Origin of the sequence: Streptomyces sp. NPDC058371, from assembly GCF_042723265.1 — a bacterium.
Lineage (GTDB): Bacteria > Actinomycetota > Actinomycetes > Streptomycetales > Streptomycetaceae > Streptomyces.
In genome coordinates this window covers 374,883-431,229 of the sequence record NZ_JBHXJC010000004.1, presented here as the reverse complement: position 1 = coordinate 431,229, position 56,347 = coordinate 374,883, and the positions used below count along the sequence as shown (strand labels likewise).

Below are 56,347 nucleotides of genomic sequence, written 5' to 3'. Positions count from 1 at the left end.
ACTCGTACGCGAAGCCGTGCCACGATGTGAGCCGTGGCCGATCGGGTATGTCGGTCGCTTCGGCACCCGGAGCCGGGAAGGCAGAGCATGAGCACCGACGTCAGCAGTGCGGAGAACGAGGGTGGCGCCCCCATCCGTACCGCGCGCGTGCCCAAGTACTACCGCCTGAAGAAGCATCTGCTCGACATGACGGAGACGCTGCCGCCCGGCACGCCGGTACCGCCCGAGCGCACGCTCGCCGCGGAGTTCGACACCTCCCGCACGACCGTGCGCCAGGCCCTGCAGGAACTGGTCGTCGAGGGCCGCCTGGAACGCATCCAGGGCAAGGGCACCTTCGTCGCCAAGCCGAAGGTCTCCCAGGCGCTGCAACTCACCTCGTACACCGAGGACATGCGCGCCCAGGGCCTCGAACCCACCTCGCAGCTCCTGGACATCGGCTACATCACCGCGGACGAGACCCTCGCCGACCAGCTCGACATCACGGCCGGCGGCCGGGTCCTGCGCATCGAGCGGCTGCGGCTCGCGAGCGGCGAGCCGATGGCGATCGAGACGACCCACCTGTCCGCGAAGCGGTTCCCCGCCCTGCGCAGATCGCTCGTCAAGTACACCTCCCTCTACACCGCCCTCGCCGAGGTCTACGACGTCCATCTCGCCGAGGCCGAGGAGACCATCGAGACCTCGCTGGCCACCCCGCGCGAGGCCGGACTGCTCGGCACCGACGTGGGCCTGCCCATGCTGATGCTCTCCCGTCACTCGCTGGACAAGGACGGCCAGCCGGTGGAGTGGGTGCGCTCGGTCTACCGGGGCGACCGGTACAAGTTCGTGGCGCGGCTGAAGCGGCCCACGGACTAGAGCGGGGACGCGCGCGGACCTGCCGGGGGTACGGGGGTCGCCCCCCCCGGAAGAAAGCAGCCGTGGCGCGGCTGAAGCGACCCACCGACTAGGTCGGGGCGCGCGGGACCTGCCGGGGATACGGGGGTCACCCCCCGGAAGAAGACAGCCGTGGCGCGGCTGAAGCGGCCCACCGACCAGCCGTTCGCCACACGGATCGGTCCGGAGCGCGGCGCGGCTCGCCCACGCGTCCGTGAAATCAGGCCACTTGAGGTAGTGCACGTGGTGTAGCGCAGCTCCCTCCACTGTTCTACGGTCCTCCCGTCACCCATGGACGGGAGGACGACCCGTGCGCACCCAAAGCCCTGAGCCGGCAGCCCCTCGCAAGGCAACGCCCCGGAGCATCGTCATCTGGACCCTCGTCGCGCTGGTGGGCGCCGCGGGCTGGTCCGTGCTGGCGCTCTCGCGGGGCGAGGACGTGTCGGCGGCCTGGATGGTCGCCGCCGCCCTCGGCTCGTACGCCCTCGCCTACCGCTTCTACGCGAAGTTCATCGCGTACAAGGTGCTCAGGGTCGACAGGACCCGGGCGACCCCGGCGGAGCGGCTGAACAACGGCATCGACTTCCATCCGACCGACCGGCGGGTGCTGCTGGGCCACCACTTCGCGGCGATCGCCGGCGCGGGCCCGCTGGTGGGGCCCGTACTGGCCGCGCAGATGGGCTACTTGCCCGGCACCATCTGGATCATCGTCGGAGTGATCTTCGCGGGCGCGGTCCAGGACATGGTGGTGCTCTTCTTCTCCACCCGCCGGGACGGGCGCTCGCTCGGCCAGATGGCCCGTGAGGAGATCGGCCCGTTCGGCGGCGCCGCCGCGCTGGTCGCCGCCTTCGCCATCATGATCATTCTGCTCGGCGTGCTCGCCCTGGTGATCGTGAACGCGCTGGCGCAGTCGCCGTGGGGCACCTTCTCCATCGCGATGACCATCCCGATCGCCCTGCTGATGGGCTTCTATCTGCGGGTCCTGCGGCCGGGCCGGGTCAGCGAGGTCTCGCTCATCGGGGTCGCGCTGCTGCTGCTCGCACTGGTCGCCGGACGGTGGGTCGCCGAGTCCTCGTGGGCCGGCACCTTCACCCTCGCCCCGTCCACTCTGGTCGTCTGGCTGGTGGCGTACGGCTTCGTGGCCTCCATCCTGCCCGTGTGGATGCTGCTCGCACCGCGCGACTACCTCTCCACCTTCATGAAGATCGGCACGATCGCCCTGCTCGCGCTCGGGGTGGTCGTCACGCTGCCGACGCTGAAGATGGACCCGGTCACCGACTTCGCCGCGCACGGTGACGGGCCGGTCTTCGCCGGCTCGCTCTTCCCCTTCGTCTTCATCACCATCGCGTGCGGCGCGCTGTCCGGATTCCACGCGCTCATCTCGAGCGGTACGACGCCGAAGATGATCCAGAAGGAGACACAGATCCGGATGATCGGCTATGGCTCCATGCTGATGGAGTCGTCGGTCGCGGTGATGGCGCTGGTCGCGGCCTGCATCATCGACCCGGGCCTGTACTTCGCGATGAACGCCCCGGCGGGGGTCGTCGGAACCACCGTGCAGTCCGCCTCGGTGGCGGTTGGCCACATGGGGTACGTCATCTCCCCCGAAGACCTGGCCGCCGCAGCCCGGGGCGTCGAGGAGCAGACCCTGCTCTCCAGGACCGGCGGCGCGCCCACGCTCGCCATCGGCGTCTCGGAGATCTTCTCCAAGGTGACCGGAGGGGGCCTGCGGGCGTTCTGGTACCACTTCGCCATCATGTTCGAGGCGCTGTTCATCCTGACCGCGCTGGACGCGGGCACGCGCGTGGGCCGGTTCATGCTTCAGGACATGCTGGGCAACGTCTACCGGCCCTTCAAGAACGTGAGCTGGAAGCCGGGTCTGGTCGTCACCAGCGCGCTGGTGACCGGCCTGTGGGGTTACTTCCTGTGGGTGGGCGTCCACGAACCGCTCGGCGGGATCAACCAGCTCTTCCCGATCTTCGGCATCGCCAACCAGCTGCTCGCGGCGGTGGCGCTCGCCGTCTGCACCACCCTGCTGGTCAAGTCCGGGCGCCTCAAGTGGGCCTGGATCACCGGGATTCCGCTCGCCTGGGACGCCACGGTGACGCTCACGGCGAGCTGGCAGAAGGTGTTCTCCAGCGACCCGCGCGTGGGCTTCTTCCAGCAACGCAGCGTGTACCAGGACGGCATCGACGCGGGCAAGGTCCTGCCGCCCGCCAAGACCATGGACGACATGCACACCGTCGTCACCAACTCCACGGTGGACGGCGTCCTCTCGGCGGCCCTCGCCCTGCTCGTCGTGGTCGTGATCGTGGACGCGGCCCGGGTCTGCGTCCGGCACGTACGCCGCCCGGCGCTCTCCTCCCTGAGCGAGGCGCCGTACGTGCAGTCGAAGATCGTGGCCCCGGCCGGGCTGATCCCGACCAGGGCGGAGAAGGCGGAGGAGGCGGAGCGCGATGCGGTCGGCGCTGTACAGGGCGGTTAGCCGCGCGGGACGGGGACTGCGCTGGTACGTAAGGGAACTGACGGACGAGTCCGCGTACGACCGCTATGTCGCCCACGTCCGACAGGACCATACCGACGCGTCCGTGCCGACGCGCCGCGAGTTCGAGCGGATGCGGACGGTCCGCCAGGAGGCCGATCCCCGCCAGGGGTTCCGCTGCTGCTGACGACACGAAGACCGATATGCGGACGGGGGTTCCGCTGGGCTGACACCGTCGCCTAGATTGCCTGCGCGTTACACAGGTGATCAGAGAGTGGACGGAGTCACGAGATGTCCGAAGAGTCAGAAGTGAACAGAGCGGTGGTGACACCCGCGCGGGTGGTCATCGCGCTCTGTCTCGTGGCGCCGTTCGTGGCGATGCTGTGGGTCGGCTCGTATTCCAAGATCGACCCCACCTTCATCGGCATCCCGTTCTTCTACTGGTACCAGATGCTGTGGGTGTTCATCTCCACGGCGCTGACGATGACCGCGTACAAGCTGTGGCAGCGTGACCAGCGCGCCCGCACGTCGCAGGGTGGGGGTGCGTCGAAGTGAACGACGGCGTGAACGGAGTCGCCCTCGGCGTCTTCATCTTCTTCTTCCTGGCCGTCACGGCCCTGGGCTTCGTGGCCGCGCGCTGGCGCAGGGCCGACAACGAGCACACGCTGGACGAATGGGGCCTGGGCGGACGGTCGTTCGGCACCTGGGTCACCTGGTTCCTGCTCGGTGGCGACCTCTACACGGCGTACACCTTCGTCGCCGTACCCGCGGCCGTCTACGCGGCGGGCGCGGCCGGCTTCTTCGCCGTGCCGTACACCATCCTCGTCTACCCGCTGATCTTCACCTTCCTGCCGCGGCTGTGGTCGGTGTCGCACAAGCACGGCTATGTGACGACGTCGGACTTCGTGCGCGGGCGCTTCGGCTCCAGGGGGCTGTCGCTGGCGGTGGCCGTGACGGGCATCCTCGCCACGATGCCGTACATCGCGCTCCAACTGGTCGGCATCCAGGCGGTCCTCGACGTGATGGGCGTCGGCGGCGGCGAGAACACGAACTGGTTCGTGAAGGACCTGCCGCTGCTCATCGCCTTCGGTGTGCTGGCCGCGTACACGTATTCGTCGGGTCTGCGCGCCCCCGCGCTGATCGCGTTCGTGAAGGACACCCTGATCTACATCGTGATCGCGGTGGCCATCATCTACATCCCGATCAAGCTGGGCGGCTTCGACGACATCTTCAAGGCGGCGACCGACAAGTTCACGACGGCGGGTGCGGGCGGAGTGGTGCCCGCCGAGGCCGGCCAGTGGACCTACGCCACGCTGGCGCTCGGCTCGGCCCTCGCGCTGTTCATGTACCCGCACTCGATCACCGCGACGCTGTCCTCGCGCAGCCGCGAGGTGATCCGGCGCAACACCACGATCCTGCCGCTGTACTCCCTCATGCTGGGCCTGCTGGCCCTGCTCGGGTTCATGGCGATCGCGGCCGGGGTGAAGGTGGACAACGGGCAGCTGGCGATCCCGCAGCTCTTCGAGAACATGTTCCCTGACTGGTTCGCGGGAGTGGCCTTCGCGGCCATTGGCATCGGCGCGCTGGTGCCGGCGGCCATCATGTCGATCGCGGCCGCGAATCTCTTCACCCGCAACATCTACAAGGACTTCATCAAGCCGGACGCGACGCCGAAGCAGGAGACCCAGGTCTCCAAGCTGGTCTCGCTGCTGGTGAAGGTGGGCGCGCTGGTCTTCGTCCTCACCATGGACAAGACCGTCGCGATCAACTTCCAGCTCCTGGGCGGCATCTGGATCCTGCAGACCTTCCCGGCCCTGGTCGGCGGCCTGTTCACCCGCTGGTTCCACCGCTGGGCGCTGCTCGCGGGCTGGGCGGTCGGCATGGTGTACGGCACGCTCGCCGCGTACGGCGTCGCCTCGCCGACCCAGAAGCACTTCGGCGGCAGCTCGAAGGAGATCCCCGGCATCGGCGAGATCGGCTACATCGGTCTCACGGCGTTCGTCATGAACATCGTGGTGACCGTCGTCCTCACCTTCGCCCTGCGGGCCTTCAAGGCGCCGGACGGCATCGACGAGACGTCCCCGGAGGACTACACGGTGGACGCGGGCGACGCGGGCGTGCAGGTCGAGCTGCCGCCGGCCACGGCGGGCACGACGCACTGACCGGGTCCCGCACCCGGTTCCGGTCCCGCACCCCCTGACGGGCCGCCGGTCTCGTACCCGAGGACGGCCCGTGGTTCGCGTACCCCTCGACGGGCCGCCGAGAAATTCGGCGGCCCGTCGTCGTGCCCGTCCGGCACACTCCCCGCATGGACATCGTCATCAGGCGGGCGCGGCCCGAGGAGTACGCGACCGTAGGGGAACTCACCGCCCAGGCGTATCTCGGCGACGGCCTCCTCGACTTCGGGGAGAGCGACGAGTACCTCGGGGAGCTGCGGGACGTGGCGAAGCGGGCGGCGGCGGCCGATGCGCTCGTCGCCGTCGAGGGCGCCCGGGTGCTCGGCGGGGTGACTTTCGTGCCGGCCGGCGGGCCCATGGCCGACATCGCGCGGTCCGGCGAGGCGGAGGTGCGGATGCTCGCCGTCGCGCGCGAGGACCGGGGGCGAGGCGCCGGCGCGGCCCTCGTCCACGCGTGCGTCGAGCGGGCCCGCGAGGTCGACGGCTGCGTCCGCGTCGTGCTCTCCACCCAGCGGACCATGCACGCGGCCCACCGCCTCTACGAACGGTTCGGCTTCACACGCTGCCCCGAGCGCGACTGGAACCCGCTCCCGGACATCGACGACATCCTGCTGCTCACCTATGAGTTGACGCTCTGACACGCTCCGAGAACGGCGCGACACAAGATGTGGGGGTGCCACCGCAGCCCGGCACAAGATGTATGCTCGTGCTCGCTGTCGTCGCAGGGGAATCCGGTGCGAATCCGGAACTGTCCCGCAACGGTGTACTTGTGCGCGTATGCGCACTCGGTCAGTCCGAGGACCTGCCGACAGCGCGCCCCGGCCACCCGGCCCGGGCGCCGACGACGTCCGGGTCTCGTGGAATGGGCCGGTGGACGCACGCGTACCGGCAAGGTGTCGCGTGTCCCGCTGCCCTCCGCAAGGCCCCGTGCCGAGCGAGGGAGAGCCCCACGTGACCATCGCGCCAGCCGATCCGGCCACAGCGACACCGTCCGCGACGTCGGTGGAGACGGACGGTCCCGGTGCCGCACTGCTGCGGACCCTGACCCGCCTCACCGCCGACCTCCCCGGCGCCGACCCCGGCCGGGTCGCCGCCGCCGCGCTGCGCGGCCGGTCCGCCCGCGCGGATGAGGCGGAGCTGCGCGAACTGGCCACCGAGGGGGCCGCCGGACTCATCTCCGAGGACCCCGTCTACTCGCGGCTGGCCGCCCGGCTGCTGACGATCAGCATCGCCGCCGAGGCCGCCTCGCAGGGCGTCACGTCGTTCTCCGGGTCCATCACCACGGGCCACCGCGAGGGTCTGATCGCCGACCGCACGGCCGCGTTCGTACGCCTGCACGCGACCCGTCTGGACGCGCTGATCGACCTCGAAGGCGACGACCGCTTCGGCTACTTCGGGCTGCGCACGCTGCACAGCCGCTATCTGCTCCGGCACCCCATCACCCGGCAGGTCATCGAGACGCCCCAGCACTTCATGCTGCGGGTGGCGAGCGGTCTCGCCGAGGACGACTCGACCCGCGCACTCGACGAAGTCGCCGCGCTCTACGGCCTGATGAGCCGCCTCGACTATCTGCCGTCCTCCCCCACGCTCTTCAACTCCGGTACGCGGCACCCGCAGATGTCGTCCTGCTACCTCCTCGACTCCCCGCTGGACGAGCTGGACTCCATCTACGACCGCTACCACCAGGTGGCCCGGCTCTCGAAGCACGCCGGCGGCATCGGCCTGTCGTACTCCCGGATCCGCTCCCGGGGTTCGCTGATCCGCGGCACGAACGGGCACTCCAACGGCATCGTCCCGTTCCTGAAGACCCTCGACGCCTCGGTGGCCGCGGTGAACCAGGGCGGCAGGCGCAAGGGCGCGGCCGCGGTGTACCTGGAGACCTGGCACTCCGACATCGAGGAGTTCCTGGAGCTGCGCGACAACACCGGTGAGGACGCCCGCCGTACGCACAACCTGAACCTCGCGCACTGGATCCCGGACGAGTTCATGCGCCGGGTCGACACGAACGGCGTCTGGTCGCTCTTCTCCCCCGCCGACGTGCCCGAGCTGGTCGACCTGTGGGGCGACGAGTTCGACGCCGCGTACCGCAAGGCGGAGGAAGCCGGGCTCGCCAAGAAGACGATCCCGGCCCGCGACCTGTACGGCCGCATGATGCGCACCCTCGCGCAGACCGGCAACGGCTGGATGACCTTCAAGGACGCCGCCAACCGCACCGCCAACCAGACCGCGGAGCCGGGCCACACCGTCCACTCCTCGAACCTGTGCACCGAGATCCTGGAGGTCACGGACGACGGGGAGACGGCCGTCTGCAACCTCGGGTCGGTCAACCTGGGCGCCTTCGTGGTCGACGGCGACATCGACTGGGAGCGGCTGGACGCCACCGTGCGCACCGCGGTGACCTTCCTCGACCGGGTCGTCGACATCAACTTCTACCCGACCGAGCAGGCGGGCCGTTCCAACGCCAAGTGGCGGCCGGTGGGCCTCGGCGCGATGGGTCTGCAGGACGTCTTCTTCAAGCTGCGGCTGCCCTTCGACTCGCCCGCCGCCCGCGCGCTCTCCACCCGGATCGCCGAACGCGTGATGCTCGCCGCGTACGAGGCCTCCGCCGACCTCGCGGAGCGCAACGGCCCGCTGCCGGCCTGGGAGAAGACCCGTACCGCCCGCGGTGTCCTGCACCCCGACCACTTCGACGTCGAGCTGAACTGGCCGGAGCGCTGGGCGGCCCTGCGGGAACGTATCGCCGCGGTGGGCATGCGCAACTCGCTGCTCCTCGCGATCGCGCCGACCGCGACCATCGCGTCCATCGCGGGCGTCTACGAGTGCATCGAGCCGCAGGTCTCCAACCTGTTCAAGCGCGAGACGCTGTCCGGCGAGTTCCTCCAGGTCAACTCCTACCTGGTGGAGGAGCTGAAGAAGCTCGGCGTGTGGGATGCGCAGACCCGGGAGGCGTTGCGCGAGTCGAGTGGCTCGGTGCAGGGCTTCACCTGGGTGCCCCAGGACGTCCGCGACCTCTACCGCACGGCGTGGGAGATCCCGCAGCGCGGCCTGATCGACATGGCCGCGGCCCGCACCCCGTTCCTCGACCAGGCCCAGTCGCTGAACCTGTTCCTGGAGACGCCGACCATCGGCAAGCTCTCCTCGATGTACGCGTACGCCTGGAAGTCGGGCCTGAAGACGACGTACTACCTGCGCTCGCGCCCGGCGACCCGGATCGCCCGTGCCGCGCAGGCGCAGGCGCAGCCCGAGAAGACCATCCCCGTCCAGCAGGTCGCCGACCCCGACGCCGTCGCCTGCTCCCTTGAGAACCCCGAGTCCTGCGAGGCCTGCCAGTAATGACCGCCGCACCTGAGAAGACCGAGAAGAACCTGCTCGACCCGGGCTTCGAGCTGACCCTGCGTCCCATGCGCTACCCGGACTTCTACGAGCGCTACCGGGACGCGATCAAGAACACCTGGACCGTGGAGGAGGTCGACCTCCACTCGGACGTCGCCGACCTCGCGAAGCTGTCGCAGGGCGAGCAGCACATGATCGGCCGGCTGGTCGCGTTCTTCGCGACGGGCGACTCGATCGTGGCGAACAACCTGGTGCTGACGCTCTACAAGCACATCAACTCGCCCGAGGCGCGGCTGTATCTCTCGCGCCAGCTGTTCGAGGAGGCCGTGCACGTCCAGTTCTATCTGACGCTGCTCGACACCTATCTGCCCGACCCGGAGGACAGGGCGGCGGCCTTCGACGCCGTCGAGAGCATCCCGTCCATCCGCGAGAAGGCCGAGTTCTGCTTCAAGTGGATCAACGAGGTGGAGAAGCTGGACAGCCTCGAGACCAAGGCCGACCGCCGCCGCTTCCTGCTGAACCTGATCTGCTTCGCCGCGTGCATCGAGGGGCTCTTCTTCTACGGCGCCTTCGCGTACGTCTACTGGTTCCGCAGCCGGGGTCTGCTGCACGGCCTCGCGACCGGCACCAACTGGGTGTTCCGTGACGAGACGATGCACATGTCCTTCGCGTTCGAGGTCGTCGACACCGTCCGCAAGGAGGAGCCGGAACTCTTCGACGACCGGCTCCAGGAGGAGGTCACCGACATGCTGCGGGAGGCCGTCGAGGCCGAGCTGCAGTTCGCGCGCGACCTGTGCGGTGACGGCCTCCCGGGGATGAACACCGACTCGATGCGCCAGTACCTGGAGTGCGTCGCCGACCAGCGACTGACGCGCCTCGGCTTCGCGCCGGTGTACGGCTCCGAGAACCCCTTCTCCTTCATGGAGCTTCAGGGGGTTCAGGAGCTGACCAACTTCTTCGAGCGCCGTCCCTCGGCGTACCAGGTGGCGGTGGAGGGCTCGGTCGGGTTCGACGAGGAGTTCTGAGGCTCCTGCGCGGCCCTCAACTGCCGGTCGATCCGCGCTTCGCGGCGCAGTCCGAGCAGGGCGGGGAGAGCCAGGACCACGAAGATCCCGAGGACGGTCAGCAGGGCGACTGTGGTGTTCATGAGTGTCTCCATGAACACCACTGTCGCGCCGATCGGCCGCCGAGGTCAGTGGCAGGACTGCCGTAGGCCCTCGAATTCCTGCCACATCCGAGGCACACTGGCAGCATGCTGAAAAACGTGGCCGCGGTGCTCCTCGACGGAGTGCACCCCTTCGAACTCGGCGTCGTCTGCGAGGTGTTCGGCCTCGACCGCAGCGACGAGGGCCTGCCCGTGTACGACTTCGCGGTGGCCTCGGCCGAGGGGCCGACCCTCGGCACCCATGTCGCCGGGTTCACCGTCTCCACTCCGTACGGCCTCGACCGGCTCGAAGAGGCCGACCTGATCGTGGTGCCGGCCGCACGCGACAATGCCGGGCACGGCTATCCGCCCGAACTGCTCGACGCCCTGCGCCGGGCCGTGCGGCGCGACGCCCGGGTGCTCAGCGTCTGCTCGGGCGTCTTCGTGCTCGGCGCGGCCGGACTCCTCGACGGGCGGCGGTGCTCGGCGCACTGGCAGCATGCCGACGAGCTCGCCCGCCGGCATCCGCGGGCGATCGTCGAACGGGACGTCCTGTACGTCGACGAGGACCCCGTCATCACCTCGGCGGGCACCGCCGCCGGAATCGACGCCTGCCTCCACATCGTCCGCAAGGAGCAGGGTCCCGAGGTCGCCAACGCCGTCGCGCGCCGCATGGTCGTACCGCCGCACCGCGACGGCGGACAGGCCCAGTACATCGAGCGGCCGCTGCCCCGCTCGCAGTGCGACACGGTCGGCGAGGTGCTCGTCTGGATGGAGCGCCACCTCGACGAGGAGGTGACCGTGGAACAGCTCGCCGCCCGCGCCCACATGTCCCCGCGCACCTTCGCGCGCCGCTTCCAGCAGGAGACCGGCACCACGCCCTACCGCTGGATCCTGCGGCAACGGGTGCTGCTGGCCCAGGAGTTGCTGGAGGCGTCGGACGAGACGATGGACGCGATCGCGGGCCGCACCGGGTTCGGCAACGCGGCCGCGCTGCGCCATCAGTTCGTCCGGAGCCTGGGGACAACCCCGCAGGCGTACCGGCGCACGTTCAGGGGCCCGCAGGCTGCCTGAACGTGCGCCGGTAAGCGCGCGGGGTCAGCGCGGCACGGCCCTCAGCAGCAGCCGCCTCGGCCGGAGCGTGATGCCGACCCTGGTGTTGCGGTCGGTCTCCGGCAGGTTCTCCAGACGCCACTTGGGCACCACGGTCGCCAGGATGATGGCGAGCTCGGCCATCGAGAAGTGGTCGGCCGGGCACTTGCGGTTGCCCACGCTGAACGGGCTCATCGCGTACTTCGGCACGTCCTTGGAGCGTTCGGGGAGCCAGCGGTCCGGATCGAACTCCAGATGCCGCTCGTAGGACCGCGGATCACGCTGGATCGCCAGCGGACTGTAGATGATGTCCGCACCGGCCGGAATGCGGTAGCCACCGAGTTCGGTTTCGGCCAGCGCCTGCCGCGTCAATATCCATACGGCCGGGCGGATACGCAGCGCCTCCGTGATGACATTGTTCGTGTGGCGCAGGTTCCGGAGGTCTCCGAATGTGATCGGTCGGTCCCCGATGACGGATTTGACCTCTTCGCTCAGCCGGGTCGCGTGTTCCGGGTGCTCCGCGAGCAACTGCAAGATCCACATCAACTGGGACCCCACCGTTTCGCTGCCCGGTGTGAGTATCGCTATGACCTGATCGTGAACCTCCTGGTCGTTGACCGTTTCACCATTTTCGTCCTTCGCCTCGAGCAGCGCCGTCAGCAAATCGTCCGGCTTCTCCTTCGACGCCCGGCGCTCCGTGATGACCTCGTCGGCCAGGCGGTGCAATTCGGCCAATGCGCGGTCGAATTCACGATGGGCCGGAAGGGGGAGCCGATAGAACGGGCCGAACGAGAGGATCATGCGCCGGTACATACCGCCGAAGACGGTCGCGAGTGCCGTGCTCAGCCGTTCGGCCAGCTCGTCGATGGGCCCGATCTGCAGGAAACAGCGGGCCGTGACGCGGACGCCGATGCGGAACGCCTCCGTCGTGACGTCGACCGTGTCGCCGGGCTTCCAGCGCTCCGCGAAGGCACGCGCCTCCTCCACCATCACCGCCATGTACTTGGGGATGGCGTCGGCCCGGAACTCGGGCTGGATGGTCTGCCGCTGCCGTCGGTGCAGTTGGCCGTTGCTGGTCGCGACGCCCTTGCCGAGCAGGACGTCCAGGGTGTCCCAGAGTGGCCCGCCGATCTGGTATCCGGGGCTCGTCAGCAGAGTGCCGACGAGGGCCGGCGAGGTCACGGCATAGACCGTTTTCGGACCGAGCTTCAGCCGGACCAGGTCCCCGTGGTCTCGCAGCTGGGTCAGGAAGCCCAGCGGATCGCGGACGAGGTTCCAGCCGTGGCCGAGACCCGGAACACCACCTCCCGCCAGGGGCGGGACGGACAGCTCCGGCGCCTCGGAGGTCGTGGGCCGTACGGACTCGACGGTCATTTCTCACCTGCCGCTTCGTTGTTGACGTACGGGGGTGTGGAGCGGTCGTCCCAGTTGTCGACCATGTACCGGCCGGACTCGTGGTGGAACCAGTACACGGAACTGAACCAGTTCCGCATATTGGCGAGACACGCCTTTACGGCATAGCTCAATTCCCGGCCCTGTGCGGTGCCGTCCGCGAGGGTTTCCGCGAGCCGCAGGACTTCTTTTTCGGCGGCCCGGAATTCGTCGATGCATTCCTCGACCCGGCGCCGCACTTCCGTGACGGCTTCCTCGATGGTCAGTCCCTCGTGCTGAATGAGACTGATTCCGAGATTATGGACCTCGTCGCCCGCTATCTCTTTGGGGAGCGAGCAGAGATCGTTGTACCAGGCGGCGAATTCCTGACTGAGCAGTGCGGCCCGCCGAAATGCCGGGTGTTCCCGCACGCCCACGGGAATTTCGCATCCCGCGCTCGGCTCCAGGAGGTCGGTCCAGATCCAGTGCGCGAACGTCAGCCGGCGGAGTTCGAGGTACTCCTCGACCGTGGGCACGGTGCCCGACGTCCGGTTGTGGAATTCCCGGTCGTACGCGTCGATCACGGCGTGGAAGTGCTCGGCGAACCGGGCGTTCCAGCGCTTGCTCAGGAACGAGTAGAGCCGGACCATGCTGTCCGCGAACGCTGCGACCAGGGGATCCTTGTGGTGCAGATGATCCCGGGGGGAGTCGAGCGCCGCGTGCAGCTGGAAGCGGAGCCTCCGCCAGGCGGCCGGGCGGCCGTGGACGATGTCGCGGTCGTGCCGGTCGTCCCAGACGAAGAACCACGCGCTGTAGTCCGCTATCGCCTGGAGTACCTCCTCGGGGGCGCCTATGTAGTAGCCCGCCATGAGGTCCGTGTAGCACAGTCCATCGGCATATTCCTGGACCTTGTCCGGGGACATGAGGCGCTTTTCGAGGAGCCAGGCCCTCGTCTTCTCCTGGAGCCGGGGCCAATACGGGTGCAGTTGACGGGGAAACGCCGTCTCGATCACCGGGAGAGAGAGCGCCGGTGGTACCGCGATCGCGGTCGGTGTCGATGAAGTGCCGTGTGAGAAAGCATGCACGAACAAACCCCTCTCAGCCGCCTGTTGGCGCTACACCCCTCCCGTCGTGCCGGGCGTGCGCCGTTGCGTATCCCCGCACTTCCCATTCAGCACCACAACTGACCGTTCTGGGAACGGATTTGCTCCACTCACTACCCCAAGGTGCCGAGAACCTCCCCATGTATGACTGATTTTGGATCATTACAGGTGTACAAGCGATCGAACGTGCGACGTACAGACGAACGACGCCTGGTCAGAGGGGTTCTCGACCAGGCGTCGTTGATGTGGGCTCACAAGAGATCGCGAGCCCCGTCTGTCATTTTCTGTCACAGCCGTCCGCGACGGCGTCTCCGTCGCACGGGCAGCAGGGATCACTCGGCCTGACGCCGTTTCCGCCGCGGCGCGGCGCGACTCGACCGGCCCTGACGACCTCTCAGTCGTTCGCCACGACCGGGTAGCGGGGCTCGTTCTCGGCCATCTGCCGCAGGGCGTCCTTGCGCTCGCGCGTGGACAGCCGGTCGATGTACAGGTAGCCGTACAGGTGATCCGTCTCGTGCTGGAGGCAGCGCGCGAAGTAGCCGGTGCCCCGCACCTTGACCGGGTTGCCCTTCTCGTCCTGCCCGGTGACCTCGGCGTAGTCGGGGCGGGCGAGCGGCGCGTACGCGGTCGGCACCGAGAGGCAGCCCTCGTTGCTGTCGTCCAGGCGGCGCTGCTCGGCGGGCAGCTCGACGAGCACGGGGTTGCAGACCACGCCGGTGTGCCGCTTGCCGTCGTCGTCGGGGCAGTCGTACACGAACACCTTCAGGTCGACGCCGATCTGGTTCGCGGCCAGGCCCACGCCCTCGGCGGTGTGCTGGCTGGCGAACATGTCGGCGACCAGCTGCGCCAGCTCGTCCCCGAACTCGGTGACGTCCCTGCACTCCTTGTGCAGCACCGGGTTCCCCACGACAGTGATCGGCCGCGAGGTACCGCGCTCGCGGTAGGCGGCCTCACGCTCCTCGCAGTCCTCGGTGTCGATGACGAAGCCCTCGTCGTCCACGGGGAGCACGCCCGCGTGCTGCTGATCGGTGTCCTGCTGCGCCATGACCGACGTATGCCTTCCTGCAACCTGGAGAGATTCTGCGCGTACAGCCTAAAGGGCGCTTCAGCGGACCTCTGCGCTAACAGACCTCTTCGAGGTCCCGCCAGTCCCTGGAGTCCGGGCTGTCGGCGACCCAGCCGTCGAGCAGGCCGCGCACCAGAGCGGCCGGCGCCGCGAGGCCGCACTCCCGCTCGGGCACCCACAGCTGCCCGTCGGTGCGGTGGCCCAGGGGCCCGGGGTGGCCCGGCTCACTGTGGTCGTGCGGGTCCAGATGCTCGCCGTCGCCCTCGTCGGACGGCATCCGCGACTCGGAGCACATCCGGCACAGCAGCCGTACGGATGACGACCAGTCCTCGGCCGCGAAGCCGGCGTCGGCGGCGAGCCGCTCCAGGGCGTCCCGGTCCTCCTCGGTGGCCGCCTCCAGGAGCACCACCCAGGTGGGGACGGGGGAGGGCGCCCACAGCTCGATCTCGTCGAAGACGGGGTAGGCATGTCCGGCCGCGGTGGTCCGCTCGCCGTGCGGGACCCCGTCGTGCAGCACGACCTCGCCCCAGCGCCGTCCGGACGACGGCAGCGGAATCGACAGCACCTCGATCCGCGCGGGGTCCAGCCTGCGCCCCCACACGACCTCGGCCTCGCCCTCGGGCGACAGCCGTACGGCAGAGCTGCCCAGGTCCATGCCGACCGGCTCGCCTGCCACCGCGGCACCGCCCGGCACCCGCAGCCCGTAGGCCTGCCAGGCACGGCGGGCCAGTGGCCAGTCCTGGAGCGCGGTGGCCGCGATGCCCACGTTCCACCAGTCAGGTGCTCCGGTCTCCCGGTCGAGCAGGGCCACGGCCCGCAGACCGGCCGCGCGCGCCTGCTCCCAGTCGTGCCGGAACTTGTGCAGCAGGGCCAGGTTGAACCAGGACTCGGACAGCCAGGGCTCCAGGTCCGCGGCGCGGGTCAGCAGCGCTCCCGCGTCCTCGTAGCGGCCGTCGCCGATCAGCGTGAACGCGCGGTCGGTGGCCTGCCGCCATGAGGCGGAGGGCCGGTGTCGTCCCTTGCCGAAGATCCTCACGATTCCCGCCTGCCAGTTCCTTGCGATTCCCGCCTGCCGGTCCCTTGAAGAGTCCCCTGAAGACAGCGCAGCCCCGGGCTGGCCCGTGCCCCCGAACACCCTCTTCCTCGCATCCAACCACGTACCGTCGGACGGGCGCTCATTACCCATGGGTTACCCAGCCTGGGGCAAGGTCAGACCCGGTCGGGACAGCACCCTGGCCAGCGACTCCACGACCTCCGGCTGATAGTCGCGGGCCGTCGCCAGGCGCAAACGCTCCAGGGCGGTCAGCGGCCCTGTGGGCCCTGCTTCCCTGGCCATCTCCTCGTATGCGTTCACGGCCCGGACGATCCGCGCGCTCACGGGCTGCTCCCGGTACGGGTCGGCCTGCCGCTCCACCACCACGGCGACCTCGGCGTCCACCCCGGTCTGGCGTACGACGGCACCGCCCAGGAGAGCTATCCGCCGTTGCTCGTCGGCGGAGAGAACGGCGGTGGCCCCGGCCGGCACCGGGTCGACGAGGCTGAGCTGTCCGATGTCGTGCATCAGGGCCGCGTACTCCAGAACGGTCAGGTCGGGCTCGGAGAGCCCGAGCTCCCGGCCGACGGCCCGGCTGAGCACCGCCACCCGCCGTGCGTGCCCGGCCGGCGTGTAGCCGGCGATCTCGGTCGCACGGGCCAGGGAGGCGATGGTCTGCCGGTAGGTGGTCCGCACGGCTGCATACCGGCGGAAGGACATCTGGGTGAGCAGCAGGGGCAGCGAGAAGACGGGCAGCGCCCACAGGCCCACCACCGCGACGGCGAGGGACATCACGGCGCCGGTCGCGCACACCGCGGAGCCGACGCCGAGCATCGCCCGCAGCTCGTCGCGCAGGACCGGTCCGAAGGGCCAGCGCGTCCGGGAGTGCGCCATCACCGCCGCGAGCACCGCGTCGCACAGTGCGGTGAGCACCAGCAGGGCGACCAGGAGCACGGCGTACGCCGGGCCGTTCCACTCCAGCAGCCTGCCCTGGTTGTAGAGGGGCTGGAAGCAGACGGCGGTGAACGCGACGGTCAGGACGCGCCGGGCCAGATGGTCGAGGGTGGGCCCCCGTCCCCGCGCGACGTGCGGCACGGAGCCGACGAGTACGGCCGCGACCACCACGGCGACGACCTGGAGGGCTCCGTGGTGCGTGGGGTGGCCCGCGTTCTCCCCGAGCAGGGCGTACGCCAGGGCTCCGGCGGCCCCGAGCGGCGCGGACTCCCGTTCCTCGGTGCCGCTCCAGCGGGCGAGCTCGCCCACCGCGACGAGCGCCCCGAAAGCAAGGGCGACGCCCCGCTCGTCGAGGCCCTGCCAGAGGGTGCCGGCCAGCGAGACGACGGCGAGGAGAGCGGCCGAACCGTGGACGAAGGAGAGGGCGAAGGGGGGCCGCGCCGCCCGCAGGAGGCCCGCCCCGGCGGCGCTCATGACGTTCTCCGGCCGGCGGGGTTGCGCGGGCCCTCCCACTGACCGGCCAGGGGCGCGGCCGGTGCGTGCGCTTCGTCGCGCCGGGCCGGCAGGCTGCCCGGCGCCTCGTCCGCGGTGACCGCCGGATGCCACCCGTGCCGGCCCAGCGCCCGCACCAGGGCGGTCACCATCTGCGGGTCGAACTGTGCCCCCGAGCAGCGTTCGAGTTCCTCCAGGGCCACCGGCACGGGCCGGGCCCGCCGGTAGGACCGCGTGGACGTCATCGCGTCGAAGGCGTCGGCCACGGCGACCACTCGGGCGAACTCCGGGATCTGCCGCCCGATCAGCCCGTACGGGTATCCGCTCCCGTCCAGCCGCTCGTGGTGGTGCAGGATCGCCGACCGCGCCTCCCCGAGGAAGCCGATCCCGCGGACCATCTCGTGGCCGTACTCGGGATGCAGCTCGATGATCCGCCGCTCGTCCGGGGTGAGCGGGCCGTCCTTCCTCAACAGCCGCGTGGGGACGCCGAGTTTGCCGACGTCGTGCAGGATTCCGGCGAACCGCAGCACCTCGACGCGCTCGTCGTCCATGCCCAGTTCCCGGGCGATCATCATGGACGCCTGCCCGACCCGCTCGCTGTGCCCGCGGGTGTAGCCATCCTTGATGTCGACGGCCTGCACCAGGGCGCGGATGGTGGCCTGGTGGGCGGCCCGCTCACGGTGGTACTGGGCGAACACCCAGCAGGAGACGTACATCGGCAGCAGGACGAGCAGGGCCGCGACCGGCCCGTACGGGCTGCGCCAGAGCACGGCCATCATCAGCCCGGCCAGTCCGTGCACGGTCACGGGCGCGAGGGAGCGCAGGAACAACCCGCGCCAGGCGGTGCGCACCGGCACCCGCTCGGCGGTGGCCAGGATCCCGCCGTCGAGGACGGTCAGGACCAGGCAGAACACGAGCACCGCCACACCGGCGGGCCAGAGCGCGTACGGGAAGTCGGGCGCGACGACCGCGTCACGGCCGCCCAGCGCCCAGTGCACGCGGGAGGCCGCCCAGATGCCGAGGGCGAGCTGAGCGGCGCGCCAGATCCGGCGCAGCCGGCGGGGCCGCTGTTCGACCCGGGAGAGCAGCGCGCCGGGCAGCGCGACGAGCGCGGCGGCCGGGGGCGGCAGAAGAAAGGCCCCGGCCAGCAGCACGGGGAAGAAGGTGCCCATGCCCTTGGGGGCACGGTGGCCGACGAAGCGGCAACGGGTGATCTGCTCGCAGCCGGCGTACAGCGCGGCCAGCAGCGCGACGGCCCACCACGGCGTACGGATGGCCACCACGGGGGCGAGAGCGACGAGAGCCGCGACGACGACACAGGCCACGTACACACGGGCCCACGCCGGAATCGACCCCATCCTCGTCCCCTCCCCCCTGTCCAGGCTTCCGGAGCCTAGAGCTGCGGGCGTGACAGGGGGGTGGCAATGGCCGAATCCGCGGGTTCAGAGCCCGCGGATTAGCACATTCGGGTGACGGGCGGGCCTGCTCCCGCGTCCCGGCGGAGGGGGCGGGACGGGTGCCGGCCGAGGGTGCGCGCGGGGGGTGTCAGGACTCCTGCGCGGTCGCGGTCACGTCGTGCTCGGGCACCGTCTGTCCGGAACGGATCAGATCGATGCGGCCCATGACCTTGGCGCGCAGATCGGTCGGCACGTCGTCCTGACCGCAGCAGCGCTTGACCAGCTTCTTCACGGCCTGCTCCAGGCCGTACTTCTCCAGGCACGGGGAGCACTCCTCGAAGTGCACCTCGAACTTGGTGCAGTCCGCGTCCGGCATCTCATGGTCGAGGAACTCGTAGAGATGGTCGAGGACCTCACTGCAATCCGTCTCGTGCGGCTCTCCGCAGCTCATGAGCCCGAGCCTTTCGCTTCGTTCGACTCTCCGGCGCCGGCCGGGACCAGCCCGCGGTCACGGGCGTAGTCCTCGAGCATGCCGCGCAGTTGGCGACGCCCCCGGTGCAGCCGGGACATCACCGTACCGATGGGTGTCCCCATGATGTCCGCGATCTCCTTGTACGCAAAGCCCTCTACATCCGCGAGATAGACGGCGATGCGGAATTCCTCGGGGATCGCCTGCAGCGCCGACTTGACGTCCGAATCGGGCAGGTGGTCGAGCGCCTGGGACTCGGCGGAGCGCAGACCGGTCGACATGTGCGACTCGGCGCGCGCCAGCTGCCAGTCCTCGATCTCCTCGGCCGCACTGCGCTGGGGCTCGCGCTGCTTCTTGCGGTACGAGTTGATGAACGTGTTGGTCAGAATGCGGTAGAGCCAGGCCTTCAGGTTGGTGCCCTCGCGGAACTGGTGGAACGACGCGTACGCCTTCGCGTAGGTCTCCTGCACCAGGTCCTCGGCGTCGGCCGGGTTGCGCGTCATGCGCAGCGCGGCCGAATACATCTGGTCGAGGAATTCGAGCGCGTCCCGCTCGAAGCGCGCGGTGCGCTCGGCGGAGGATTCCGTCGTCGCGTCGCTCGTGCCCTGGCCCTCGGGCTGCTCCGCCTGGCCGTGATCGGCCCCTGCGTCGGTCCCAGTGACCGGACCCACCTCCTCAAGAGTCTGGGCAGGGCCGAAACCGGTCCCACCAGAATCGGAGGATAGACGACGATCCGGTCCGCCCGCCGCCCGAACAGGGGCGGTCTTTGCCGCATGCAGAACCGACCAGTCCAGGTCAGCGGCGCTGCGACGGCTCGGGCAGATGGTCGAACCCATGCGGCGGACTTCCTCTCGTACGAACGGTCAGCACGGCCTGTGCTGTCTGATCCGCACAACAGTGGTCCCCCGGCCAACATTCCCGTCGGCGTGCAGCAGCGTCACGTCTCACCCGAGTGAGGTGAGCCACTTCGCGGTGGCGTCAGTGATGATCTTCACAGCCTCGTCCTGGTCGAGGGGCGCTCGTTTCGGTACGGCGAAGCCGTGATCGCCGTAGGGCACCTCGACGAGGTCGAACGTCCCTTCCGGGAACTCCGCCGGCTTCCCGAACGGGTCGTTCCCGCCCTGTACGACCAGCGTGGGCACGCCGCTGCCGAGCAGTTCGTCCGCCCGGGACTTCTCGGGCCTGCCGGGCGGGTGGAGCGGGAAGCTGAGCGCCAGGACGGCGGCGGCGCCGAGCTCGGTGGCCGTACGGCAGGCCACGCGGGCGCCCGCGCTGCGTCCGCCCGCGACCACCGGCACACCGGACCTCGCCAGGGCCGGCCACAGGCCCCGCCATCCCAGGTCCAGCGTCTTCGGCGCGGGTGCCATCTTCTTCCCTGCCACCCGCCAGGGCTGTTCGACGAGGGCCACGCTCACCCCGTGCGCGGGAAGGGCCTGCGCCAGCGCCTGGAGGTCCCGGGCCTCGATGCCACCGCCCGCGCCGTGGCCGACGGCGAGGACCAGCCGCGCCTTCTTCGCCTCGTGCCAGGTGATGCGGGCCGTACCGGCGTCCGTCTCAATGATCTCCGTCACGTCAGAAGAGTGTGCCCTCTTCGGGCCCCTCCAGCTCCTTCAGCAGCTCCGGTCCGTTGTTGCGGACGTTGCTGACGGCCGTGGAGACGGGGTAGGCGCGCATCAGGCCGGCGGGCGGTGCCGCCAGCAGCGCGCGCAGGTCGTCGACATCGGTGCGCGCCGGGTCCAGCCAGTCGTCCCAGCGGTCCGGCGTCAGCATCAGCGGCATCCGGGGGTGGATGTCGGCCAGCGCGTGCGGCCCTTCGGCGGGGGCCACCGCGAGCGGCGAGGTCTCCGCCTCCGTCGTGATGACCGTGCAGGTCACCCACCAGGCCCGCGGGTGGTCGTCGGGGAGCGTCTTGTCGCGCCAGAACTCGTACAGGCCCGCCATCGCGAAGACCGAGCCGTCCGCCGGCGTCACGAAGTACGGCTGCTTGCGCGGCCGCTTCTTCTTGCCCTCGACCTCCAGCTCGCGCTCGGCAGGACCGGTCACCCACTCGTAATAGCCGTCCGCCGGGAGGATGCACCGGCGGGCCGCGAAGGCGCGGCGGTACGACGGCTTCTCGTGCACGGTCTCGGCGCGCGCGTTGATCATCCGGGCGCCGCCCTCGGGGGTCTTGGCCCAGGACGGGACCAGTCCCCATTTGAGGGTGCGCAGCTGGCGAACCGGCGCGGGGTCGTCGGCGTCCTTAACGGGACGGTCCAGGACCGCGTATACCTCTTTGGTCGGCGCCACGTTGAAATCGGGTGCCAGAGTCTCCTCCTGGGGCTCCCTCCCCCAAGCACTCGACTCCGCTCGCGCAGGGGGGACCCCCATCTCGATCTCAAAGATTCCTGCGAGATCCTCGGGTCGACGACTCGCTGCATACCGTCCGCACATACGTGCCAGACTGCCAGATTCCGCGTGACGAGAGGGAGCTCCCGCCGACAATGGACAGCACCGCATCCACTTCGCTGGCCGGCCTCTGGGACCAGGTCTTCGGCGGTCAGCCGGACCCGGACCTGTGGGTGGTGATCGCCACTCTGGTCGCCGCGCTGGCGGCGATCGTCCCGCACGGCGTCTGGCGGCTCTCGCGCAACGCCATCACCATCGCCCACGAGGGCGGCCACGGCCTGGTCGCCCTGCTCACCGGCCGCAGCCTCAGCGGCATCCGGCTGCACTCCGACACCAGCGGCCTCACCGTCAGCCGCGGCAAGCCCACCGGCCTCGGCATGATCCTCACCGCCGCCGCCGGCTACACCGCGCCCCCGCTGCTCGGTCTGGGCGGCGCCGCGCTGCTGGCCGCCGGCCACATCACCGCCCTGCTGTGGCTGGCCACGGCCCTGCTGCTGGTGATGCTGGTGATGATCCGCAATGCGTACGGCGCGCTCACGGTGGTCCTCACGGGCGGCACGTTCCTGGTGGTGTCCTGGCTCGCCGGGCCCCAGGTGCAGGCGGCGTTCGCGTACGCCGTGGTGTGGTTCCTGCTGCTCGGCGGTGTCCGGCCGGCCTTCGAGCTGCAGGCCAAGCGCAGCCGCGGCAACGCGGGCGACTCCGACGCGGACCAGCTGTCCCGGCTCACCCACGTGCCCGCCGGGCTGTGGTTGTTCCTCTTCCACGCGGTGTCCCTGTGCGCGCTGATAGGCGGGGGGCGCTGGCTCCTGCAGGTGTGAGGCGCCCCGGGACAGGAGAGGCGGGCGGGGACGGCCGCCGGTCACCTCCGGGCGCGCGAGCGCACGCGGGCGCGGACGCCTCGCACCACCGCTCTGTTTCGCTCGGGTTTCGCCACTTTTGATCAAGTTCTGCGCCCATCGTCAGCCACTAAAGTAGGGCGCATGACCGTTAACCCCGCTCACACCGCCCTCTGGCCCGCCCCGCACGCGAGCGGAGCCGTCGACGCGACGGTCCACGTGCCCGGGTCGAAGTCGGTCACCAACCGTGCTCTGGTGCTTGCCGCCCTCGCCTCCGAGCCCGGCTGGCTGCGCCGCCCGCTGCGCTCCCGCGACACGCTGTTGATGGCGGGCGCCCTGCGTGCGATGGGCGTGGGCATCGAGGAGACGGTCTCCTCCAGCTCCACGGTCGCGGTCGGTTCCGACGGTTCGGGCGAGGCCTGGCGGATCATCCCCTCCGGTCTGCAGGGCCCGGCCACGGTCGACGTGGGCAACGCCGGCACCGTGATGCGCTTCCTGCCGCCGGTCGCCGCGCTGGCCGACGGCCCCATCCGCTTCGACGGCGACCCGCGGTCGTACGAGCGTCCCCTGACCGGTGTGATCGACGCGCTGCGCGTCCTCGGCGCCCGGATCGACGACGACGGCCGGGGCGCGCTGCCGCTCACCGTGCAGGGCGGCGGCGCCCTGGACGGCGGGCCGGTGGAGATCGACGCGTCGTCCTCGTCGCAGTTCGTCTCCGCGCTGCTGCTCTCCGGTCCGCGCTTCAACCAGGGTGTGGAGGTCCGGCACACCGGCTCCCGGCTGCCCTCCATGCCGCACATCCGGATGACCGTCGACATGCTGCGCGCGGTCGGCGCCCAGGTGGACACCCCCGAGTCGGGCGGCGAGCCCGATGTCTGGCGGGTCACGCCGGGCGCGCTGCTCGGCCGCGACCTGACCGTCGAGCCGGATCTCTCGAACGCCCAGCCGTTCCTCGCCGCCGCTCTGGTGACCGGCGGCAAGATCCTCATCCCGGACTGGCCCGAGCGCACCACCCAGCCCGGCGACCGGCTGCGGGAGATCTTCACGGAGATGGGCGGTTCCTGCGAACTGACCGACCGCGGTCTGCAGTTCACCGGTTCCGGTTCGGTCCACGGGATCGACGTGGACCTGGGCGAGGTCGGCGAGCTGACCCCCGGCATCGCGGCGGTCGCCGCCCTGGCCGACTCCCCTTCCACCCTCCGTGGCGTGGCCCATCTGCGGCTGCACGAGACGGACCGGCTGGCCGCGCTCACCAAGGAGATCAACGAACTCGGCGGCGATGTCACCGAGACCGCCGACGGCCTCCACATCCGCCCCCGCCGGCTGCACGGCGGCATCTTCCACACCTACGACGACCACCGCATGGCCACCGCGGGCGCGATCATCGGCCTGGCGGTGGAAGGGATCCAGATCGAGAACGTGGCGACGACGGCGAAGACCCTGCCGGACTTCCCCGATCTGTGGACCGGAATGCTCGGGAACTGACGGGCGGACCAGGATCATGCGCCGTTACGGCAAGCACACCGACGAGGACGACATCCGCAGCCGCCCCAACCGCAAGGGCAACCGGCCGCGTACGAACATCCGCCCCAAACACGAGGAAGCCGTCGAGGGCATGGTGGTCACCGTCGACCGGGGCCGCCTGACCTGCCTCGTCGAGGACCGCGTGGTCATGGCGATGAAGGCCCGCGAGCTGGGCCGCAAGGCCGCCGTCGTGGGCGACCGGGTGGCCATCATCGGAGATCTCTCCGGGGAGAAGGACACCCTGGCCCGGATCGTCCGCATCGAGCCGCGCACCTCCGTCCTGCGCCGTACGGCCGACGACGACGATCCCTACGAGCGCGTGGTCGTCGCCAACGCCGACCAGCTGGCGATCGTCACCGCCCTCGCCGACCCCGAGCCCCGCCCGCGGCTGATCGACCGCTGTCTGGTGGCGGCGTACGACGGCGGTCTCGAGCCCCTGCTGGTGCTGACCAAGTCGGACCTCGCCTCCCCGGACGAACTCCTGGAGATGTACGGCACGTTGGGCGTCCCGTACGTCGTGACCAGCCGTACGGAGCTGGAGAACGGCGAGGCCGTGGACCGGGTGCGCAAGCAGCTGGACGGCAAGATCACGGCGTTCGTCGGACACTCCGGAGTCGGCAAGACGACCCTGGTCAACGCGCTGGTGTCGCTGGAGCGGCGGCGCAGTACCGGAGTCGTCAACGCCGTCACGGGCCGCGGCCGGCACACCACCACCTCGGCCCGCGCGGTCCCGCTGCCCGGAGCGTCCGGCTGGGTCGTCGACACCCCCGGCGTCCGGTCCTTCGGCCTGCACCACGTGGACCCGTCCCGCGTCATCAAGGCCTTCCCGGACCTGGAGCCCGGTACCGAAGGCTGCCCGCGCGCCTGCAGTCACGACGAGCCGGACTGCGCGCTGGACCAGTGGGTGGCCGACGGTCACGCGGACCCGGCCCGGCTGTACTCCCTGCGCCGGCTGCTCAGCACCCGGGAACGGCACGAGGGCGACTGACGACTGGCCGGTACGCGGGAACGGCACGAGGGCGACTGACGGCCGGTCAGCACCCGGGAGCGGCACGGGGAGAGTGACACCGGCTGTTCCCGGCCCGACCTCCGCGTTGTTTGCATCCCTGGCCGGTCGGTAAATGCATAATCGCACCAAGCCGGATCCGAGCCGGACGAAGCAGTCAACGGGAAGCACGTCAACGTGGGGACGCGGGAGGACAAGAGATGGCGTGGCTGCTCGTCGTTGTGGCCGGATTTCTGGAGACCGGCTTCGCCGTCTGTCTGAAGCTCTCGCACGGTTTCACCAGACTCTGGCCGACGGTCGCCTTCTGCGTCTTCGCACTGGGCAGCTTCGGTCTGTTGACCCTCTCCCTGAAGAAGCTCGACGTCGGTCCCGCGTACGCCGTGTGGACCGGCATCGGCGCCGCGGGCACCGCGATCTACGGGATGATCTTCCTGGGTGACCTGGTCTCGGTCCTGAAGATCGTCTCCATCAGCTTTGTGATCATGGGTGTGATCGGGCTCCAACTGTCGGGCTCGGCCCACTGAGTTCCCAGCCCGGACACCTCTCTCAGATCACCTCGCGCACCCGCGCGAAGTGGCAGGCGGCCCCGTCCCCTTCGAGGACGGGCACGTCGTGGGCGCACCGCTTGCGCTCCTCCTCGGCGAGCCCGGTGTACAGCGGGCAGCGGGCCCGGAACCGGCAGCCCTCGTAGCGCCGGGTCGGACTCGGCGGGTCCCCGGCCAGCAAAATGCGGGTGCGCTGCCGGGCCCGCTCCCGCTCCGGGTCGGGCAGCGGTACGGCGGACAGCAGGGCCTGGGTGTACGGGTGCCGGGGCCGCTCGAAGACCTCCTCGACCGGGCCCGCCTCGACGCTGCGGCCGAGGTAGACCACGCTGACGCGGTCCGCGATGTGCCGGACGACGGACAGATCGTGGGAGACGAAGAGGTAGGCGAGCCCGAGCTCGGTCTTCAGCCGGTCCAGCAGATCGAGGACGCCGGCCTGCACCGAGACGTCGAGGGCGGACACGGGCTCGTCCAGCACGAGCAGCTCCGGTTCGACCGACAGCGCCCGGGCGATGGCGATGCGCTGGCGCTGGCCGCCGGAGAACTCGTGCGGGAAGCGTTCCGCGTGCGCCGGGTCGAGCCCGACCTGGGTGAGCAGCCCGGGGATCCGGCGGGCCACCGTGGCGCGGTCGGCGCCCTGGGTGCGCAACGGCTCGCCGATGATGTCGCCGACGGGCATGCGCGGGTCGAGCGAGGCCATCGGGTCCTGGAAGACGATCCCCAGGCGACGGCGCAGCGCCCTGAGCTCGGACGTGCCGAGCGTGCCGAGGCGCCGCCCGAACAGCTCGACGGATCCGCCCTCCGGCGCGGCCAGTTCGAGCAGCTCGAAGAGGGTCGTCGACTTCCCGGACCCCGACTCGCCGACGAGCGCGAGGGTCTCACCGCGCCGGATGTCGAGATCGATGCCGTCGACGGCGTACACGCTCCCGACCCGCCGTTTGAAGGCGCTGCCCTTGAGGAGGGGGTAGGTCTTGGTGAGTCCGCGGACCTTCAGCACGGGTTCGCCCGCCGGGAGTTCGGCGCGTGGCCGAGCGTCGTCCAGCCGGGGCACCGCCCCGATCAGCTTCCGCGTGTACGGCTCCCGAGGCCGCGCGAAGACCTCGTCGGCCGTCCCCGACTCGACCACCCGCCCCTCGTGCATCACCGCCACCCGGTCGGCCATCCCCGCGATGACCCCCAGGTCGTGGCTGACCAGCAGGACGGCGGCGCCGGTCTCCCGCCGGGCCGTGCGCAGGACGTCCAGCACCTGGGCCTGGATGGTGACGTCGAGGGCGGTGGTGGGCTCGTCCGCGAGGATCACGTCGGGTTCGTTGGCCATCGCCATGGCGATCATGGCGCGCTGGCGCATACCGCCGGAGAACTCGTGCGGGAAGGCTCGCGCCCGTACGGCCGGCTCGGGGATGCCGACGAGGTCGAGCAGTTCGACGGCCCGCTCCCGCGCCCGCTCCCGGGACACGTCCTGGTGGGCCCGTACGGCCTCGGCTATCTGGTCGCCGATGCGGTAGACGGGCGTGAACGCGGAGAGCGGGTCCTGGAACACCATGGCGACGCGGCTGCCCCGGATCCGGGTCAGCGCCCGTTCGCCGGCGCCGATCAGCTCCTGCCCGTCGAGCCGGGCGGATCCCCGTACGGCCGCGTTGTCGGGCAGCAGTCCGAGGACCGCGAGTGCGGTGGCCGACTTCCCCGAGCCCGACTCCCCCACCAGGCCGAGGACTTCGCCCCGGGCCAGCGAGAAGCTCACGTCGCGGACGGCGGGCCGGCCGTCGAAGTCCACGTCCAGACCGGCCACTTCGAGCACCGGGGTCACCGGACGGCCCCTTTCTTTCCACGGCTGGAAGCCGGGTCCGGTTTCCTTCCGCGGCGCGAGGTCGGGTCCAGCGCGTCCCGCAGCCCGTCCCCCACCAGGTTCACCGCCAGGACGAACACCACGAGCAGACCGGCCGCGTAGAAGAACATCCAGGGGTACGTCACCGCCGCGCCGGTGCCGGAGGCGATCAGCGTGCCGAGCGACACGTCGGGCGCCTGCACACCGAAGCCGAAGTACGACAGCGCGGTCTCGCTCATCACCGCGCCGCCGACCGAGATGGTCGCGTCGATGATGAGGAACGACGCCACGTTCGGCAGCACGTGCCGCCAGATGATCCGGAACGGCCTGACGCCCATGAACCGCGCCGCGCGGACGAATTCGCGCTCCTTGAGGGACAGCGTCATCGACCGCACCACCCGCGCGGTGATCATCCACCCGAAGACGGCGAGCAGTCCCACGAAGGCGAACCAGCCGCCGCTGCGCAGCCGTGGCGAGATGATCGCGATGATGAGGAAGGACGGGAAGACCAGCAGCAGGTCCACGAAGAACATCAGCAGCCGGTCGGTCCAGCCCCCGAAGTACCCGGCGCAGGCGCCCACGAGCGAGGCGAGCCCGGTCGAGAACACGGCCACCAGCAGCCCGATCAGCAGGGACTTCTGCAGTCCCCGCACGGTCTGCGCGAAGACGTCCTGCCCGATCCGGTTGGTCCCCCACCAGTGCTCGGCGCTCGGTCCCGACCGCAGCGCGGTGTAGTCGATGTGGCTGTACGACCAGGGAGTGACGTACGGGCCGGCGAAGGCCAGCAGGAACAGCAGCACGAGGACGGCCGCGCCGGCCAGCGCACTGCGATTGCGTACGAAACGGCGCAGCACCACGGACCCGCGCCCCACCGGGCGCACCGCGGGCGCGACGGTCTCGACGACCGGGGTGGTGGTCATGACGCCTGCCGGATGCGCGGGTCGAGTGCGGCGTGCAGCACGTCCGCGAGGAAGCCGGACAGCAGCACGGTCACGGCCGCGAACACATTGACGGCGACGACCGAGTTGACGTCGTTCTTCCCGATCGACGACACGAACCACTCCCCCATGCCGTGCCACCCGAAGATCGTCTCCGTGAAGGTGGCCCCGGTGAACAGCGCCAGGAAACCGTACGAGAAGTAGGTCGACATCGGGATCAGCGCGGTCCGCAGTCCGTGCTTCAGCAGCACCGCCCGGCGGCCAAGGCCCTTGGCCCGCGCGGTCCGCAGATAGTCGGAGCCGAGCACGTCGAGCATGGTGCTGCGCTGGTAGCGGCTGTAGCCGGCGATCGCACCGAGGGCGATCGAGATGGTGGGCAGCAGCAGATGCACGCTGCGGTCCTTGAGAACCGCCCAGAAGCCGGAGTCCACACCGGGGCTCTTCTCTCCGGTGAACTGGATGAGATCGCTGCCGGTCTCCTGGTTGAACCAGATGGCGCCGGTCTTGAGCAGTACGGCGAGCAGGAACACCGGGGTCGACAGCAGCACGAAGGAGCCCAGGGTCAGCAGCCGGTCGGAGAGCCGGTACTGGCGTACGGCGGTCCAGGCGCCCCCGAGGACTCCGAGCACCGTGCCGGCCAGGGTGCCGATGAGTAGCAGCCGCAGACTCACCCCGATCCGGCGGCCGAACTCGGCACCCACCGAGGTGCCGTCGATCGTCTCCCCGAGGTCCCCGTGCAGCACCCCGCCCGCCCAGTGCAGGAACCGGCCGAGCAGCGGCTGGTGGTCGTTGACGCCGAGCGCGGTGAGGTGATGGTCCACGGCCGTGGGCGAGAGCGGTGGCTGGCGGCCCTCGTAGTACGCGCGCGGGTCGAGGGCGAGCGACGCCAGCAGATAGGAGAGGCAGACGGCCGCCAGGAGCAGTACGGCGTAGTAGCCCAGGCGTCTGGCCAGGAAGGCGGCCACGGTGCTGTCCTCCCGAAGGGTCGTCGGTGTCCTCGATCAGCTTGGCCGTCTTCTGTTGCAGCCGTACGAAGAGTGCATGACAAGGCCGGAATTCGCCTCCTGCGGGCCAGGTGATCGCCGTACCGTCTGCGCAGCCCGACGCCCGCGCTTCGCGAACCGAGCCCGGGCCTCGCCACCTGACACCGAGCTTCGCGATCCGAAGCCCACCGGAGGAAGCAGAACCATGCGCAGATCCGCAGTCACCGCCCTCGCCGCAGCCCTGTCGGCCACCTTGGTGGTCGCCGGCTGCGGTTCCTCCGACGACGGTGCCGAATCCAAGAAGGCGGCCGCACCCAAGGCCGACGGGCAGGACATCAACCTCCATCCGCTGAGCGACCTCAAGCAGGGCGGTCAGGTGAAGTTCCCGATCACCCAGTGGATCTCCCAGTACAACGCCAACACCGTGGACGGCAGCCAGGGCGACTCCTCGGACATCGCCAAGCTGCTGCTGCCCGACCTGTTCGACTCCGACGCCAAGGGCGCACATCACGCCAACCCGAACTTCCTGCTCTCCGCGAACGTGACCTCGACCAGCCCGCAGGTCATCGAGTACGAGCTGAACCCCAAGGCGAAGTGGTCCGACGGCAAGTCGCTGAGCTGGCGGGACTTCCAGGCCCAGTGGAAGGCCCTGAACGGCACGAACAAGGACTACGAGGCCGCCGACACCTCCGGATACGACCAGATATCCAAGGTCGAGCAGGGCAAGGACGCGCACGCCGTCAAGGTCACCTTCGACAAGCCGTACGCGGACTGGCAGCGGCTCTTCGACCCGCTGTACCCGGCGGCGTACATCGACACCCCGGAGAAGTTCAACAAGGCGTGGAGCGAGAAGGTCCCGGTCACCGGAAACGCCTTCAAGATCAGCGAGTACGACAAGACGGCGCAGACCATCACGGCCGTGCCCGACCCCAAGTGGTGGGGAACGAAGGCCAGGCTGGACGCGATCGTCTTCCGGGTGCTCGACTTCACGGCGCTCACGGACGCGTACCTCAACAAGGAGGTCGACTACGCGACCGCGCTGCTGCCCGAGGACTACAAGCGGCTGGTGAAGGCGCCGAACACGGACATCAGGCGCGGTGCCCGCTGGGACGAGGTGCACATCACGCTGAACGGCGCCCGCGGCCCCCTGAAGGACGTGAACGTACGCCTGGCGATCGGCGCGGCGATCGACCGCACGGGCATCAACGCGTCCTTCAGCAAGGACCTCTCCTTCGAGCTGAAGCCGCTCGACAACCACTTCTTCATGCCCAACCAGAAGGGCTACCAGGCCAATTCGGGCGAGTACGGGAAGTTCGACCCGGCCAAGGCGAAGAAGCTGCTCGACGCGGCGGGCTGGAAGGACAACGGCGAGGGCAAGCCGCGCACCAAGGACGGAAAGCAGCTCAGCCTCGACTACGTGCTGAGCTCGGGCAGCAGCACCGCGCAGGTCGACCAGGCACAGCTGGTCCAGCAGCAGCTCGCCGTGGCCGGCGTGAAGCTGAACCTGAAGAAGGTCCCGGCGAACGACTACTTCAACAAGTTCGTCAACACCGGCAACTTCGACCTGACCAGCTTCCGCAACGTCGACGCCGTCTACCTGACCATGCTGACCCCCGTCTTCCTGAAGCCCCAGGGCAAGAACCTCTTCCAGAACTTCGGCTCGGTCGGCTCCCCGGAGATCGACGCGCTGCTGAAGAAGGCCGGCCAGACCACCGACCAGGCCGAGGCGATCAAGCTCTACAACGAAGCGGACGTCGAGATCTGGAAGCTCGGCCACTCCATCGAGCTCTACCAGCGCCCGCAGATCGTCGCGGTCCAGAAGGACCTCGCGAACTACGGCGCCGAAGGCCTCGCGGACGTCGACTACACGAAGGTCGGCTGGCTCAAGAAATAAGCCCCAGGGCGCGATGCGGCGGGGTCAGCGCGGCCTTCACCAGGCCCGTGACCCCGCCCTCCCCCGGCGGCGCCGCCACACAGGACAGCGAGAGCCGTACGACGAGTTCGCAGGAGCGGGCCAGCTCGGCCGCGTCCGTCCTGGTGGTGCCGGGACCGGACAGCGCGGCGACGGCCCGGTCACGCACCAGCGTCACGAAGTCGGCCGGTGACGGCAGCGGCCCGTCGGCCCGCCGCTGGGCGGGCACCGGGGACGAGGACGGCACCGCCGAGAGCGTCGGCGCCGGCAGCCGCTCGCTCCAGCAGCCGGTGAGCATCGCCCGTACGAGCGCGTTGTCACGGGCCGTCGCGGCGGTCCACTCGGCGGTCGCGACCAGCCGCTCGCGCGGATCGGGGTGGGCGGTCAGCGCGCGCTCGACGCCTGCGAGATAGCCGTCGGCCTCCCGGCGGACCAGGGCCCGCGCGAGCCCCTCCTTGCTGCCGAACTCGTTGTAGAGGGTCTGGCGGGACACCCCGGCCACGGCGGCGACGTCCACCATCCGCACGGTGGACCAGGAGCGGTGTACGAGCGCCGTGAAAGCGGCATCCAGTAGGGATTCCCGCGCTGCAGGCATCTTCGCCTCCTAGGGGCGAGCGGCTCTGCGACTCAGATTTGACGCGGGCGGGGGCACTGTCAAGGGTTCGCGGCGGTGCTGGGGGGTGTGCGCCTCCGTGGTCGCGCGCCGCGAAGATCTCGCGGGCCGTGTGGCCGCCGCCCGAACGCGGCAGATACGGTTCACCCATGCCCGACTATCGCGATGACCTGCGTCTCGCCCATGTCCTGGCGGATGCCGCCGACGCCGCGACGATGGACCGGTTCAAGGCGCTCGACCTGAAGGTCGAGACCAAGCCGGACATGACGCCGGTGAGCGAGGCGGACAAGGCCGCCGAGGAGCTCATCCGCGGCCATCTCAAGCGGGCACGGCCGCGCGACGCGGTCCTCGGCGAGGAGTACGGCATCGAGGGCACGGGCCCGCGCCGCTGGGTGATCGACCCGATCGACGGCACCAAGAACTACGTCCGCGGTGTGCCCGTGTGGGCCACGCTCATCTCCCTGATGGAGGCGAGCGAGGGCGGTTACCAGCCCGTCGTCGGGGTCGTCTCGGCGCCCGCGCTCGGCCGCCGGTGGTGGGCCGCGAAGGGCCATGGCGCGTTCACCGGCCGCAGCCTCTCCGCCGCGTCCCGGCTGCGGGTCTCCCAGGTCTCCCGCATGGCCGACGCCTCGTTCGCGTACTCCTCGCTGACCGGCTGGGAGGACCAGGGGCGGCTCGACGGCTTCCTGGACCTGACGAAGGCCGTCTGGCGCACCCGCGGGTACGGCGACTTCTGGCCGTACATGATGGTGGCCGAGGGATCGGTGGACATCTGTGCCGAGCCGGAGCTGTCGCTCTGGGACATGGCGGCGAACGCGATCGTGGTGACCGAGGCGGGCGGCTCCTTCACCGGCCTCGACGGCCGCCCGGGCCCGCACAGCGGCAACGCCGCCGCGTCGAACGGCATCCTCCACGACGAGCTGCTCGGCTACCTCAACCAGCGGTACTGACCCGGCCACCGGCCGCACCAGTGATCCACGGGCGCCCCTGAACTCACCTCACGCGCCCTCTTGTTGACCCTCCCTTTAACTGCCACCCTGAGAGTCCCCCCACTTGTGAACTTGTGAATCGCTTCTCTTGGCGCTTCACCAAGGAGGTGGCTCCATCCCATGCTCGTCCGCGACGCCATGAGCACGGTGGTCCTCACCATCGGCCCGGCACACACCCTCCGCCAGGCGGCCCGGCTGATGTCGGCGCGCCGCGTCGGCGCGGCCGTCGTCCTCGACGAGGAGTCCAGCGGCCTCGGAATCCTGACCGAGCGCGACATCCTCAACTCGCTGGCCCTGGGCCAGAATCCGGACAGTGAGACCGCAGGCGCCCACACCATCACCGATGTCGTCTTCGCCGCCCCGGCCTGGACCCTGGAGGACGCGGCGGCCGCCATGACGCACGGCGGCTTCCGGCATCTGATCGTGCTCGACGCGAGCGGACCGGTCGGGATCGTCTCGGTCCGCGACATCATCCGCTGCTGGGTCCCGGCCCGTCAGCACGCACCGGCCTGACCGCACCGCCCTGGCCGGAACTGAGCACACCCGCACGCACCGGCCTGAGCGCACCCGCCCGACCCGACCTGAGCACACAACAGCGGGCCGGACCCCCGACAGGGGATCCGGCCCGCCCTCAACGACAAGCGTTCCAGTGCTGGTGATCAGCCGCGCAGGGCCTGGACGGCGGCTTCCAGCCGCTTGCCGAAGTCGCCGTCCGCCTGGCGGAAGTTGTTGATCGCGCGCTCGGCGATGTCGTCGCGCGAGACCTGGGAGATGAAGCCCGCCAGATTGTCGACCAGGCGGCCCTTCTCGTCCTCGGACAGCAGCCGGTAGAGGTTGCCCGCCTGGACGAAGTCGGTGTCCTCGGCGTGGACGGGAGCCTCGCTGTTGCCCGTGACTCCGGTGACCGGCGTCGGCTGCCACAGCGCGCGGTCCGTCTGGAACGGTCCGCCGAAGCTGTTCGGCTCGTAGTTCTTCGCGCCGTTGTGCCGGCCGTCGTACAGGAAGCCGTCACGCGCGTTGGTGCGCGCCTCGGTGGCGTGCGGGCGGTTCACCGGCAGGTGGTCGGCGTTGATGCCGACGCGGTAGCGGTGCGCGTCCCCGTAGGCGAAGAGGCGGCCCTGGAGCATCTTGTCCGGGGAGGGCCCGATGCCGGGGACGAAGTGGGCCGGACTGAAGATCGACTGCTCGACCTCGGCGAAGATGTTCTGCGGGTTGCGGTTGAGCTCCAACTTGCCGATCTCGACCGGCGGGTAGTCCTCGTGCGGCCAGACCTTCGTGAGGTCGAACGGATTGAAGCGGTACTGGGCCGCCTCGGCCGCCGGCATGATCTGCACCTGCACGGTCCAGGACGGGAACTCGCCGCGCTCGATGGACTCCCGCAGATCACGCTGGTGCGAGTCGGGATCGAGCCCGGAGACGTCGACGGCCTCTTCGGTCGTCAGGTTCTTGATGCCCTGGTCGGTCTTGAAGTGGTACTTGACCCAGAAGACCTCGCCGGCCTCGTTGTTCCACTGGTACGTGTGCGAGCCGTACCCGTTCATGTGGCGGTACGAGGCCGGGATGCCCCGGTCGCCGAAGAGCCAGGTCACCTGGTGGGTGGACTCGGGGCTGAGCCCCCAGAAGTCCCAGACGTTGTCCGCCTCCTGCGAGCCGGTGTACGGGTCGCGCTTCTGCGTGTGGATGAAGTCCGGGAACTTGATGGCGTCCTTGATGAAGAACACCGGGGTGTTGTTGCCGACGAGGTCGTAGTTGCCGTCCTCGGTGTAGAACTTCAGCGCGAAGCCGCGGGGGTCGCGCACGGCGTCGGCGGAGCCGAGGTTGCCGGCGACGGTGGAGAACCGCAGGAACGTCTCGGTCTGCTTGCCGACCTCGGAGAGGAACTTCGCGCGGGTCCACTGCGAGACGTCACGGGTCAGCGTGAAGGTGCCGTACGCGGCGGCGCCACGGGCGTGGACGACACGCTCCGGGATCCGCTCACGGTTGAAGTGCGCGAGCTTCTCCAGGAGCAGCTGGTCCTGGACGAGGACGGGCCCGCCGACGCCCGCGGTCTCGCTGTTCTGGTTGTCGGCCACCGGCGCGCCGGCCTCCGTCGTAAGCGGTCCCTGCGTCACGTGCGCCTCCTGTGTCATTCCTGCCAGTCCTGCCCCTGGGCCAAAGCCAGGATCGATCCTACAATGGACTCTGTCTAAGTCAAGCAAAGTTCCAAAGTCACACCCATTCGGGAACTGGTCCCCTTGCTGTTAAGCTGGTCCGCATGAGTGACCTGTTGGAACGACTGCGCGGCCGCGGATGGCGGATGACCTCGCAGCGCCGTGTCGTGGCCGAGGTTCTCGACGGCGATCACGTACACCTGACGGCCGACGAGGTGCATGCCCGCGCTGTCGTGAAGCTGCCCGAGATCTCCCGGGCGACCGTCTACAACACCCTGGGCGAGCTGGTCTCGCTCGGCGAGGTGCTGGAAGTCGCCACCGACAAGCGCGCCAAGCGGTACGACCCGAACGCGCACCGGCCGCACCACCACCTGGTCTGCGCCCAGTGCGGCGCGATCCGTGACGTGCACCCGAGCGGCAACCCGCTCGCCGACCTCCCGGACTCCGAGCGCTTCGGCTTCACGGTCTCGGACGTCGAGATGACGTACCGCGGCGTCTGCCCGAACTGCGCGGCCGCCTGACCCCGCCCTCCGAGCCTTCGAAAGCCCCGACACCTCCAGGTGCCGGGGCTTTCCGCTACCGCTGGAGGCCCCGAAGCTTTCCGCTGCGACACGTGGAAGCGCGGGGGCCTGCCGTTGCGGCACCTGAAGGTGCCGAGGCTTTCCGCTACCGCCTGGAGGCGCCAGGGCCCTCCGCTACCGCCTCGAGGAGCCGGGGCTCTCCGCTACCGCCTTGAGGCGCCGGGGCTCTCCACTGCCCCCGGAGGCGCCGGAGCTTTCCGCTGCCCCCCGGAGGCGCCGGGGCTTTCCGCTGCCCCCCGGAGGCGCCGGGGCTTTCTGCTGCGTACGGACTTCCCGAATCTGACGGTCCGTCATATGGTCGGCGGCGCCCACCAGTCCGTACCGCACTCCGCGAGGAGACCCCGTGGGAGACCCGCACCCGAAACTCAGCGCCCTCGATCTGACCCGTACCTTCGGCCGGGGCTCCCGGGCGGTGGACGCCCTGGGACCGCTCGACCTGACCGTCGCCCCCGGCGAGTTCGTCTGCATCGTCGGCCCCTCCGGCTGCGGGAAGTCCACGCTTCTGCGCATCGCCGCGGGCCTACTGCGGCCCAGTTCGGGGCGGATGGAGATCCGCGCCCGCGGTCCCCGCCCGGCCGCCATGATCTTCCAGGACTACGGCATCTACGACTGGAAGACCGTCCAGGCCAACGTCCGCTTCGGCCTGGACATCCAGCGCGTCCCGCGCCGCGAGGCCGACGCGCGCGCGGCCGACTGGCTGACCCGCATGGGCCTGGCCGACTTCGCCCAGGCCTACCCGGCGACGCTCTCCGGCGGGATGCGCCAGCGGGTGGCGATCGCCCGCGCGCTGGCGGTCGAGCCCGAAATCCTGCTGATGGACGAGCCGTTCGCCGCGCTGGACGCCCAGCTGCGCACCATCCTCCAGGACGAACTCCTCGACCTGACCCAGGCGACCCGCACCACCACCCTCTTCATCACGCACAGCCTGGAGGAGGCGATCGTCCTCGGCGACCGTGTCCTGGTGATGTCCGCCCGTCCGGGCCGCCTCATCGCCGAGCACCGCCCGCCGTTCCCCCGTCCCCGCACGGGCGACATCCGCGCGACCCCCGAATTCAAGGCTCTGAAGAGCCAGTTGTGGGACCTGCTGCGCAAGGAGGCGGTGCCGGCATGACGACGGTCGTCGACTCCCCGGGCGAATCGGTCCTGGTCCGCCGCCCGGGCCCCCAGGAGCTGAACCCCGGCCGCACCCATCGCCGGCGCCGCACGCTCGAACTCGCGCTCGCGATCGCGGTCCCGCTGGCCCTGGTCCGGCACGGCGGGGGCCTGGAGAAGATCCGGTTCCAGCAACTGGGCTCCGCCGACGTCCTCACCGCCCTCCAGAACGGTGGCGTCGACTCGGCCTGGCTGCTCGACCCGGTCTGGCGCCAGGTCGACGGCGACTCCCGGTACGCCTTCCTGGGCGGCCAGCCCGCCGGCGAGCCGCTGGGCGGCATGCTCTACGGCCGTACGCTCCTGCACGACGACGTGGACGCGGGCGTCGCACTCCTGCGCGCGTACGTCCGCACGATCAGCACGTACTTCGCCGGCGACTACAAGAAGGACGAGAGCTTCGTCACATCCCTCGCGAAGCTCCTGAAAACGGATCCCTCCGTCCTCCGCTCCACCCCGTCCCTGCGCATGGACTGGGAGATCCGGGCCGGCACCACGGACCGCCTCCAGTCCGCGTACCGCGCGGCGGGCGTTTCCGACGGGCCTCCGGTCCCGGAGTCGAAGGCGGTGGACCGCTCCCTGTACGCGGAGGCGGTGGGCCACCGGCCATCGACATAGCGACACGGCGACCTGGAACACGCCTGTACGGCGGTACGGCTGCCCGCCTGCACGGCGATGCGGCGACCTGCCTGCACGCGGATACACCGAAGACCCGGAACCAATGGTTCCGGGCCTTCGGCCTTCAGTAGCGGGGACAGGATTTGAACCTGCGACCTCTGGGTTATGAGCCCAGCGAGCTACCGAGCTGCTCCACCCCGCGGCGATGAACTGAACGTTACGTCAGCACCATGGAGCAACGCAAATCGCTTTCCCGCAGCTCCGTGCGGGTCAGCGCCCTTGCCGGCACACCGAGTGCCACGCGCAGCCGCCCGCACCCGCCCTGGGCACCCGCCATGCCGGCACACCGAGTCCCGCGCCCAGCCACCCGCACCGGGAGCCCGAGCAGAGCCCACCGGGTGCCGAGCCGGCACCAAGGCAGGCGGCCTCACCTCAGGCCTGAGCAGGCACCCAGCCCGTGCCGGGGCAGGCGGCCCGTGGGCCCGAGCAGGCGCCCGCACCTCGCAGCTAGGCCGACGCCTGCACCTCACGCCTGAACAGACACCCCGCGTGCCCGAGCAGCCCCCCAGCCGGCGCCCCGCGTGGCCGGCCGGGCGCCCGTCCGCGCCGCGTGCCGGCCCGGGCGGGTGCCCGGACTGGAGATGGCGAGCAACCGCCGGCTCCCTACGCCGACAGCTCCTGCCTCAAGGCATCCCGCAGGCGGGCCGCCCGTTCCGAGACTTCCGCCGGGCCGAGTGTCACGGCGCGGTCGGCCCAGCGCTGGCCCTCCGCGAGCTCGCCGGACCGGGCGTAGACGAGGGCGAGGCGCAAGGCCGCACGCCCGTGCCCCGCATCCGCGGCCCGCGCCCACCACAGGGCGGCCTCCGGCTCGCTGCCCTCCCGGGCGAGCAGCAGCCCGAGGTTGAAGGCCCCGTTCCGGGAGCCCGCCTCGGCCGCTTCCCGGTACCACCGAGCCGCCTCCACGACATCGCCCCGCGCGGCGGCCAGCATCCCGACCCGCACCTGCGCGCGCCGGTGCCCGTGGGACGCCGCCCGCTCGTACCACTCCTCGCACTCGCTCTTCTCGTGCGCGGGCTCACCGAGTTCGTGCGCGGGCGTCGGCGGGCGCCGCGCGTCGAGCACGGCGGCGAGCCGGTACGCCGCCTCAATGCTGCCACCCCCCGCCGCACAGCGCAGATGCCGCTCCGCGGCGGCTTCGTCCCCGTCACGCAGCCGCGCGATGGCGACCTGCAACGCCGCATCGGTGTGCCCGGCGGCAGCGGCGCGCTCGTACCACCGCAGCGCGGCGGCCTCGTCCTCCTCGGTCCCGCGGCCGGCATGCAGGATGCCGAGGTTGAAAGCGGCGTCCACGCTGCCCGCCTCCGCGGCCTTGGAGAACCACGGCTCGGCCCCGGCCGCGTCACCGACCTGGAGCAGCAGGATCGCGAGCGCGTTCGCGGCCTCGCGGTGCCCGGCGTAGGCGGCCCTGCGGTACCACTGCTCGGCCTGGGCGGTGCGCCCCTGCTCGGCGCAGAGCAGACCGAGGTTGTACGCGCCGTTCACGTCGCCCGCGTCCATCGCCGCGCGGTACCACCGCTCGGCGGTCTGGGTCTCGCCGCGCTCGGCGTGCTGCGCGCCGAGCGCGTTGGCCGCGTTGCCGTCTCCGTCCTGGGCGGCGCGCAGCCACCACACGGCGGCGCTCTCGGGGTCGCCGGCATCCCGCAGCAGGAACCCGAGCGCACAGGCGGCGCGCGCCTCCCCGTCCTTGGCGGACGTCAGATACCAGCGCCCGGCCTCCTTGAGGTCCCCGCGCTTCTCCAGGATCGCCCCGAGGTGGAGCGCGGCCCGGCGGTGCCCACGCGCGGCGGACTGCCGGTACCACTGCTCGGCCTCCGCGCCGCCGGCCCCGATGACGCCGTTCTCGGCCCGGGCCTCGCCCGCGTCCGCGACCTTCCGGTCGAGCGCGCGCGCCAGCCGGTACGCCGCTTCGCGGTGCCCGCGCTCGGCGGCCACCCGCATCCACTGCTCCGCACCGACATCGCTGCGGTGCTCCAGCAGGTCCGCGAGCGCGTACGCACCGAGGGAGTGCCCCTGCTCCGCGGACTGACGCAGCCAGTACTCGGCGGCGGGCTCGTCGCCGCGCTCGCGGTGATGGCGCCCGAGCGCGTGCGCGGCGGCCGCGGAACCCGCGACCGCGGCGATCCGCCACCAGCCGGCGGCCTCGTCGGCGTACCCGCGCTGATGCAGGAGGACACCCAGGTTGTTGGCGGCGGCCCGGTCCCCGGCGGCGGTGGCGGCACGCAGCTGAGGCTCGGCTCCGTCGAGATCACCACGGCGCAGGAGCATGGCTCCGAGGACACTCATCGCCTCGACGTCGCCGGCTTCCGCGGCGAGCCGTTGCCGTGCCTCTTCTACAGCTTCGCCGGTTTCGTCCCGGTCGGATTGCTGCACAAAACGCCCTGTCTCCAACAGAGTTGCCTTGTCCCCCATAACGTCCATCGTCGCACCACCTGCAACCCGGGTACACCTGGTATACCGCAGTCAGTGAGGTCACTTCAGCGTTTTGTCGACATGCCCACAGAGAGACAAGTCAAACACAGAACTCCCAACTCTCCCCGCATCAGGCGGCCTTCAGGCGAGTCGCCCGTACACCCCGCACAGACGTCCGTACCGCGTGCAGGATCAACGCGTTGCCCAGACCCCGTCCGCGCACACGACGAAGGCCCGGATCCTGGAGGATCCGGGCCTTCGCTTTTCAGTAGCGGGGACAGGATTTGAACCTGCGACCTCTGGGTTATGAGCCCAGCGAGCTACCGAGCTGCTCCACCCCGCGCCGTTGTGTTTCAACCGTACCACGGCGCGAGGTGGCCCCTGACTCAGCCGCTGCTCGAAGCCTTGTCGCTGGGTTTGACGCTGGGCTTGTCGCTGTTCTTGCTGCTGCCACCGGCCTTGTCGGCCTTGGCCTGCGCGTCCTTGGCCCGCTGCAGCGCGCTCTCGAGATCCTTCTGCGCTCTGCCGTACGCCTCCCAGTCACCCTTCTTGAGGGCTTCCTGCCCTTGGTCGAAGGCCTTCTGGGCGTCGTCGAGCGCCGCCTGGACCGTCGGATTGCTCGACGTGGGTGGCTTGGTGGTGCCTTCGTCAGGTGGTGGCGTGGTCGTACCGTCCGCCTCGAAGACCTTGTTGAGCGCCTGGCCGAGCGTGTCCTCGAAGGCCGTGTTGCCGCCGTAGGTCACCAACACCTTGCGCAGCAGCGGGTACTTGAGTCCACCACCGCGTACGTAGACGGGCTCCACGTAGAGCAGCCCTCCGTCGAGTGGCACCGTCATCAGGTTGCCGTACTCGACTTCCGAGTCACCACCTCTCAGCAGCCTGATCGACTCGGCGATGTCCTGCTCGGAGTTGAACTGGCTCTGGACCTGTTTGGGCCCGTCGACGGTTCTGCTCGTCGGCAGCTTCAGAACTCTGATCTTGCCGTAATCGCTGGTGCCCGCCTCGGCGTTGACCGACATGAAGGCGCTCAGGTTGTCCCGGTTGTTCGGCGTGAACGTCGTCGTCAGCGAGAACACCTGTGCCTGCTGGTCGGGCATGGCCATGCTCAGGTAGTACGGCGGCACCGCGTTGCCGGACTTGTTGGTCGGGTCGTCCGGGACCTGCCACACCTCGCTGCCGCTCAGGAACGTCTGCGCGTCCTTCACGTGGTAGCGGGTCAGCAGCTCGCGCTGGACCTTGAACAGGTCCTGCGGGTACCGCAGATGGTCCATGAGCGACTGCGAGATCTCGGTCTTCTTCTTGACCGTGTTCGGGAACGCCTTCATCCAGGTCTTCAGGACCGGGTCCTTGGTGTCCCACTGGTAGAGCTTGACCTCGCCGGTGTACGCGTCGACGGTTGCCTTCACCGAGTTGCGGATGTAGTTGACCTGGTTCTGCTGAGCCACCACCGCACGCTGGTTGTTGGTCGCGGTCAGCGAGTCCGCCGTGGTGTCACCGAGGGTGGTGCGGGACGCGTACGGATAGCCGTTGGTGGTCGTGTAGGCGTCGACGATCCACTGGATCTTCCCGTCGACCACGGCCGGGTAGGCGTCGCCGTCAATGGTCAGCCAGGGCGCCACCGCCTCGACACGGTCCTTCGGTGTGCGGTTGTAGAGGATCCGGGAACCCTCGCCGATCGCGCCCGAATAGAGGATCTGCGGCTCGCTGAAGGCCACCGCGTACGCGGCACGGTTGAGCGGGTTGGAGAGGTTGACCCCGCTCTTGCCCTTGTAGCTGGTGGTCTTCTCGCCGTTGTCGTCGGAGTAGTCGATCTCCTTCTGGGGACCGCCGACGATCGAGTACTGGCTGGTCTTCTCGCCGTAGTAGATCCGCTGCTGGTACGACCCGAGGTCGCCCACGGACGGCATGTCGGACTCGGTGAAGACCGGCCGGCCGTCGGCGTCGGCGGTGGTGCCCTTCGCCGCGACCACGCCGTAGCCGTGGGTGTAGCGGAAGTGGTCGTTGATCCAGTTGTTCTTCGGGATGCCGCTGAGGTTCAGCTCACGCAGACCGATGACCGTGTCCTGGTCCTTGCCGTCCTTGCTGTACCGGTCGACGTCCAGGTTGGTCGGGAAGGCGTAGTAGCCCTTCATCTGCTGCAGCTGCTGGAACGTCGGCGAGACGATGTTCGGGTCCAGCAGACGGATGCTCGCCGTGTCGTTGGCGTCGTCCCGCAGCTTGGTCTTGTCCGTGGTGTCGCTCTTGCCCGCGTACTCGGAGACCTGGGCGCCGTCGATGCCGTAGGCCTCGCGGGTCGCCTTCAGGTTCTTCTCGACGTACGGGGCTTCCTTGGCCTGCTCGTTCGGCTGGACCTGGAACTTCTGGACGATCGCCGGGTACAGCCCGCCGATGAGGATCGCCGAGAGGACCATCAGGCCGAAGCCGATCACCGGCAGCTGCCAGGTCCGCCGCCACAGCGTGGCGAAGAACAGCACGGCGCAGATGACGGCGATGCAGAACAGGATCGTCTTGGCGGGCAGATACGCGTTGGCGTCGACGTACCTGAGGCCCGTCCAGTTGCCGGTCGCCTTGAAGTCACTGGACTTCACCGCGAGCCCGTACCGGTCGAGCCAGTAGGCGACCGCCTTCAGCGCCACGAAGATGCCGAGGAGCACCGAGAGGTGCCCGGTGGCCGCGGCCGTGGCGCGCGCACCCGGGCTGGTGATGCGCAGCCCGCCGTACAGATAGTGCGTCAGCGCGGCGGCGATCAGCGACAGCACCGCGGCCGCGAAGCCGAAGCCGAGCAGGAAGCGGTACCAGGGCAGGTCGAAGGCGTAGAACGACACGTCGAGGTGGAACTGGGGGTCCTTCTGGTGGAAGGGCACTCCGTTGACCCACATCAGCCATGTGCGCCACTGGCCCGCGGCGGACGCGCCGGCGATCAGCCCGACCAGGGAGGTGACCGCGAGCAGCAGCCACTTCTTGTACGGCGCGATGCCCATGCGGTACCGGTCGAGGTTCTGCTGCTCCATCGACATGGCGCTCAGCGGTGGCCGCAGCCTGTGCGCCAGCCAGACGTTCACCCCGACGGCGGCCGCCATCAGCAGGCCGAAGACGAAGAAGAGTCCGATCTTGGTCCACAGCGTGGTCGTGAAGACGGACGAGTAGTTGACCGACCGGTACCAGAGCCAGTCCGTCCAGAATCCCGCGAACATGGTGAACGCCATGGCCAGTACGGCCAGGACGCCCAGCGTCATCAGCAGGGTCCGGACGCGCCGGGACGGGCGGCCCACTCTGATCCGTGGACCCGTCGGGCCTCCGCCGCGGTCCGGCATCTGGAAAGCCAAGGTGCGCACCTCGAAGTTCGCTGTTGATCCGTCAGGCCCCCGTGAACGCGGACCATTGGCCAGGCTCCGTGATCGTGGAGCCTCACCTATGCAACTTACTCACGCTTTACTCGGTTCCCGGTTCGGGGTACTTCCGAGGCAGGATTGTGACCATGTCCAACACTCCCATGGCAGCGAGCCCGCTCACCCGGGCCGTACTCGAGATCGACGAGTACGCATCCGGCCTCGGCTGGGACCAGCCCGCTCGCCTTTTCGCCCTCGTAGACACCGCGCGACTGCGGACCCAGGAACCCGGTCTCGCGGCCCAGCTCGGCCTGGAAGACGAGCAGAAGACCGTCGGTCTCACCCCCGTCGAGCAGGATGAGATCCCGGCCGGCAAGCCGCTCGACGAGTTTCTCGGCACCATCGCCTGGCCGGACGCGGTCGTCGGCTGCGCGCTCACCGTGGAGCGGCTGATGCTGCCGCCGTCCGCCGAGGCCTCGGTCCCCGAGGGCCTCAGCGAGAAGAAGCTCACCCAGTGGGTCGCCGAGCACCCGGGCCGTCAGGAGGTCCGTATGACGGTCGGTGTCCTGCGCGACGGGACGCGCGACTCGGCGCTGCGGCTGCGCGAGAAGGACGCGCCGACGGAGGTGCTCACCGGCTCGAACCTGGTGCCCGGCCTCGCCGAGGCGCTGTCGGCGACGTTCGCGGACTGACGCCTCGGACCACTCGGCCGTGCTGACCTGTCGGACTGCTTGCCGGACTACTTGGCCGTGCACTTCGGCAGGTCGGCGGGCTTGCCGGTACGGATGTCCTCCAGGGCGTTCATCGCGTCGTCGATGGTGTTCACCTTGACGAGCGTGAGCCCCTTGGGGACGTCCTGGACGGCGTCCGCGCAGTTGTCCTTGGGCGTCAGGAAGTACTGGGCCCCCTTGTCCCGCGCACCGACGGTCTTCATCTCGATGCCGCCGATCGGGCCGACCGTGCCGTCGTCGTCGATGGTGCCGGTGCCCGCGACGAACCTGCCGCCGGTGAGGCTCCCCGGAGTCAGCTTGTCCACGATGCCGAGCGCGAACATCAGACCCGCACTCGGACCGCCGACGTCGGCGAGCTTGATGTCGATCGTGAACGGGAACGTGTGATCGGTCCCGGCCGAGATGCCGACGATCGCGCGCGCCTTGCCCGTGTCGTCGGACTTCTCGGTGGTGATCGTGACGTCCTTGGTGCCGGTCGCCGTCTTGTGCTCCTTCTCGGCGGCGGCCCGGTCCTTGGCGGGCACGATCGTGAAGTCGACCTTCTCGCCCGCCTTGTGCTTGGTGACGAGCTTCGCGACGTCGTCGGGCGCCTTCACCGCCGTACCGTCGACGGCCTTGATCACGTCACCCGCGTGCAGCCTGCCCTCGGCCGGGGAGTCCTTGAGGACCGTGGAGACGATCACCCAGGACGTCACCGGGATGTCCAGCTCCTTGAGCGCCGCGACCTTGGCGCTCTCCTGGGACTGGCTGAACTCCTCGGCGTTCTCCTGGGTCGACTGCTCCTCCGTCTTGCCGTCGGGGTAGAGCGTGTCGTGCGGCAGGACCTTGTTGTCGTGCGCCAGCCATCCGTAGACCGCCTCGACGAGGTTCATGTTGTAGTCGGCGCTGGTGACCCTGACCGTCGTCATGTTGAGGTGACCGGTCGTGGCATACGTCTTGTGACCGGCGATCTGCAGCACCGGCTCGCCGCCGTGCTCGCCGAGCGTGTTCACCGTCGGGCCCGGTGACATCTCCGAGTAGGGCACTTTGATGAACACACCCGCGCACAGGAGCGCGATCAGCATCAGGGTGGAGGCGAGCATCGTCGCGGTGCGGCGTGGCATGGAACGACAGTACGGGACCACCCTGACAGCGCACCGCCGGGGCGCCCGTACGAGGCGGACCCGCGGGGTCGGCCACCCGACTGGAGCGGGGTTCAGCCGCCCGAGTGGGGTTCCGGTTCAACCACTGCGTCGGGCTTCTCCATGGCTTCGCGGAACCGCGTGTATCCCGCGAGCTCAATGCCGTCTCCCGCCGTCTTGCGGTTCCGGTTGGCCCAACTTCCCCACAGGCCGGCGCCGATCGCAGCAAAAAGCGGAATCAGCAACCAGGCGAGCGCCGCCATGCCGACCTCCCAACCCCGTGAGCGACCGCAACTGACTGATCAGCAGATTAACCATCCGCAGAAGTAACGCTCGCGCCAGGGGTGCGGTTACGCAACCGGAGGGCCCGGGGCGGGTTCAGCAGGCGCCGACCCACTCCTCCGTACCGTCGGAGAACTTCTGGTGCTTCCAGATCGGCACCTCGTGCTTGAGGTCGTCGATCAGCTTGCGGCACGCCTCGAAGGCCTCGCCGCGGTGCGGACACGACACGGCGACGACGACCGCGAGGTCTCCGACGGCCAGGTCACCCACACGGTGGACTGCGGCCAGGGCGCGTACCGGATACTCGGCGACCACCTTCTCGGCGATCCGCCGCATCTCCGTCTCGGCACTGGGGTGGCACGAATACCCCAGCTCGTCGACGTCGGCACCGCCGTCGTGGTTCCGCACGGTCCCCACGAAGAGCGCGGTACCGCCGGCGGCGTCGTCCCCCACGGCCCGGAAGACCTCGTCCAGGGACAGGGGCGTCTCCCGGACGGCGAGCAGCCGGATCGGGTCCTGCGCGCCCTGCTCACCGGGGTGGTCATTGGTAGGTGCCATGCCCCCATCGTGCCGCACCCCGCCGACCCGACGAAATAGCCTTTTCACCCGGCACACGCGCGTGCGGCTTTGGAGCCTTCTACAGGGAGGGCGTCCGTGGCGGCGACGGGTCCCGTCAGTGGCAGTCGCCGCTGATCAGGGGAGGCGACCCGGCGGTTCCGTCCCCAGCCGGCGTGTACTGGTGCGCGGGCGCCGGGTGCTTCGAGGTCCTGGCAGCGGAGCCCCGACACGCCCGTCGGTCCCGGGATCCCGAAGGCCGCCGCACATTCCCGGTCGCCGTCGCTCAGATCCTGCGTCGCGCCTTCCGGGCCCGGCGCACCAGGGCCGCCGTACCGAGCAGGGCGACGGTCGCGCCCGCGGCCCCCGCCGCCGTCGCGTCCTTGCGCCCGAGCCGCCGTCCGGCGACCGTGTGCCGCCCGGCGACCTCCTCCAGGAGCTCCGCGAGGACCTCCTCGTTGGTCCACTGCGGACGCCAGCCCGCCTCGTGCAGCCGGCTGCCGCTCACCACCCAGGGGTACATCGTGTAGGCCAGGTCCCCCGCGGGCGAAGGAGTGAGCCCGATCCGGTGAAGCCGGGCGGCCGCGCCGAGCGCGACGGCGGACGGCAGCTCCATCCGCCGGATCCCGCTGAGCTCCTCGACCTCCTCCTGCTCCAGCCAGCCGTCGCACCCGACGGCCAGCTCGCCGTCGACCTTCTCCAGAACGGCGTACTCCAGGGCACTGCACAGGTCCTCGACGTGGCAGAACTGCCAGGCGGGCCGCGAGCCGGCCACCACCAGCAGGCGCGGCGACTCGAAATACCTGGTCAGAGCCGTGTCGGTGCCCCCGACCAGGACGGCGGGCCGTACGACGGTGACGTTGAGGCCGGGATGCGCACGCGGCGCACGCCGGGCGAGCCGCTCGACTTCCAGGAGGTCGCCGACCCCGGTGGCCTCGGCGGTCGCCCGCAGTTCCGCGTCCTCGGAGAGCGGCAGTTCGTTGTCGGGCAGCGCCCCGTAGACCATCGAGGAGGTGCACAGCACGACCCGGTGCACGCCGGCCGCGGCCGCCGCGGTCAGCACCGTCTGCGTTCCCCGTACGTTGTACGCGGACCGCGCCGCCGGATCGGTCTCCAGGTCCAGGTCGAGCGCCAGATGGACCACGACGTCCGCACCGCGCAGCTTCTCGGCGATCGCCGGATCCCGCACGTCCAGGATGTGCCACTGGGCGCCGTCGCACTCCCCACGCCGCTCGTCGATGGCGATGACCTGCTTGATCTCCTCGCTGGCGGCCAGCCGCTCGGTGAGCAGCGCGCCCATCCCGGACGCGGCGCCGGTGACCGCGACGACGGGCCCGCGCGGGGCCGGGCTGGTAGAAGGGTTTCGCGCTGCGCGAACCTGCGGATCTGGGGAACTCACCGGGCGTCTCCAGCGGTTGTCTTCAGTAACGGACGCGCGTGACGCGTACGTACCAGGTGGCATCCATCCTGCCGCAGGCCAAGAGTCGGCGAAGCACCGAGGCCCGATCGGCTCGCGGTGTCTACGCTGGGTGGTGTTGTCGGGCAGCCGCCGTCGGAAAGAACCGGCGGCCTTACCAGCCGAGGAATCCCGTGAGTGACACCCCATTCGGATTCGGCCTTCCGCCGGAGGAGCCGGAGAACGGCGACGAGGGCAAGAAGAAGGACCAGGAGAGCGGCGGTGGTCAGGGACCGGCCAACCCGCTCGGCTTCGGGTTTCCCGGAGCCGGCGGTCCCGGCGCCGACAATCCGCTCGCAGCGATGTTCGGTTCCATGAACCCCAACGACCTGGGCGCCGCGTTCCAGCAGCTGGGCCAGATGCTCTCGTACGAGGGCGGCCCGGTGAACTGGGACATGGCCAAACAGATCGCCCGCCAGACGGTCTCCCAGGGCGCTCCTGACGGCACCAAGGACGCCAGCGTCGGCCCCGCTGAGCGCACCGCGGTCCAGGAGGCCGTACGCCTGGCCGACCTGTGGCTGGACGACGCGACGTCGCTGCCGTCCGGCGCCGGCTCCGCCGTGGCCTGGAGCCGCGCGGAATGGGTCGAGGCGACCCTGCCTGTGTGGAAGGAGCTCGTCGACCCGGTCGCCGAGCGGGTCGGCGCGGCCATGGGCGATGTCCTGCCCGAGGAGATGCAGGCCATGGCGGGCCCGCTGATCGGCATGATGCGCTCCATGGGCGGCGCCATGTTCGGTACGCAGATCGGGCAGGCCGTGGGCGTGCTCGCGGGCGAGGTCGTCGGCTCGACGGACATCGGTCTGCCGCTCGGCCCGGCCGGCAAGGCCGCGCTGCTGCCGCTGAACATCGAGTCCTTCGGCAAGGACCTGGGCATCCCCCAGGAGGAGGTGCGCCTCTACCTCGCCCTGCGCGAGGCCGCCCACCAGCGCCTCTTCGCCCACGTGCCGTGGCTGCGCTCGCACCTGTTCGGCGCGGTCGAGGGGTACGCGCGCGGGATCAAGGTCGACACCGCCAAGCTGGAGGACGTGGTCGGCCAGTTCGACCCGCAGAATCCGGAGCAGCTGCAGGACGCCCTCCAGCAGGGCATGTTCCAGCCGGAGGACACGCCGGAGCAGAAGGCCGCTCTCGCCCGCCTGGAGACGGCGCTCGCGCTCGTCGAGGGCTGGGTCGACGCGGTGGTGCACGCGGCCGCCAAGCCGCGTCTGTCGTCCGCCGACGCGCTGCGCGAGACGCTGCGCCGTCGCCGGGCCACGGGCGGCCCCGCGGAGCAGACGTTCGCCACCCTGATCGGCCTGGAGCTGCGCCCGCGCCGGCTGCGGGACGCCTCGCGCCTGTGGGCCTCCCTCACGGACGCGCGCGGAGTCGACGGCCGCGACGGCCTGTGGGCCCACCCGGACATGCTGCCGACCTCCACCGACCTGGACGACCCGGACGGCTTCGTGCACCGCGAGCAGATCGACTTCTCCGAGCTCGACAAGATGCTCGGCGAGGCGGCGGGCGGCACCGGGACCGGTACCGGTCCCGCGGACAAGCCGAACCTCAAGAAGGACGAGGCCAAGGACGACGAGGACAAGGGCGACGACGCCGAGTGACCCTCCATGACGACGCCGTCCTCGTACTGAAGGAGTACGAGGACCAGGAAGTGCTGCGTCAGGCCTATCTCGACCATCTTCAGGCGCACCCGGACGGCATGTGGAAGGCCTGCACGGCCGGACATGTGACGGCGAGCGCCCTGGTGATAGACCCCGAGCACGGCCGGGTGCTGCTGACCCTCCACAAGAAGCTGCGCAGGTGGCTTCAGATGGGCGGCCACTGCGAGCCGGGTGACGCGACGCTCCGGGAGGCGGCCCTGCGCGAGGCCACGGAGGAGTCGGGCATCGCCGGCCTGACGCTGCTGCCGGGCGGGCCCGTGCGCCTGGACCGGCATCCCATTCCGCCCCCGTGCCACTGCCATTTCGACGTCCAGTACGCGGCCGTGGCTGCCCCGGGGTCCGTGCAGGAGATCAGCGACGAGTCGCTGGACCTGCGCTGGTTCGCGTACGACGAGGTCGCGGGCGTGGCCGACGCGTCGGTCGTACGGCTGCTGGAGGCGACCCGCGCGCGGCTCTGAACGGCGCTCCGCCGCAACGACGCGGCGTGCTTCGTCGGGCTGGACGGGTGCGCCGACTGCGGGGGAGTGGATTGAGGACGTGTAAGGGGCGGTCGCCAATGGCGACCGCCCCTTACAGACGCCCTACTGGAGGGCCCTTTTCTGCGGACCTAGCTCCAGGCGTTGCCCTGGTTCTGGGCGTGGGCACCCTGCTGGCCCATGCCGTACTGGGCGCGCAGCCCCTGCCCGATCGCCGCGTTCTGCGGCGGCAGCAGCTCACTGGGCTGGACCAGGATGTAGCCCTGTCCCATGAAGCTGAGCTCCCAGCCCTCACCGGTGTTGCCGCGACGGCGCCACACCCCGGAGGAGTGGGTCTGGGCCTGCATCTGCACCCGCAGACCAGTGGACCAGGCCACGATCGCGTCGGCGTCGCAGTTGACGTACTTGTCCGGGGTGACCTGCATCATCAGGGGCATCCCCGAGGTCATCAGGGCCACCTTGCCGCGTCCCGTGATGTTGAGCTGGTACTTGCCCGACCCGGAGATGCCGTACTGGCTGTCCACGGCGATGACGTCGTGGTGCAGCGAGGAGTCCATCGCCAGGACGTAGCTGCTGTCGACGGTGAGGCCGTCCTGGTCCACGTCGACGACGTGCACGTGCTGGGCGAGATTGGCGAGGTAGACCGAGCCCTGCCCATGGCAGCGCATCAGGTTGAGGCCCTCACCGGTGTAGGCACGTGCGCGGTGCTGGCTGTTGTTCTGGTACTCGGCGTCGAACTCGACCAGGCCTTGGTAGGCGACCATCGTGCCCTTGCGGGCGAGGATGTCGTCGTGCCCCTCCAGGACGACGCGCAGCATCTGCGAGTTCTGCAGGCTGTAGCGCTCCTGTGTCTGCTGCTCGTTGTAGCCGAAAAGCGAGCTCTGCATGGTGTCCTGCTCCCCCTCAGCCCCGGATCCGGAGGCGGTCGGTGCTGTCCTCGCTGGGCTGGACGACGACGATGCCCTGCCCGGAGAACGCCATCTGGTACGCCTCGCCGCTGCCCCGCCCGATCAGCGACTGCGCCTTGAAGCTGCGCTTGCCCTTGACCTTGAGGTTCGGAGACCAGGCGACGAGCGCGTCCGGGTCGACGTACGTCTCGTCCTCGCCGCCGCCGCAGTCGACCACGATCGGCTTGCCGCGGGAGGTCAGCGCGACCCATCCCTGGCCGGAGATCTTGGTGTTCCACAGCCCCTGACCCGCGAACTTGGCGAGCCCCTTCACCCGCTCGACGCCCCACGTGAGGTGGGCGTCGAAGGCGAGCAGGTTGGTGGCGTTGACGGAGATCGCGTCCCCGTTGAGGTTGATCACGACGACGTTCGCGCCGTAGTCGGCGAGATAGAGCAGTCCGTCTCCGGAGCACTTCATCAGGGGCGCGCCCTCACCGGTGATCCAGTCCCGCGCGATCTGGCGCACGGCCGGCGGGTTGGGCTCGTACTGGACGAACCCCTCGTAGGCGACCATCGAGCCCACGCGCGCGAGGAGGTCGTTTCCGGTCTGCATGGCGACCTTCAGCATGTGGTTGCCGTGGTTCTCCATGCGCGCGGTGACGGCTGCCGGGGCAAAGCCCGCGAATGGCTGGTTCATGACGGGCTCCCTCAGACCTCGTACGGCTGGACGACGACGAAATTGCCCGGCGCGGCGCGGAACTGGAGGTTCACGCTCTCGCCGGTGTCGCCCGGGTAGGCATTGCGGCGCATCCGCACCTGGCTGGAGACGATCACCTGGGCGGCGGCCGACCATGCGACGACCGCGTTGCAGTCGGCGAACGTCGTGGGCGTCACCGGCAGCACGACAGGTGCGCCGTGCGTCTTGACGACGATGGTGCCGGTCCCCTGGAACTGCATCGTGAACAGCGCGCCCCCGGGGATGCCGTGGCCCTCGATCCTCCGCACCTCGTACTGGAGCGTCTCGTCGAACGCCAGGACGTTCTCCGCGGAAACGCAGATCGCGTCGCCCTGGAGCTCGATGGGATGCAGCATCGTGGAGTCCTCGGCGAGGAACACCTGCCCCCGGCCGGAACAGCGCATCAGCTGCATCTCCTGACCGGTCGCGTTGCCCACGATCCGGCCGGCGAAGCCCGCGCCCTTGTAGCTGAAGTCGACCTTGCCCTGGTAGAGCACCATGCTGCCCTGCCGGGCGAGTACGGCCTGGTCACCACCGATGCCCAGGTCGACCCGGACGAGCTTCTTGTTCTGCTGGGTCCAGCGCTGCCCGGTGGGCGTCTCCTTGAATGCCTGCAGCGCGGCGGACACACCGGCACCGCCCTGCGGCGCGCCCTGGGGAGCGCCGTACGGCGACGGCGCACCGGCCTGGCCGGGGACCTGCCCGTACTGAGGCTGCTGCCCGTAGCCCGGAGGCGGAGTGGGCTGGCCGTAACCGGGCGGCGCCGTCGGGGTCTGCCCGTACCCGGGAGGTGCGGGCGGCGCCGGCTGGCCGTAGCCGGGCGGCATCGGCGCGGTCTGGCCGGGCGGCTGCTGTCCGTAGCCGGGCAGCGGGCCGGGCTGCCCCGGCGGCTGGGCGTACGGCGCGGGACCGGGCGGCGGTACGGTGCCGCCGCCGGGCGGGGTGAGGGGCGCGATGATCGTCGGCGCGCCGTGCACCGAGGGCGCGGGCGCCGGCGCGGGGGGCGGAGTGGCTCCCGGCGGCGGCGCGAAGCCCTGTGCCGCGGGCTGCGGAGCGGGCGCGGGGGCGCCGAACGTGGGAGGCGTGGCGGCCTGGGCGGGCGGCGCGAAGGACGGCGACGCGCCGGCCCCCGACTGCTGCGGTACCGGCGTGGCGGCCTCGTCCTCGGCGACCTCGCCACCGAAGTACTTCAGCAGCGCGTCCAGCCCGCCGTCGAAGCCCTGCCCCACGGCGGCGAACCGCCAGACGTCCTTGAGGTAGAAGTCGCCCAGCATCACGGCACGCTCCGTGGAGAACTCCGAGCCGTTGAACGAGTACCGAGCCACCTCCTCGCCGCCCGCCACGACACGGAGATACCCGGGGGCGACCTGCGACATCTGCCCCGCACCGTCGATCGTCGCCGTGAACGACAGCTTCTGGATCTGCGGCGGGATCCGGTCGAGCGTGACGCGGAAGGACTCCGCGTCGCCGGCCTGGGCGCCTAGCAGCTGAATGGACTCCTCGGGTGTCTTCGGCTGGTTGAAGAAGACGAAGTAACGGTCGTCCGAAAGCCGTTCGTCGGCGTCCAGACCGAAGCAGCTGATGTCGAAGCTCAGCCCCGGGCCGGTGATCTGCACACCTACGTACAGATCGGTGCCCGCGGTGAGGTCACTGATCTTGGCCTTGTGGCCGCGTTGGAATTCCCTGGCCATGCGTAACGACCGTCCCCCATCCCGAATGTGACTGCGTCGCGTCAGGCTAACGGCAAACTCCGGGAGCGAACCAAGCCGGTACAGACCCGGTACACAAACCGCGCTTCCGGGGCCCGCGACAGCAGGGGGCAGCCTGCGGAAGCAAAGGGCGGTGTCCGGCAGCACGGGGGGTCCGGCTACAGAGAGCGGTGTCCGGCCGTCCTACTCCTCGCGCACGGGGGGCTGAGGGGGCAGCCGGTCGGCGGCGACCACCCCTTCGAGGTAGCCACGCGCACGCTCCGTGCGCGGGTAGGCCTCCAGGAGCCGCCAGAAGCGGGGACCGTGGCCGGGTACGAGCAGGTGCGCGAGTTCGTGGACGAGGACGTAGTCGACGACGTACTCGGGCATGCCCTGCAAGCGGTGCGAGAGGCGGATGCTGCCCTCCGACGGGGTGCACGAGCCCCAGCGCGTGTTCTGGTTGGTGACCCAGCGGACCGATTTCGGGCGGGCGCGACCGTCGAAGTACAGGTCGGAGAGGCGAGCGGCGCGCTCGGCGAGTTCGCGGTCGCCGAGCATCCGTTTGCTTTCCTGGGCCGCCAGCTTGTCGAGCATGACACTCACCCAGCGCTGCTCCTCCGCCTCGGACATCCGAGCGGGGATGAGCACGACGGTGCGATCACCCTCGCGGTACGCGGAGACCGTCCTGCGACGGCGAGCACTCCTGCGAACCTCGATCGCGCTCGCCCCCGAGCCGCTTGGCGGCAGGCTCGTCGTGCTGCGCTGTGGCATTGCGGCGCGGTGCAGTGGGTCGGCGGGCACGCCCCGACGTTACCCGTTGTACAGGGGAGAAGTCCCGCCTCCGGGACGGTTCGGTGACGATCCGCACTCCGTGCGCTGGATTTGTACGACGAACGCCACGGCCTGTGGACAACTTTCGGCACCGATCCGGGCGGGGCGGGCATGCTGGCACTCGTCGGCGGAGCAGGGCTGCCGTCCACCGACACACGGGGACACTCTGAGGGCTACGGGGGCCGGTCATGCATCCCATGGTGAAACCCGCGCTGCGGCGCGGTTGGCGGGATCTCAACACGGTGCAGTTCGGGATGGCGCCGGCGCACGCGATGGTGCTGGGCCCGATGGACACGGCCACGGGCAGTTTCCTGACCCTGCTCGACGGGACACGCGGGCTGCCCCTGCTGCGCGACGAGGGGCGCCGCATGGGTCTGCCGGACGGCCACGTCGACGGACTGGTGGAGCGGCTGGCGGGGGCCGGCCTGCTGGACGACGCGACGGGCGGGGGCCCGGCCGCCGACGCGCTGCGCGGAAAGAAGGCCGTCCTCGACCGGCTGCGGCCCGACCTCGCGTCGCTCTCCCTGGTCGCCCCCGCGCCGGGAGAGGGGATCAGACGCCTGGCCGCCCGCCGCTCCCTGCGGGTCCAGGTGCGCGGCGCGGGCCGGGTGGGCGTGGTCCTTGCCGCCCTGCTGGCGGGTGCCGGGGTGGGCGAGGTCGACGTGCGCGACGGCGGCCGCGTCGAGCCGTGGGACGTCGCCCCGGGCGGCCTGCCCGCCGAGTCCATCGGCGACCGCAGGGACGACGCCGCCCGGCGAGCCGTCCGGGCCGCGGCACCGGACCGGCCGCCCCGCCGCCGAGCGGAGCGAGCGACGGGTCAGACGAGGAACGCGCGGCGGCCGACCACGGAGGGAGCCGCGCGGACATCCGAGTCGAGCGAGCAGCCGTTGTCCTCCGAGCAGGAGTCCGGCTGGTCCCTGGTGATCCTGGCGCCTCGGGACGGCCTCGCCGTGCACGCCCCCGACCCGGTCGCCGCCGAACCCCTCATCGCCTCCGGCACCCCCCATCTCTATGCGGGAGTCGTGGAGGGGACGGGTGTGGTCGGACCTCTGGTCCTGCCCGGCGACACCGGGTGCGCCGGCTGTCTGGACCGGATGCGAGCCGACCGGGACGAGACGTGGCCACGGCTGATCGCCCAGTGGCGGTCCGGAGGCGCCCGGCACCCGCAGGCATGCGATCTGGCCCTCTCGACCGCCGTCGCCGGGCTGGCCGCCGCGCACGCACTCACCTTTCTGGACGGAAAGTCACCCTCCGGCACGGGTACGCGCTGGGAGGCCTCCGTACCCTCTCTGACCTGGCACGCGCGCCCGATCTGGGCGCATCCCGCATGCCCCTGCGGCGCAGCGGAGAAAGCTAAAGAGGAACACCCCTCCGAGAACGGGGAGCCGCACGAGACAATGGCGGAGCAACAGCCGTCGACGAAGTCAGGCCGTCAGGCACACACATCGCGGCTGTCTGGGACTTGGAGGGCGCATGTCTGATCTTCCCCGGAAGGCGGTCACCCGGACCGCCAAGCTCGCCGCGCTGCCGCTCGGCTTCGCCGGACGGGCGACGTGGGGACTTGGCAAACGCATCGGCGGCAAGTCCGCGGAGATCGTCGGCCGCGAGTTGCAACAGCGCACGGCGGAGCAGCTGTTCAAGGTGCTCGGCGAGCTCAAGGGCGGCGCGATGAAGTTCGGGCAGGCCCTGTCCGTCTTCGAGTCGGCGCTGCCCGAGGAGATCGCCGGGCCCTACCGCGCTGCGCTGACCAAGCTCCAGGAAGCCGCCCCGCCGATGCCGACGCGGACGGTGCACGCCGTGCTGGAGGAGCGGCTCGGCGCCGACTGGCCCGAGCTGTTCCTGGAGTTCGACGACAAGCCCTCGGCCGCCGCCTCGATCGGCCAGGTCCACCGCGCCGTGTGGCATGACGGGCGAGAAGTCGCGGTCAAGGTGCAGTACCCCGGCGCGGGCGCGGCCCTGCTGTCGGACCTCACCCAGCTGAGCCGTTTCGCCCGTCTCCTCGGGCCGCTCATCCCCGGTATGGACATCAAGCCGCTGATCACGGAGCTGCGCGACCGGGTGTCCGAGGAGCTCGACTACGGCTTGGAGGCACAGGCCCAGGCAGCACACGCGGACGAGTTCGCGGGGGACCCGGATGTGCTGGTGCCCGCCGTGGTCCACCAGTGCGAGCAGGTGCTGGTGACGGAGTGGATCGACGGCATCCCGCTCTCCGAGGTCATCGCCGACGGCACCCAGGAGCAGCGCGACCGCGCCGGCCAGTTGCTGGCGCGCTTCCTGTTCTCGGGCCCGGCCCGCACGGGCCTGCTGCACGCGGACCCGCACCCGGGCAACTTCCGCCTCCTGCCCGACGAGAAGAGCGGCTGGCGGCTGGGCGTCCTGGACTTCGGCACGGTCGACCGACTCCCCGGAGGGCTGCCCTCGACGATCGGGGACTCGCTGCGCATGACCCTCGACGGCGAGGCGGACGCCGTCTACGAACTGCTCTGCACGGAGGGCTTCGTCAAGGAGTCGATAGAGCTGGCCCCCGACGCCGTCCTCGACTATCTGATCCCCATCATCGAACCGGCCCAGGCGGACGAGTTCACCTTCACCCGTAGCTGGATGCGCAGCCAGGCCGCGCGCATCGCCGATCCCCGCTCCCCCGCCCACCAGCTGGGCAGGCAACTGAATCTCCCCCCGTCCTACCTCCTGATACACCGCGTCACCCTCAGCACCATCGGCGTCCTGTGCCAACTGGGCGCGACGGTGCGGCTTCGGGACGAACTGGAGGAGTGGCTGCCGGGCTTCCTCCCGGAGGAGGCAGAAGAGCTGCTGGAGGAGGAGACGGCCGCGGAGGCGTGAGCGGAGCTACCACCAGGACGAGTCGAGGCGGCCTTCGATCGCTCTGAGGTTGGCCCGGGCGCACCCGTCACAGAAGTAGTGGCGGGTGCCGTTTTCCACGGAACAGGTCCAGGTGAGCTGGGTGTCCTCGGCCGGGATTCCGCAGCGGGCGCACACGATGTGGGCCTCGGCCGTGTCGGACCGCTGCGCGGAACCGCTGCTGTCACTGTCCCCGGGAAGACTCGTCACTCGGCGACGATATCGCCGAAATGGGCGGTTC

The 56,347-nt window shown here is 70.1% G+C and carries 50 protein-coding genes, 2 tRNA genes, 1 pseudogene and 1 riboswitch; of the genes and pseudogenes, 24 read left to right on the top strand and 29 right to left on the bottom strand.

The genetic code is table 11. The features are described from left to right. The first annotated feature begins 87 nt into the window (after positions 1-87). From ACFWM2_RS16670 to ACFWM2_RS16635, 8 genes are all read left to right on the top strand, one after another. Positions 88-852: a GntR family transcriptional regulator gene (locus ACFWM2_RS16670; protein ID WP_383279389.1), complete on the top strand. Its 765-nt coding sequence runs from the start codon at positions 88-90 to the stop codon at positions 850-852. 328 nt (positions 853-1,180) lie between these two features. Continuing rightward, positions 1,181-3,355 carry a carbon starvation CstA family protein gene (locus tag ACFWM2_RS16665; RefSeq protein ID WP_383279386.1) on the top strand — a complete coding sequence of 725 codons (2,175 nt, stop codon included), beginning with the start codon at positions 1,181-1,183 and terminating at the stop codon, positions 3,353-3,355. Next, positions 3,327-3,539, top strand: coding sequence for a YbdD/YjiX family protein (locus tag ACFWM2_RS16660; RefSeq protein ID WP_383279383.1), 213 nt, complete (start codon positions 3,327-3,329; stop codon positions 3,537-3,539). The genes ACFWM2_RS16665 and ACFWM2_RS16660 overlap by 29 nt, the downstream gene beginning before the upstream one ends. 104 nt (positions 3,540-3,643) lie before the next feature. Continuing rightward, a complete protein-coding gene (locus tag ACFWM2_RS16655; RefSeq protein WP_383279381.1) occupies positions 3,644-3,907 on the top strand; it encodes a DUF3311 domain-containing protein in 264 nt (87 codons plus the stop codon). Further along, positions 3,904-5,514 (top strand): monocarboxylate uptake permease MctP, encoded by a 1,611-nt coding sequence (gene mctP / locus ACFWM2_RS16650; RefSeq protein ID WP_383279379.1) that lies wholly within the window; start codon positions 3,904-3,906, stop codon positions 5,512-5,514. Before ACFWM2_RS16655 ends, mctP begins: the two co-directional genes overlap by 4 nt. A 146-nt stretch (positions 5,515-5,660) precedes the next feature. Next, positions 5,661-6,167, top strand: coding sequence for a GNAT family N-acetyltransferase (locus tag ACFWM2_RS16645; RefSeq protein ID WP_383279376.1), 507 nt, complete (start codon positions 5,661-5,663; stop codon positions 6,165-6,167). Positions 6,168-6,212: 45 nt separating this feature from the next. Then, positions 6,213-6,354, top strand: a riboswitch (cobalamin riboswitch). A 126-nt stretch (positions 6,355-6,480) separates the two neighbouring features. Beyond that, positions 6,481-8,862: a ribonucleoside-diphosphate reductase subunit alpha gene (locus ACFWM2_RS16640; protein ID WP_383279373.1), complete on the top strand. Its 2,382-nt coding sequence runs from the start codon at positions 6,481-6,483 to the stop codon at positions 8,860-8,862. Then, entirely contained in the window at positions 8,862-9,887 is a 1,026-nt protein-coding gene (locus ACFWM2_RS16635; RefSeq protein ID WP_383279370.1) for a ribonucleotide-diphosphate reductase subunit beta, read from the top strand. The genes ACFWM2_RS16640 and ACFWM2_RS16635 overlap by 1 nt, the downstream gene beginning before the upstream one ends. Here ACFWM2_RS16635 and ACFWM2_RS16630 read toward each other — a convergent pair. Next, positions 9,800-10,009 carry a hypothetical protein gene (locus ACFWM2_RS16630; RefSeq protein ID WP_383279368.1) on the bottom strand — a complete coding sequence of 70 codons (210 nt, stop codon included), beginning with the start codon at positions 10,007-10,009 and terminating at the stop codon, positions 9,800-9,802. The two genes, ACFWM2_RS16635 and ACFWM2_RS16630, sit on opposite strands and share 88 nt — an antisense overlap. Positions 10,010-10,114: 105 nt before the next feature. Between ACFWM2_RS16630 and ACFWM2_RS16625 the strand changes: the two genes are divergently transcribed. After that, complete coding sequence (locus ACFWM2_RS16625; RefSeq protein ID WP_383279365.1) at positions 10,115-11,080, top strand: helix-turn-helix domain-containing protein; 966 nt, start codon at positions 10,115-10,117, stop codon at positions 11,078-11,080. Between the two features lie 24 nt (positions 11,081-11,104). Here the strand turns inward: ACFWM2_RS16625 and ACFWM2_RS16620 are convergent, their stop codons facing one another. From ACFWM2_RS16620 to ACFWM2_RS16575, 10 genes are all read right to left on the bottom strand, one after another. Next, a complete protein-coding gene (locus ACFWM2_RS16620; RefSeq protein ID WP_383279362.1) occupies positions 11,105-12,472 on the bottom strand; it encodes a cytochrome P450 in 1,368 nt (455 codons plus the stop codon). Further along, on the bottom strand, positions 12,469-13,554 hold the full coding sequence (cyc1, locus tag ACFWM2_RS16615) for an epi-isozizaene synthase (RefSeq protein WP_383279359.1): 1,086 nt from the start codon (positions 13,552-13,554) through the stop codon (positions 12,469-12,471). Before cyc1 ends, ACFWM2_RS16620 begins: the two co-directional genes overlap by 4 nt. A 412-nt stretch (positions 13,555-13,966) precedes the next feature. Next, the gene (def, locus tag ACFWM2_RS16610) at positions 13,967-14,617 is read right to left on the bottom strand and encodes a peptide deformylase (protein ID WP_383279356.1); all 651 of its coding nucleotides are present in this window, start codon (positions 14,615-14,617) and stop codon (positions 13,967-13,969) included. A gap of 76 nt (positions 14,618-14,693) precedes the next feature. After that, positions 14,694-15,674 (bottom strand): tetratricopeptide repeat protein, encoded by a 981-nt coding sequence (locus ACFWM2_RS16605; RefSeq protein ID WP_383279353.1) that lies wholly within the window; start codon positions 15,672-15,674, stop codon positions 14,694-14,696. A gap of 153 nt (positions 15,675-15,827) precedes the next feature. Beyond that, entirely contained in the window at positions 15,828-17,099 is a 1,272-nt protein-coding gene (locus tag ACFWM2_RS16600) for an HD-GYP domain-containing protein (RefSeq protein ID WP_383279351.1), read from the bottom strand. Continuing rightward, entirely contained in the window at positions 17,096-18,475 is a 1,380-nt protein-coding gene (locus ACFWM2_RS16595; protein WP_383279348.1) for an HD-GYP domain-containing protein, read from the bottom strand. Before ACFWM2_RS16595 ends, ACFWM2_RS16600 begins: the two co-directional genes overlap by 4 nt. Positions 18,476-18,662: 187 nt before the next feature. Beyond that, positions 18,663-18,965 carry a mycothiol system anti-sigma-R factor gene (rsrA, locus tag ACFWM2_RS16590; protein WP_383279345.1) on the bottom strand — a complete coding sequence of 101 codons (303 nt, stop codon included), beginning with the start codon at positions 18,963-18,965 and terminating at the stop codon, positions 18,663-18,665. Continuing rightward, complete coding sequence (gene sigR, locus ACFWM2_RS16585) at positions 18,962-19,654, bottom strand: RNA polymerase sigma factor SigR (protein ID WP_383279342.1); 693 nt, start codon at positions 19,652-19,654, stop codon at positions 18,962-18,964. The genes rsrA and sigR overlap by 4 nt, the downstream gene beginning before the upstream one ends. Before the next feature lie 273 nt (positions 19,655-19,927). Further along, a complete protein-coding gene (locus ACFWM2_RS16580; protein ID WP_383279339.1) occupies positions 19,928-20,554 on the bottom strand; it encodes an alpha/beta family hydrolase in 627 nt (208 codons plus the stop codon). A 1-nt stretch (position 20,555) separates the two neighbouring features. Further along, positions 20,556-21,413, bottom strand: coding sequence for an SOS response-associated peptidase (locus ACFWM2_RS16575; RefSeq protein WP_383279336.1), 858 nt, complete (start codon positions 21,411-21,413; stop codon positions 20,556-20,558). 50 nt (positions 21,414-21,463) lie between these two features. On the opposite strand from ACFWM2_RS16575, the gene ACFWM2_RS16570 reads away from it, so the two are divergent. From ACFWM2_RS16570 to ACFWM2_RS16555, 4 genes are all read left to right on the top strand, one after another. Beyond that, positions 21,464-22,186, top strand: a complete 723-nt coding sequence (locus ACFWM2_RS16570) for a M50 family metallopeptidase (protein ID WP_383279333.1) — start codon at positions 21,464-21,466, stop codon at positions 22,184-22,186. A 162-nt stretch (positions 22,187-22,348) separates the two neighbouring features. Next, positions 22,349-23,689, top strand: a complete 1,341-nt coding sequence (gene aroA, locus ACFWM2_RS16565) for a 3-phosphoshikimate 1-carboxyvinyltransferase (protein ID WP_383279330.1) — start codon at positions 22,349-22,351, stop codon at positions 23,687-23,689. Between the two features lie 16 nt (positions 23,690-23,705). After that, positions 23,706-24,716: a ribosome small subunit-dependent GTPase A gene (gene rsgA, locus ACFWM2_RS16560; RefSeq protein ID WP_383279327.1), complete on the top strand. Its 1,011-nt coding sequence runs from the start codon at positions 23,706-23,708 to the stop codon at positions 24,714-24,716. A gap of 218 nt (positions 24,717-24,934) precedes the next feature. Continuing rightward, a complete protein-coding gene (locus ACFWM2_RS16555; protein WP_383279324.1) occupies positions 24,935-25,258 on the top strand; it encodes a DMT family transporter in 324 nt (107 codons plus the stop codon). A gap of 22 nt (positions 25,259-25,280) precedes the next feature. On the opposite strand, the gene ACFWM2_RS16550 is transcribed toward ACFWM2_RS16555, so the two are convergent. Genes ACFWM2_RS16550 through ACFWM2_RS16540 form a run of 3 tightly spaced genes read right to left on the bottom strand, consistent with a single transcriptional unit; the run spans position 25,281 to position 29,004 of the window. Further along, on the bottom strand, positions 25,281-27,083 hold the full coding sequence (locus tag ACFWM2_RS16550) for a dipeptide ABC transporter ATP-binding protein (RefSeq protein WP_383279321.1): 1,803 nt from the start codon (positions 27,081-27,083) through the stop codon (positions 25,281-25,283). After that, on the bottom strand, positions 27,080-28,021 hold the full coding sequence (locus ACFWM2_RS16545) for an ABC transporter permease (RefSeq protein ID WP_383279318.1): 942 nt from the start codon (positions 28,019-28,021) through the stop codon (positions 27,080-27,082). Before ACFWM2_RS16545 ends, ACFWM2_RS16550 begins: the two co-directional genes overlap by 4 nt. Then, positions 28,018-29,004: an ABC transporter permease gene (locus ACFWM2_RS16540; RefSeq protein WP_383279315.1), complete on the bottom strand. Its 987-nt coding sequence runs from the start codon at positions 29,002-29,004 to the stop codon at positions 28,018-28,020. The genes ACFWM2_RS16545 and ACFWM2_RS16540 overlap by 4 nt, the downstream gene beginning before the upstream one ends. A 223-nt stretch (positions 29,005-29,227) precedes the next feature. Here ACFWM2_RS16540 and ACFWM2_RS16535 point away from each other — a divergent pair, with 223 nt between their 5' ends. Next, on the top strand, positions 29,228-30,916 hold the full coding sequence (locus tag ACFWM2_RS16535) for an ABC transporter family substrate-binding protein (protein WP_383279312.1): 1,689 nt from the start codon (positions 29,228-29,230) through the stop codon (positions 30,914-30,916). On the opposite strand, the gene ACFWM2_RS16530 is transcribed toward ACFWM2_RS16535, so the two are convergent. Next, entirely contained in the window at positions 30,906-31,529 is a 624-nt protein-coding gene (locus tag ACFWM2_RS16530) for a TetR/AcrR family transcriptional regulator (protein ID WP_383279309.1), read from the bottom strand. The genes ACFWM2_RS16535 and ACFWM2_RS16530 overlap by 11 nt on opposite strands. Positions 31,530-31,696: 167 nt before the next feature. On the opposite strand from ACFWM2_RS16530, the gene hisN reads away from it, so the two are divergent. Together hisN and ACFWM2_RS16520 are read left to right on the top strand one after the other, a co-directional pair. Next, positions 31,697-32,497, top strand: coding sequence for a histidinol-phosphatase (gene hisN / locus ACFWM2_RS16525; RefSeq protein ID WP_383279306.1), 801 nt, complete (start codon positions 31,697-31,699; stop codon positions 32,495-32,497). A gap of 159 nt (positions 32,498-32,656) precedes the next feature. Further along, positions 32,657-33,049 (top strand): cyclic nucleotide-binding/CBS domain-containing protein, encoded by a 393-nt coding sequence (locus ACFWM2_RS16520; protein WP_383279303.1) that lies wholly within the window; start codon positions 32,657-32,659, stop codon positions 33,047-33,049. A 146-nt stretch (positions 33,050-33,195) separates the two neighbouring features. Here ACFWM2_RS16520 and ACFWM2_RS16515 read toward each other — a convergent pair whose 3' ends face one another. Then, a complete protein-coding gene (locus tag ACFWM2_RS16515; RefSeq protein ID WP_383279300.1) occupies positions 33,196-34,665 on the bottom strand; it encodes a catalase in 1,470 nt (489 codons plus the stop codon). 125 nt (positions 34,666-34,790) lie between these two features. Here ACFWM2_RS16515 and ACFWM2_RS16510 point away from each other — a divergent pair, with 125 nt between their 5' ends. The 3 genes and pseudogenes from ACFWM2_RS16510 to ACFWM2_RS16500 all read left to right on the top strand — a co-directional run. Next, positions 34,791-35,207, top strand: coding sequence for a Fur family transcriptional regulator (locus ACFWM2_RS16510; RefSeq protein ID WP_383279297.1), 417 nt, complete (start codon positions 34,791-34,793; stop codon positions 35,205-35,207). Between the two features lie 403 nt (positions 35,208-35,610). Further along, entirely contained in the window at positions 35,611-36,378 is a 768-nt protein-coding gene (locus ACFWM2_RS16505; protein ID WP_383279294.1) for an ABC transporter ATP-binding protein, read from the top strand. Between the two features lie 113 nt (positions 36,379-36,491). Beyond that, a pseudogene (locus ACFWM2_RS16500) lies at positions 36,492-37,034 on the top strand (hypothetical protein); the annotation flags it as partial. 128 nt (positions 37,035-37,162) lie between these two features. Here ACFWM2_RS16500 and ACFWM2_RS16495 read toward each other — a convergent pair. The 4 genes from ACFWM2_RS16495 to ACFWM2_RS16480 form a co-directional block, all read right to left on the bottom strand. Then, positions 37,163-37,236: transfer RNA gene (locus ACFWM2_RS16495), tRNA-Met, on the bottom strand. A 461-nt stretch (positions 37,237-37,697) separates the two neighbouring features. After that, the gene (locus ACFWM2_RS16490) at positions 37,698-39,512 is read right to left on the bottom strand and encodes a tetratricopeptide repeat protein (protein WP_383279291.1); all 1,815 of its coding nucleotides are present in this window, start codon (positions 39,510-39,512) and stop codon (positions 37,698-37,700) included. A 260-nt stretch (positions 39,513-39,772) separates the two neighbouring features. Beyond that, a tRNA-Met gene (locus tag ACFWM2_RS16485) sits at positions 39,773-39,846 on the bottom strand. A 43-nt stretch (positions 39,847-39,889) separates the two neighbouring features. After that, positions 39,890-42,817, bottom strand: a complete 2,928-nt coding sequence (locus ACFWM2_RS16480; protein ID WP_383279793.1) for a UPF0182 family protein — start codon at positions 42,815-42,817, stop codon at positions 39,890-39,892. 164 nt (positions 42,818-42,981) lie between these two features. On the opposite strand from ACFWM2_RS16480, the gene ACFWM2_RS16475 reads away from it, so the two are divergent. Beyond that, positions 42,982-43,524 carry a PPA1309 family protein gene (locus ACFWM2_RS16475; RefSeq protein ID WP_383279288.1) on the top strand — a complete coding sequence of 181 codons (543 nt, stop codon included), beginning with the start codon at positions 42,982-42,984 and terminating at the stop codon, positions 43,522-43,524. Positions 43,525-43,571: 47 nt separating this feature from the next. On the opposite strand, the gene ACFWM2_RS16470 is transcribed toward ACFWM2_RS16475, so the two are convergent. The 4 genes from ACFWM2_RS16470 to ACFWM2_RS16455 all read right to left on the bottom strand — a co-directional run bounded on the left by ACFWM2_RS16470 (position 43,572) and on the right by ACFWM2_RS16455 (position 46,920). Further along, on the bottom strand, positions 43,572-44,666 hold the full coding sequence (locus ACFWM2_RS16470) for a PDZ domain-containing protein (protein WP_383279285.1): 1,095 nt from the start codon (positions 44,664-44,666) through the stop codon (positions 43,572-43,574). Between the two features lie 92 nt (positions 44,667-44,758). Next, complete coding sequence (locus ACFWM2_RS16465; protein ID WP_383279282.1) at positions 44,759-44,947, bottom strand: hypothetical protein; 189 nt, start codon at positions 44,945-44,947, stop codon at positions 44,759-44,761. Between the two features lie 115 nt (positions 44,948-45,062). Continuing rightward, entirely contained in the window at positions 45,063-45,524 is a 462-nt protein-coding gene (locus ACFWM2_RS16460; RefSeq protein WP_383279279.1) for a molybdenum cofactor biosynthesis protein MoaE, read from the bottom strand. Positions 45,525-45,807: 283 nt separating this feature from the next. Further along, complete coding sequence (locus tag ACFWM2_RS16455; protein ID WP_383279276.1) at positions 45,808-46,920, bottom strand: SDR family oxidoreductase; 1,113 nt, start codon at positions 46,918-46,920, stop codon at positions 45,808-45,810. Between the two features lie 191 nt (positions 46,921-47,111). Here ACFWM2_RS16455 and ACFWM2_RS16450 point away from each other — a divergent pair, with 191 nt between their 5' ends. Beyond that, the gene (locus ACFWM2_RS16450) at positions 47,112-48,569 is read left to right on the top strand and encodes a zinc-dependent metalloprotease (RefSeq protein ID WP_383279273.1); all 1,458 of its coding nucleotides are present in this window, start codon (positions 47,112-47,114) and stop codon (positions 48,567-48,569) included. Beyond that, on the top strand, positions 48,566-49,087 hold the full coding sequence (locus tag ACFWM2_RS16445; RefSeq protein WP_383279270.1) for an NUDIX hydrolase: 522 nt from the start codon (positions 48,566-48,568) through the stop codon (positions 49,085-49,087). Before ACFWM2_RS16450 ends, ACFWM2_RS16445 begins: the two co-directional genes overlap by 4 nt. A 149-nt stretch (positions 49,088-49,236) precedes the next feature. Here the strand turns inward: ACFWM2_RS16445 and ACFWM2_RS16440 are convergent, their stop codons facing one another. The 4 genes from ACFWM2_RS16440 to ACFWM2_RS16425 form a co-directional block, all read right to left on the bottom strand. Further along, positions 49,237-49,992 carry an AIM24 family protein gene (locus ACFWM2_RS16440; RefSeq protein WP_383279267.1) on the bottom strand — a complete coding sequence of 252 codons (756 nt, stop codon included), beginning with the start codon at positions 49,990-49,992 and terminating at the stop codon, positions 49,237-49,239. 16 nt (positions 49,993-50,008) lie between these two features. Further along, on the bottom strand, positions 50,009-50,689 hold the full coding sequence (locus tag ACFWM2_RS16435; RefSeq protein ID WP_383279264.1) for an AIM24 family protein: 681 nt from the start codon (positions 50,687-50,689) through the stop codon (positions 50,009-50,011). An 11-nt stretch (positions 50,690-50,700) separates the two neighbouring features. After that, on the bottom strand, positions 50,701-52,419 hold the full coding sequence (locus ACFWM2_RS16430; protein WP_383279261.1) for a TerD family protein: 1,719 nt from the start codon (positions 52,417-52,419) through the stop codon (positions 50,701-50,703). A 201-nt stretch (positions 52,420-52,620) separates the two neighbouring features. After that, positions 52,621-53,217: a M48 family metallopeptidase gene (locus ACFWM2_RS16425; RefSeq protein ID WP_383279258.1), complete on the bottom strand. Its 597-nt coding sequence runs from the start codon at positions 53,215-53,217 to the stop codon at positions 52,621-52,623. 218 nt (positions 53,218-53,435) lie between these two features. Here ACFWM2_RS16425 and ACFWM2_RS16420 point away from each other — a divergent pair, with 218 nt between their 5' ends. Further along, the gene (locus tag ACFWM2_RS16420) at positions 53,436-54,728 is read left to right on the top strand and encodes a TOMM precursor leader peptide-binding protein (RefSeq protein ID WP_383279255.1); all 1,293 of its coding nucleotides are present in this window, start codon (positions 53,436-53,438) and stop codon (positions 54,726-54,728) included. Next, the gene (locus tag ACFWM2_RS16415; protein WP_383279252.1) at positions 54,721-56,088 is read left to right on the top strand and encodes an ABC1 kinase family protein; all 1,368 of its coding nucleotides are present in this window, start codon (positions 54,721-54,723) and stop codon (positions 56,086-56,088) included. Before ACFWM2_RS16420 ends, ACFWM2_RS16415 begins: the two co-directional genes overlap by 8 nt. Positions 56,089-56,094: 6 nt before the next feature. Here ACFWM2_RS16415 and ACFWM2_RS16410 read toward each other — a convergent pair whose 3' ends face one another. Then, complete coding sequence (locus ACFWM2_RS16410; RefSeq protein ID WP_383279249.1) at positions 56,095-56,316, bottom strand: hypothetical protein; 222 nt, start codon at positions 56,314-56,316, stop codon at positions 56,095-56,097. Positions 56,317-56,347: the final 31 nt, after the last annotated feature.

What these genes read in the sequence shown, in the direction of transcription:
- ACFWM2_RS16555 (WP_383279324.1), top strand. Translation starts at nt 24,935, where the DNA reads ATGGCGTGGCTGCTCGTCGTTGTGGCCGGATTTCTGGAGACCGGCTTC.
- aroA (WP_383279330.1), top strand. Translation starts at nt 22,349, where the DNA reads ATGACCGTTAACCCCGCTCACACCGCCCTCTGGCCCGCCCCGCACGCG.
- ACFWM2_RS16600 (WP_383279351.1), bottom strand. Translation starts at nt 17,099, where the DNA reads ATGAGCGCCGCCGGGGCGGGCCTCCTGCGGGCGGCGCGGCCCCCCTTC.
- ACFWM2_RS16545 (WP_383279318.1), bottom strand. Translation starts at nt 28,021, where the DNA reads ATGACCACCACCCCGGTCGTCGAGACCGTCGCGCCCGCGGTGCGCCCG.
- ACFWM2_RS16625 (WP_383279365.1), top strand. Translation starts at nt 10,115, where the DNA reads ATGCTGAAAAACGTGGCCGCGGTGCTCCTCGACGGAGTGCACCCCTTC.
- ACFWM2_RS16490 (WP_383279291.1), bottom strand. Translation starts at nt 39,512, where the DNA reads ATGGACGTTATGGGGGACAAGGCAACTCTGTTGGAGACAGGGCGTTTT.
- ACFWM2_RS16575 (WP_383279336.1), bottom strand. Translation starts at nt 21,413, where the DNA reads ATGTGCGGACGGTATGCAGCGAGTCGTCGACCCGAGGATCTCGCAGGA.
- ACFWM2_RS16510 (WP_383279297.1), top strand. Translation starts at nt 34,791, where the DNA reads ATGAGTGACCTGTTGGAACGACTGCGCGGCCGCGGATGGCGGATGACC.
- rsrA (WP_383279345.1), bottom strand. Translation starts at nt 18,965, where the DNA reads ATGAGCTGCGGAGAGCCGCACGAGACGGATTGCAGTGAGGTCCTCGAC.
- ACFWM2_RS16645 (WP_383279376.1), top strand. Translation starts at nt 5,661, where the DNA reads ATGGACATCGTCATCAGGCGGGCGCGGCCCGAGGAGTACGCGACCGTA.
- ACFWM2_RS16520 (WP_383279303.1), top strand. Translation starts at nt 32,657, where the DNA reads ATGCTCGTCCGCGACGCCATGAGCACGGTGGTCCTCACCATCGGCCCG.
- ACFWM2_RS16415 (WP_383279252.1), top strand. Translation starts at nt 54,721, where the DNA reads ATGTCTGATCTTCCCCGGAAGGCGGTCACCCGGACCGCCAAGCTCGCC.
- ACFWM2_RS16655 (WP_383279381.1), top strand. Translation starts at nt 3,644, where the DNA reads ATGTCCGAAGAGTCAGAAGTGAACAGAGCGGTGGTGACACCCGCGCGG.
- def (WP_383279356.1), bottom strand. Translation starts at nt 14,617, where the DNA reads ATGGCGCAGCAGGACACCGATCAGCAGCACGCGGGCGTGCTCCCCGTG.
- ACFWM2_RS16660 (WP_383279383.1), top strand. Translation starts at nt 3,327, where the DNA reads ATGCGGTCGGCGCTGTACAGGGCGGTTAGCCGCGCGGGACGGGGACTG.
- ACFWM2_RS16420 (WP_383279255.1), top strand. Translation starts at nt 53,436, where the DNA reads ATGCATCCCATGGTGAAACCCGCGCTGCGGCGCGGTTGGCGGGATCTC.
- ACFWM2_RS16460 (WP_383279279.1), bottom strand. Translation starts at nt 45,524, where the DNA reads ATGGCACCTACCAATGACCACCCCGGTGAGCAGGGCGCGCAGGACCCG.
- ACFWM2_RS16570 (WP_383279333.1), top strand. Translation starts at nt 21,464, where the DNA reads ATGGACAGCACCGCATCCACTTCGCTGGCCGGCCTCTGGGACCAGGTC.
- ACFWM2_RS16630 (WP_383279368.1), bottom strand. Translation starts at nt 10,009, where the DNA reads ATGAACACCACAGTCGCCCTGCTGACCGTCCTCGGGATCTTCGTGGTC.
- ACFWM2_RS16670 (WP_383279389.1), top strand. Translation starts at nt 88, where the DNA reads ATGAGCACCGACGTCAGCAGTGCGGAGAACGAGGGTGGCGCCCCCATC.
- ACFWM2_RS16435 (WP_383279264.1), bottom strand. Translation starts at nt 50,689, where the DNA reads ATGAACCAGCCATTCGCGGGCTTTGCCCCGGCAGCCGTCACCGCGCGC.
- ACFWM2_RS16595 (WP_383279348.1), bottom strand. Translation starts at nt 18,475, where the DNA reads ATGGGGTCGATTCCGGCGTGGGCCCGTGTGTACGTGGCCTGTGTCGTC.
- ACFWM2_RS16480 (WP_383279793.1), bottom strand. Translation starts at nt 42,817, where the DNA reads ATGCCGGACCGCGGCGGAGGCCCGACGGGTCCACGGATCAGAGTGGGC.
- ACFWM2_RS16530 (WP_383279309.1), bottom strand. Translation starts at nt 31,529, where the DNA reads ATGCCTGCAGCGCGGGAATCCCTACTGGATGCCGCTTTCACGGCGCTC.
- ACFWM2_RS16465 (WP_383279282.1), bottom strand. Translation starts at nt 44,947, where the DNA reads ATGGCGGCGCTCGCCTGGTTGCTGATTCCGCTTTTTGCTGCGATCGGC.
- ACFWM2_RS16635 (WP_383279370.1), top strand. Translation starts at nt 8,862, where the DNA reads ATGACCGCCGCACCTGAGAAGACCGAGAAGAACCTGCTCGACCCGGGC.
- ACFWM2_RS16515 (WP_383279300.1), bottom strand. Translation starts at nt 34,665, where the DNA reads ATGACACAGGAGGCGCACGTGACGCAGGGACCGCTTACGACGGAGGCC.
- ACFWM2_RS16430 (WP_383279261.1), bottom strand. Translation starts at nt 52,419, where the DNA reads ATGGCCAGGGAATTCCAACGCGGCCACAAGGCCAAGATCAGTGACCTC.
- ACFWM2_RS16440 (WP_383279267.1), bottom strand. Translation starts at nt 49,992, where the DNA reads ATGCAGAGCTCGCTTTTCGGCTACAACGAGCAGCAGACACAGGAGCGC.
- ACFWM2_RS16475 (WP_383279288.1), top strand. Translation starts at nt 42,982, where the DNA reads ATGTCCAACACTCCCATGGCAGCGAGCCCGCTCACCCGGGCCGTACTC.
- ACFWM2_RS16470 (WP_383279285.1), bottom strand. Translation starts at nt 44,666, where the DNA reads ATGCCACGCCGCACCGCGACGATGCTCGCCTCCACCCTGATGCTGATC.
- rsgA (WP_383279327.1), top strand. Translation starts at nt 23,706, where the DNA reads ATGCGCCGTTACGGCAAGCACACCGACGAGGACGACATCCGCAGCCGC.
- hisN (WP_383279306.1), top strand. Translation starts at nt 31,697, where the DNA reads ATGCCCGACTATCGCGATGACCTGCGTCTCGCCCATGTCCTGGCGGAT.
- ACFWM2_RS16535 (WP_383279312.1), top strand. Translation starts at nt 29,228, where the DNA reads ATGCGCAGATCCGCAGTCACCGCCCTCGCCGCAGCCCTGTCGGCCACC.
- ACFWM2_RS16620 (WP_383279362.1), bottom strand. Translation starts at nt 12,472, where the DNA reads ATGACCGTCGAGTCCGTACGGCCCACGACCTCCGAGGCGCCGGAGCTG.